This window comes from Ruminococcus sp. AM42-11, assembly GCF_003480145.1.
GTDB lineage: Bacteria > Bacillota > Clostridia > Lachnospirales > Lachnospiraceae > Blautia_A > Blautia_A faecis.
The window spans coordinates 1-57,671 of sequence record NZ_QUIO01000003.1 but is presented as its reverse complement, the minus strand read 5'-3'; the positions used below and the strand labels follow the sequence as shown (position 1 = coordinate 57,671).

52 protein-coding genes, 1 tRNA gene, 1 rRNA gene, 1 other RNA gene and 2 pseudogenes (1 of these 57 running past the window's edge) are annotated in these 57,671 nt (G+C 41.8%); 40 read left to right on the top strand and 17 right to left on the bottom strand.

Annotated elements, in window-relative coordinates; all coding sequences use genetic code 11:
- The 5 genes from DW904_RS02985 to DW904_RS02965 all read left to right on the top strand — a co-directional run.
- A protein-coding gene (locus DW904_RS02985) for a hypothetical protein (protein ID WP_147422285.1) crosses the window boundary here: on the top strand, positions 1-124 show its 3' portion. It extends 674 nt beyond the left edge of the window; 124 of the gene's 798 nt are visible here — the last part of the coding sequence; its start codon lies off the left edge, out of view; the stop codon is at positions 122-124.
- 28 nt (positions 125-152) lie between these two features.
- Positions 153-563: a prepilin peptidase gene (locus DW904_RS02980; protein ID WP_187566134.1), complete on the top strand. Its 411-nt coding sequence runs from the start codon at positions 153-155 to the stop codon at positions 561-563.
- A complete protein-coding gene (locus DW904_RS02975) occupies positions 560-994 on the top strand; it encodes a TadE/TadG family type IV pilus assembly protein (protein ID WP_226855114.1) in 435 nt (144 codons plus the stop codon). The genes DW904_RS02980 and DW904_RS02975 overlap by 4 nt, the downstream gene beginning before the upstream one ends.
- Positions 995-997: 3 nt before the next feature.
- Positions 998-2,452: a DUF6382 domain-containing protein gene (locus DW904_RS02970; protein ID WP_118578003.1), complete on the top strand. Its 1,455-nt coding sequence runs from the start codon at positions 998-1,000 to the stop codon at positions 2,450-2,452.
- A 130-nt stretch (positions 2,453-2,582) separates the two neighbouring features.
- The gene (locus tag DW904_RS02965) at positions 2,583-3,221 is read left to right on the top strand and encodes a rhomboid family intramembrane serine protease (protein ID WP_347562005.1); all 639 of its coding nucleotides are present in this window, start codon (positions 2,583-2,585) and stop codon (positions 3,219-3,221) included.
- Here DW904_RS02965 and DW904_RS02960 read toward each other — a convergent pair.
- Positions 3,152-3,841, bottom strand: a complete 690-nt coding sequence (locus tag DW904_RS02960) for an ATP-binding protein (protein WP_118578002.1) — start codon at positions 3,839-3,841, stop codon at positions 3,152-3,154. The genes DW904_RS02965 and DW904_RS02960 overlap by 70 nt on opposite strands.
- A gap of 190 nt (positions 3,842-4,031) precedes the next feature.
- Here DW904_RS02960 and DW904_RS02955 point away from each other — a divergent pair, with 190 nt between their 5' ends.
- Together DW904_RS02955 and DW904_RS02950 are read left to right on the top strand one after the other, a co-directional pair.
- Complete coding sequence (locus tag DW904_RS02955) at positions 4,032-4,439, top strand: HIT family protein (RefSeq protein ID WP_118578001.1); 408 nt, start codon at positions 4,032-4,034, stop codon at positions 4,437-4,439.
- A gap of 17 nt (positions 4,440-4,456) precedes the next feature.
- Positions 4,457-4,984 (top strand): sigma-70 family RNA polymerase sigma factor, encoded by a 528-nt coding sequence (locus DW904_RS02950; RefSeq protein ID WP_118578000.1) that lies wholly within the window; start codon positions 4,457-4,459, stop codon positions 4,982-4,984.
- A 48-nt stretch (positions 4,985-5,032) separates the two neighbouring features.
- On the opposite strand, the gene DW904_RS02945 is transcribed toward DW904_RS02950, so the two are convergent.
- Entirely contained in the window at positions 5,033-6,097 is a 1,065-nt protein-coding gene (locus DW904_RS02945; protein ID WP_118577999.1) for an undecaprenyldiphospho-muramoylpentapeptide beta-N-acetylglucosaminyltransferase, read from the bottom strand.
- A gap of 120 nt (positions 6,098-6,217) precedes the next feature.
- Here DW904_RS02945 and DW904_RS02940 point away from each other — a divergent pair, with 120 nt between their 5' ends.
- A complete protein-coding gene (locus DW904_RS02940) occupies positions 6,218-6,760 on the top strand; it encodes a hypothetical protein (protein ID WP_118577998.1) in 543 nt (180 codons plus the stop codon).
- Between the two features lie 55 nt (positions 6,761-6,815).
- Positions 6,816-8,432 carry an MBL fold metallo-hydrolase gene (locus tag DW904_RS02935; protein WP_118577997.1) on the top strand — a complete coding sequence of 539 codons (1,617 nt, stop codon included), beginning with the start codon at positions 6,816-6,818 and terminating at the stop codon, positions 8,430-8,432.
- A gap of 50 nt (positions 8,433-8,482) precedes the next feature.
- Here the strand turns inward: DW904_RS02935 and DW904_RS02930 are convergent, their stop codons facing one another.
- Positions 8,483-8,725 carry a TIGR03905 family TSCPD domain-containing protein gene (locus tag DW904_RS02930; protein ID WP_118577996.1) on the bottom strand — a complete coding sequence of 81 codons (243 nt, stop codon included), beginning with the start codon at positions 8,723-8,725 and terminating at the stop codon, positions 8,483-8,485.
- Between the two features lie 204 nt (positions 8,726-8,929).
- Here DW904_RS02930 and DW904_RS02925 point away from each other — a divergent pair, with 204 nt between their 5' ends.
- From DW904_RS02925 to DW904_RS02880, 10 genes are all read left to right on the top strand, one after another.
- Positions 8,930-9,628: a 5'-methylthioadenosine/adenosylhomocysteine nucleosidase gene (locus DW904_RS02925; protein WP_118577995.1), complete on the top strand. Its 699-nt coding sequence runs from the start codon at positions 8,930-8,932 to the stop codon at positions 9,626-9,628.
- A 77-nt stretch (positions 9,629-9,705) separates the two neighbouring features.
- Positions 9,706-10,080 (top strand): hypothetical protein, encoded by a 375-nt coding sequence (locus tag DW904_RS02920; protein ID WP_118577994.1) that lies wholly within the window; start codon positions 9,706-9,708, stop codon positions 10,078-10,080.
- Between the two features lie 87 nt (positions 10,081-10,167).
- Complete coding sequence (locus tag DW904_RS02915; RefSeq protein WP_118577993.1) at positions 10,168-11,367, top strand: methyltransferase; 1,200 nt, start codon at positions 10,168-10,170, stop codon at positions 11,365-11,367.
- A gap of 11 nt (positions 11,368-11,378) precedes the next feature.
- Complete coding sequence (locus DW904_RS02910; RefSeq protein WP_118577992.1) at positions 11,379-13,829, top strand: hypothetical protein; 2,451 nt, start codon at positions 11,379-11,381, stop codon at positions 13,827-13,829.
- 148 nt (positions 13,830-13,977) lie between these two features.
- Positions 13,978-15,468 carry a UDP-glucose--hexose-1-phosphate uridylyltransferase gene (galT, locus tag DW904_RS02905; RefSeq protein WP_118577991.1) on the top strand — a complete coding sequence of 497 codons (1,491 nt, stop codon included), beginning with the start codon at positions 13,978-13,980 and terminating at the stop codon, positions 15,466-15,468.
- A 145-nt stretch (positions 15,469-15,613) separates the two neighbouring features.
- The gene (locus DW904_RS02900; RefSeq protein ID WP_173773067.1) at positions 15,614-17,122 is read left to right on the top strand and encodes an InlB B-repeat-containing protein; all 1,509 of its coding nucleotides are present in this window, start codon (positions 15,614-15,616) and stop codon (positions 17,120-17,122) included.
- Between the two features lie 204 nt (positions 17,123-17,326).
- Entirely contained in the window at positions 17,327-18,718 is a 1,392-nt protein-coding gene (gene asnS, locus DW904_RS02895) for an asparagine--tRNA ligase (RefSeq protein ID WP_118578103.1), read from the top strand.
- A 14-nt stretch (positions 18,719-18,732) separates the two neighbouring features.
- Positions 18,733-19,791, top strand: a complete 1,059-nt coding sequence (locus tag DW904_RS02890) for a DNA repair exonuclease (protein WP_118577989.1) — start codon at positions 18,733-18,735, stop codon at positions 19,789-19,791.
- 74 nt (positions 19,792-19,865) lie between these two features.
- On the top strand, positions 19,866-20,579 hold the full coding sequence (locus DW904_RS02885) for a hypothetical protein (RefSeq protein ID WP_118577988.1): 714 nt from the start codon (positions 19,866-19,868) through the stop codon (positions 20,577-20,579).
- A complete protein-coding gene (locus tag DW904_RS02880) occupies positions 20,522-21,373 on the top strand; it encodes a hypothetical protein (protein WP_118577987.1) in 852 nt (283 codons plus the stop codon). The genes DW904_RS02885 and DW904_RS02880 overlap by 58 nt, the downstream gene beginning before the upstream one ends.
- Positions 21,374-21,498: 125 nt before the next feature.
- Here the strand turns inward: DW904_RS02880 and DW904_RS02875 are convergent, their stop codons facing one another.
- From DW904_RS02875 to murC, 4 genes and pseudogenes are all read right to left on the bottom strand, one after another.
- Positions 21,499-22,674, bottom strand: a complete 1,176-nt coding sequence (locus tag DW904_RS02875) for a ribose-phosphate pyrophosphokinase (protein ID WP_118577986.1) — start codon at positions 22,672-22,674, stop codon at positions 21,499-21,501.
- A 3-nt stretch (positions 22,675-22,677) separates the two neighbouring features.
- The gene (locus tag DW904_RS02870; protein WP_118577985.1) at positions 22,678-23,664 is read right to left on the bottom strand and encodes an ATP-binding protein; all 987 of its coding nucleotides are present in this window, start codon (positions 23,662-23,664) and stop codon (positions 22,678-22,680) included.
- Positions 23,665-23,729: 65 nt separating this feature from the next.
- Positions 23,730-24,914 carry a DnaD domain protein gene (locus DW904_RS02865; RefSeq protein WP_243110277.1) on the bottom strand — a complete coding sequence of 395 codons (1,185 nt, stop codon included), beginning with the start codon at positions 24,912-24,914 and terminating at the stop codon, positions 23,730-23,732.
- A gap of 519 nt (positions 24,915-25,433) precedes the next feature.
- A pseudogene (gene murC / locus DW904_RS02860) lies at positions 25,434-26,812 on the bottom strand (UDP-N-acetylmuramate--L-alanine ligase).
- Positions 26,813-27,389: 577 nt separating this feature from the next.
- Here murC and DW904_RS02855 point away from each other — a divergent pair.
- The 4 genes from DW904_RS02855 to DW904_RS23505 all read left to right on the top strand — a co-directional run bounded on the left by DW904_RS02855 (position 27,390) and on the right by DW904_RS23505 (position 31,637).
- Positions 27,390-28,667, top strand: coding sequence for a glucose-1-phosphate adenylyltransferase (locus DW904_RS02855; protein ID WP_118577984.1), 1,278 nt, complete (start codon positions 27,390-27,392; stop codon positions 28,665-28,667).
- A complete protein-coding gene (gene glgD, locus DW904_RS02850; protein WP_118577983.1) occupies positions 28,664-29,782 on the top strand; it encodes a glucose-1-phosphate adenylyltransferase subunit GlgD in 1,119 nt (372 codons plus the stop codon). The genes DW904_RS02855 and glgD overlap by 4 nt, the downstream gene beginning before the upstream one ends.
- A 54-nt stretch (positions 29,783-29,836) precedes the next feature.
- Positions 29,837-30,112: a septation regulator SpoVG gene (gene spoVG / locus DW904_RS02845; RefSeq protein WP_118577982.1), complete on the top strand. Its 276-nt coding sequence runs from the start codon at positions 29,837-29,839 to the stop codon at positions 30,110-30,112.
- Between the two features lie 748 nt (positions 30,113-30,860).
- Positions 30,861-31,637 (top strand): 3D domain-containing protein, encoded by a 777-nt coding sequence (locus tag DW904_RS23505; protein WP_243110276.1) that lies wholly within the window; start codon positions 30,861-30,863, stop codon positions 31,635-31,637.
- Positions 31,638-31,726: 89 nt separating this feature from the next.
- On the opposite strand, the gene pduB is transcribed toward DW904_RS23505, so the two are convergent.
- The 6 genes from pduB to DW904_RS02810 all read right to left on the bottom strand — a co-directional run bounded on the left by pduB (position 31,727) and on the right by DW904_RS02810 (position 37,858).
- Positions 31,727-32,440 (bottom strand): microcompartment protein PduB, encoded by a 714-nt coding sequence (pduB, locus tag DW904_RS02835; RefSeq protein WP_118577981.1) that lies wholly within the window; start codon positions 32,438-32,440, stop codon positions 31,727-31,729.
- Between the two features lie 65 nt (positions 32,441-32,505).
- Entirely contained in the window at positions 32,506-34,377 is a 1,872-nt protein-coding gene (locus tag DW904_RS02830) for an ABC transporter ATP-binding protein (protein ID WP_118577980.1), read from the bottom strand.
- Positions 34,364-34,999 (bottom strand): ABC transporter ATP-binding protein, encoded by a 636-nt coding sequence (locus tag DW904_RS02825; protein ID WP_118577979.1) that lies wholly within the window; start codon positions 34,997-34,999, stop codon positions 34,364-34,366. Before DW904_RS02825 ends, DW904_RS02830 begins: the two co-directional genes overlap by 14 nt.
- Complete coding sequence (locus DW904_RS02820; protein WP_118577978.1) at positions 34,996-36,192, bottom strand: ABC transporter ATP-binding protein; 1,197 nt, start codon at positions 36,190-36,192, stop codon at positions 34,996-34,998. Before DW904_RS02820 ends, DW904_RS02825 begins: the two co-directional genes overlap by 4 nt.
- 284 nt (positions 36,193-36,476) lie before the next feature.
- Entirely contained in the window at positions 36,477-37,106 is a 630-nt protein-coding gene (locus tag DW904_RS02815; protein ID WP_243110275.1) for a GHKL domain-containing protein, read from the bottom strand.
- A gap of 47 nt (positions 37,107-37,153) precedes the next feature.
- On the bottom strand, positions 37,154-37,858 hold the full coding sequence (locus DW904_RS02810) for a LytTR family DNA-binding domain-containing protein (protein WP_118577976.1): 705 nt from the start codon (positions 37,856-37,858) through the stop codon (positions 37,154-37,156).
- A 165-nt stretch (positions 37,859-38,023) separates the two neighbouring features.
- Between DW904_RS02810 and DW904_RS02805 the strand changes: the two genes are divergently transcribed.
- Positions 38,024-38,581: a biotin transporter BioY gene (locus tag DW904_RS02805; protein ID WP_118577975.1), complete on the top strand. Its 558-nt coding sequence runs from the start codon at positions 38,024-38,026 to the stop codon at positions 38,579-38,581.
- Entirely contained in the window at positions 38,565-38,981 is a 417-nt protein-coding gene (locus tag DW904_RS02800; RefSeq protein WP_243110274.1) for a DUF1284 domain-containing protein, read from the top strand. Before DW904_RS02805 ends, DW904_RS02800 begins: the two co-directional genes overlap by 17 nt.
- A 79-nt stretch (positions 38,982-39,060) precedes the next feature.
- Here the strand turns inward: DW904_RS02800 and DW904_RS02795 are convergent, their stop codons facing one another.
- Both DW904_RS02795 and DW904_RS02790 read right to left on the bottom strand, forming a co-directional pair.
- Positions 39,061-41,106, bottom strand: coding sequence for a leucine-rich repeat protein (locus tag DW904_RS02795; RefSeq protein WP_202187656.1), 2,046 nt, complete (start codon positions 41,104-41,106; stop codon positions 39,061-39,063).
- Between the two features lie 235 nt (positions 41,107-41,341).
- A tRNA-Pro gene (locus tag DW904_RS02790) sits at positions 41,342-41,415 on the bottom strand.
- 237 nt (positions 41,416-41,652) lie between these two features.
- Between DW904_RS02790 and DW904_RS02785 the strand changes: the two genes are divergently transcribed.
- The 3 genes from DW904_RS02785 (at position 41,653) to DW904_RS02775 (ending at position 43,881) form a co-directional block, all read left to right on the top strand.
- Positions 41,653-42,672, top strand: a complete 1,020-nt coding sequence (locus DW904_RS02785; protein WP_243110284.1) for a DUF6128 domain-containing protein — start codon at positions 41,653-41,655, stop codon at positions 42,670-42,672.
- A 127-nt stretch (positions 42,673-42,799) separates the two neighbouring features.
- On the top strand, positions 42,800-43,309 hold the full coding sequence (gene tadA, locus DW904_RS02780; protein ID WP_118577972.1) for a tRNA adenosine(34) deaminase TadA: 510 nt from the start codon (positions 42,800-42,802) through the stop codon (positions 43,307-43,309).
- A gap of 134 nt (positions 43,310-43,443) precedes the next feature.
- Positions 43,444-43,881, top strand: coding sequence for a GatB/YqeY domain-containing protein (locus DW904_RS02775; RefSeq protein WP_118577971.1), 438 nt, complete (start codon positions 43,444-43,446; stop codon positions 43,879-43,881).
- Positions 43,882-44,123: 242 nt separating this feature from the next.
- Here DW904_RS02775 and ffs read toward each other — a convergent pair.
- Positions 44,124-44,385, bottom strand: an RNA gene (ffs, locus tag DW904_RS02770) — signal recognition particle sRNA large type.
- 483 nt (positions 44,386-44,868) lie between these two features.
- Here ffs and DW904_RS02765 point away from each other — a divergent pair.
- The 8 genes and pseudogenes from DW904_RS02765 (at position 44,869) to DW904_RS02730 (ending at position 52,693) form a co-directional block, all read left to right on the top strand.
- Positions 44,869-45,948 carry an ATP-dependent 6-phosphofructokinase gene (locus DW904_RS02765; protein WP_334284973.1) on the top strand — a complete coding sequence of 360 codons (1,080 nt, stop codon included), beginning with the start codon at positions 44,869-44,871 and terminating at the stop codon, positions 45,946-45,948.
- Between the two features lie 30 nt (positions 45,949-45,978).
- Positions 45,979-47,601 (top strand): annotated as a pseudogene (gene dnaX, locus DW904_RS02760) (DNA polymerase III subunit gamma/tau).
- A gap of 204 nt (positions 47,602-47,805) precedes the next feature.
- Entirely contained in the window at positions 47,806-48,162 is a 357-nt protein-coding gene (locus tag DW904_RS02755) for a YbaB/EbfC family nucleoid-associated protein (protein WP_021924790.1), read from the top strand.
- Positions 48,162-48,758, top strand: a complete 597-nt coding sequence (recR, locus tag DW904_RS02750) for a recombination mediator RecR (RefSeq protein WP_118577969.1) — start codon at positions 48,162-48,164, stop codon at positions 48,756-48,758. Before DW904_RS02755 ends, recR begins: the two co-directional genes overlap by 1 nt.
- Positions 48,759-48,778: 20 nt before the next feature.
- The gene (locus DW904_RS02745) at positions 48,779-49,912 is read left to right on the top strand and encodes a LacI family DNA-binding transcriptional regulator (protein ID WP_118577968.1); all 1,134 of its coding nucleotides are present in this window, start codon (positions 48,779-48,781) and stop codon (positions 49,910-49,912) included.
- A 273-nt stretch (positions 49,913-50,185) separates the two neighbouring features.
- Complete coding sequence (gene fsa / locus DW904_RS02740; protein WP_021924793.1) at positions 50,186-50,839, top strand: fructose-6-phosphate aldolase; 654 nt, start codon at positions 50,186-50,188, stop codon at positions 50,837-50,839.
- 88 nt (positions 50,840-50,927) lie between these two features.
- A complete protein-coding gene (locus tag DW904_RS02735; RefSeq protein ID WP_118577967.1) occupies positions 50,928-51,767 on the top strand; it encodes a transketolase in 840 nt (279 codons plus the stop codon).
- On the top strand, positions 51,755-52,693 hold the full coding sequence (locus DW904_RS02730; protein WP_118577966.1) for a transketolase family protein: 939 nt from the start codon (positions 51,755-51,757) through the stop codon (positions 52,691-52,693). Before DW904_RS02735 ends, DW904_RS02730 begins: the two co-directional genes overlap by 13 nt.
- A gap of 248 nt (positions 52,694-52,941) precedes the next feature.
- Here the strand turns inward: DW904_RS02730 and yyaC are convergent, their stop codons facing one another.
- Positions 52,942-53,364, bottom strand: a complete 423-nt coding sequence (gene yyaC, locus DW904_RS02725; RefSeq protein WP_243110273.1) for a spore protease YyaC — start codon at positions 53,362-53,364, stop codon at positions 52,942-52,944.
- Positions 53,365-53,702: 338 nt separating this feature from the next.
- Between yyaC and DW904_RS02715 the strand changes: the two genes are divergently transcribed.
- The 4 genes from DW904_RS02715 to DW904_RS02700 form a co-directional block, all read left to right on the top strand.
- Positions 53,703-55,085, top strand: coding sequence for a LysM peptidoglycan-binding domain-containing protein (locus DW904_RS02715; RefSeq protein WP_118577964.1), 1,383 nt, complete (start codon positions 53,703-53,705; stop codon positions 55,083-55,085).
- 50 nt (positions 55,086-55,135) lie between these two features.
- Complete coding sequence (locus DW904_RS02710) at positions 55,136-56,380, top strand: DUF5711 family protein (protein ID WP_118577963.1); 1,245 nt, start codon at positions 55,136-55,138, stop codon at positions 56,378-56,380.
- 174 nt (positions 56,381-56,554) lie between these two features.
- Entirely contained in the window at positions 56,555-57,103 is a 549-nt protein-coding gene (locus DW904_RS02705) for a CvpA family protein (protein WP_202187655.1), read from the top strand.
- Between the two features lie 356 nt (positions 57,104-57,459).
- Positions 57,460-57,671, top strand: a 16S ribosomal RNA gene (locus DW904_RS02700); the annotation flags it as partial.

Below are 57,671 nucleotides of genomic sequence, written 5' to 3'. Positions count from 1 at the left end.
TTATATCACAAAATCTGGAAACCGTTATCATAATGACAAAAATTGCAGCGGCTTAAAAAGGTCCGTACGTCTGGTAAAAGAGTCGGAAGCTGGTAATCTGCATGCATGTAAACGATGTGGTTAACAAGAAGAAATGGAAGGGGAATAAAATAATGGAACGAATTTGTATTCTTGCATTTCTTGGAATTAACAGTTGGAAAGATATACACACAAGAGAAGTTTCACTTTTGTCAATTGGTGTATTTGGAATTGTGGGAATGGTAAGAGCATGTTTTCTTGGAACTGTGAGTGTGAATCTGGTATGGAATGTCTGTATGGGGGCCGCTGTGATCGGGCTCAGTATCATCTCGAAAGGCGCTGTCGGGATGGGAGATGGTCTTTTATTTCTGTCGCTTGGGACAGTACTGCCTTTTGAGGAACTTTTGTCAGCATTTTTATTGGGACTTTTTTGCTGCTGTTTTTGGGGAATTGTGGTGTTATTTCTGTCAGGCAAAGGGAAAAAGACTGAGATGCCTTTCGTTCCATTCCTTATGTTGGGATATATTGGAGGTTTAATTTATTGAAAAAGAGAATAAAAAAGGGAAGCATGACAATAGAAGCAGCACTTTTAATGCCGTTGCTTTTGCTGGTTGTGATGATAACTTTGTATTTGTTTTTTTACGTACATAATAAGGTCTGGCTCACAGCCGCGGCTTACGAAGCAGCTCTTGACGGCAGTATGGAAACGGCACGGCCAGAAGGGAAAAGTCGTGATAAAGCATTAAAAAAAGGAAAAGAACTTGGGAACACCGGATTTTATGAAAGCAAAAACCTGAAACTTCAGGTCAGCGAAGGAAAAAAAGTGCAGGTAACGTATGATCTTGATATGTTTTCCGTATATGGAGGATTTAACAGTCATTTGCAGGTAAAGGGAAGTGTAAAAGTAATAAAACCGGTAACCTGGATCCGAAAAGTAAAGGGACTTTTTGAAGTGTCAAATAAGCTGAAGGGGTAAAAAATGAAATCAGAATATAAAAGAGATATAAATGGAAATTATCTTGTGCTGTATGAAAATGAAGAACCAGATACTTCTTCTTATCAGATGAGAATGCTGGTTGGCAATTCGATTCCATCTATTCTAAAATGCAGAGTGCAGGGAGTTGATGGACAGTTTATGGTGTGTTATGACATTACCTCCAAACAGTCTTTGCTTTCTCTTTATGAAGAAAAGAAAATGGGTTACGAAGATCTTCAGATGATCCTGGGGGGATTTGTGCAGGTGATGGAAGATATGTCAGAATATTTGCTGAATCCATGCAGGTTAGTATTGAAGCCAGAGTATATGTATGTAGATGTGGAAAAGAGACAGATCTATTTTTGTTATCTTCCTGGATATGATGAAGATGTGAGACAGAAATTTCAGGAACTGACAGAGTATATTCTTCCGATTCTGGATCATGAAGACTCAAAGGCTGTAATGCTTGGGTATGGAATATACAGAAGAGCTTTGGAAGACAGTTTTCATTTGGAATATATAAAAAAGGAACTTTATCAGGATAGAGAGGAAATAGAAAAAACAGTTGGTTCCTCAATTTTGCAGGAATCAGGCACTATGACAGAGAAAAGGTGTAATTCAGATGGCAGTGAGAAAATTGATCTGTTTGAAAATTATGGGGAGTCAAAAGAGGAAAAGCCTCAGGAAGAACATCTGGAAGAGTTGCTTTGGGAGGAAGAATTATCTGAAAAAAAGAAAAAAGATGTTGGGGGTACGTCTAAAGGATTTTTGATTTGGTGTGTAGCAGCTGGATTTTTTGCACTGGTGGTTGTGGCCGCAGAAACACTGGGGTATCTGCCGAGGGTATCTATGCAGGTTATTCTGGGAGTGGCAGCTGGGATTATGGTAATTGGAATGTTGTGTACCTGGGGTGTGTCCGTTATAAAGAATAAGAATTGCATCAGACATGAGAAAAAGGGACATCTGGAAATACAGAATAAAAGAGAAAATAAAAAAGTGAGTGAAGACTCAGGAAAAGATAAGGTGAACTTTAAAGATAGCATTGAAAGAAACACGACTTCAATGCAAAATACAGCAGAAGTATTGCACCAAAAAGAAAAAATATCAATATCACAAAAAAATTGCGGCGAAACAGTGGTTTTATCTGCGAATATTGTTACTGGACCGGCAACTCTTGTAAGCCGTGAACCTGGTGAACTTGCTACGATTTATCTTCAGAATGAACTTACGGTAATTGGAAAAATGGAGAATGCAGCGGATGCGGTGATCGAACTTCCTACAGTAAGCCGGATACACGCGAAGATACGGAAACGGGAGGGAGAATATTATCTTACGGATTTGAATTCACGCAATGGAACATCTGTAAATGGCAAAATTTTAAAAGGGGATGAGGAATATTGCCTTCAGGATCAGGATCAGATAGACTTTGCGCAGGCCAGGTATGTGTTTCTGAAATAAAATAACAGATTTTAAAAATTTACCGGGTCTGATCTGTTGAGGTATCAGAGAAATTGTGCTATACTTATTCTATTATCAGAAAGTAACGAAAACAGTATTGAAAGTAGACTGAAAATATCGAGGTGATGGCGTGGAAGAAATAAAAAAAGAACCAATAACGGTTCTTTTTATACTTCTGAATATATTGATATTTCTTGTTGTTGATTTTACCGGCGGATCAGAAAATACTGCTCACATGATTGAATGTGGAGCCGCCTATCCACCGCTGATTCTTGAAAATGGAGAGATATACAGGTTATTTACCTGTATGTTTCTGCATTTTGGAATTTATCATATTGCCAATAATATGCTTGTCCTTTTTGTACTGGGACAGCGCCTGGAACCGGTTGTAGGGAAGATTAAATTTATTTTAATTTACCTTCTTGGCGGTCTTGGTGGAAATATTTTTTCTTTTATTATGGAAATGAAATCAGCGGATTATGCAGTGTCAGCTGGTGCCTCTGGTGCCGTTTTTGCAGTAATGGGAGCAATGCTCTATGTAGTTATTCGAAATCATGGAAGAATTCAGTATATTTCCGTACGACAGATGATGATCATGGCCGGATTCTCATTGTATTTCGGTTTTACAAGTACTGGTGTAGATAATGCAGCCCATGTTGGCGGCATGGTTTGTGGATTTATCCTGGCGGCAGTTCTTTATCATCCGGGAAATTTTTCTGGCAGAACAATGTGGAAGGATGTTTCCCCATCGGATTCAATTTCTGCATAAATGTTTCCGCTGTGAGCCTGGATGATCTCTCTGGTGATTGCCAGCCCCAGTCCGGTTCCACCCTCTTTGAATGTTACAAATGGAGTAAAAATTTCATTCAGCTGTGATTCCGGTATGCCGCATCCATTGTCAGTTATGACAATATGTACCCTTTGGTCACTGGAAAAAGCACATAATTTTACTTTTCCATCAGCACTGGAAATTGCTTCTGCTGCATTTCTGAGCAGATTCAGTAAAGCCTGCTTTAATTTAATGGGATCAATAAAGAGGGCAGGCAGTGAAGGCGAAATATCAGTTTTTAAAGCAATGCCCAGGTACTGGTAAGTGGGCTGGATGCTGGAAATAATTTCCTTAAGATAGGCAGTAAAAGCAGTTTTTTTTCGCTCAAGTTTATGGGCATTGTTGTAATCTGAAAGATTATTTAACAATTCTTTTGTATACTCCAGATTAGCTGTAATATCATTCCAGTAATCAAATGAGACAACTTCAGGATGTGTGTCTTCAATCATCTGAATCTCACTGTTAATAAGTGCTATGGGATTGCGTATCTCATGGGAAAATCGTGATAGTATCAGATGAAATTCATCCTGTTTTTTGTTTAAGATTAAATTATTTTTCATAAGCTCACCTCAAGTGAAGTGTATCATTGAAGTGGACAAATGACAAACAAAATCGTACTTAAAAAATCGAGATTATTCGACAGAGATAAAAAATACTGTTCCAAAAATTTTTTAAAAAATTTTGGAAAAAATGTGATTTTCGCTATTATTAGACGTATAATTTATATATTCTATTTGGGAGGATAAGACTATGAGTGATTGTATTTTTTGCAAAATTGCAAACGGAGAGATTCCATCAGCAACATTGTATGAAGATGAAGACTTCAGAGTAATTCTGGATCTGGGTCCTGCAAGTAAAGGACATGCCTTGATCTTGCCGAAAGCGCATGCGGCTAATATCTATGAGATATCAGATGATATGGCTGCGAAAGCAATGATTCTGGCAAAGAAAATGGCCACAAAAATGACCGAGGCGTTAAAGTGCGATGGTTTTAACATTGTACAAAATAATGGCGAACCGGCAGGACAGACTGTTTTTCATTTTCATATGCATCTGATTCCGAGATATGAAGGAGATCAGGTGGGAATTACCTGGAAACCTGGAACTTTAACGGATGAGGTGAAAAATGAAATCCTGGAGAAATTGAAAAGCTGCTAGAAAACGGGGTACACAAGATGAATAGCGAAGAATTTAACACATTTTACAGACGGTATTATAAAGTCTCTGTTAAAATCGCAAATGGAATTGTACAAAGCCGTTTTACAGCCGAGGATGTTACACAGGAGGTATTTTCATACTTTTACGAAATAAAAGAGAGACTGGATGCTTCCAGCGAAGAAAAGCTTCACGCATTGGTGGTATGGAAAACAACCAATAAAGGAAGGGACTACCTGAGAAAATCATATGTAAAGCGGGAAGTAATGTTTGACAATGATGTGGCTGAATTGCAGTATCGTACTACAGAAAGCGCAGAAGCGGCATTACTGGGGCTGGAAAAACAGAAATATTTATCAATGGCATTTGAAGGCCTGCGACGGAAAAATTTAATTAACTATATGATTTTTATGCGAGTTGTAATGGAAGGTGTATCTACTGAAGAAGTAGCGCGCGAATTTGGCTATACAAGAAACAATGTAAATAACAGAGTACTTAGAGCCAGAAAATGGCTTTTAGCAGAAATCTTAAGACTGGAAAAAGAGTAAAATTAAAAAGCATACCTCTGTTAAATAACAGAGGTATGCAGTGTAAAATCAGGAATGAATACATTCTTCAATGAGATTCACAATATGCTGAATAGAATTTAAGTTTTTGCCAGCCGACATAGCCGCAATATATTTATTACGTTCCTGATAGAGTTTACGGATTGCCTCTAAGAGAGACGCTTCTGTAATCTCTTCCTCCTCCAGTACCATACTGTAACCCTGGCGCTCGAAGGAGCGGGCATTGAGAATCTGATCACCGCGGCTTGCCTTTGCGGACAATGGAATTAAGAGATTTGGCTTTGAAAGTGCGGCAAGTTCACAGATAGCATTAGCTCCTGCACGGGAGATTACTACATCTGCCAATGCAAACATGTCAGGAAGCTGTTCCTGAACATATTCATATTGGACATAACCTGTCAGCTGGATACTTTCATCCGTTTTTCCCTTGCCACAAATATGAATAACCTGGAATTCTTTCAGCAGTTCAGGAAGAATTTTTCGTACATTTTCGTTTACAGAAGCAGCACCCAGACTGCCGCCAATTACCAAAAGAACTGGTTTATCTGAAGTAAAACCACAATATGCGCGAGCGTGTTCTTTATTACCATGGAGAAGCTCTTGACGAATAGGAGTACCTGTAAGAACTGCCTTATCTTTTGGAAGATTATTTACAGTTTCTGGAAAGTTACAGCAGACTTTTGCGGCGGAAGAAAGGCAAAGCTTATTAGCAAGACCCGGAGTCATATCAGATTCATGGATGATTGCCGGAATGTGGCGCTTGCCTGCGGCAATTACCACTGGTACTGTTACGAAGCCGCCTTTGGAAAATACTACATCAGGTTTTAATTTTTTCATAAGACTTTTAGCCTGAAAATAGCCTTTTATAACGCGAAATGGATCTGAAAAGTTTTTCAAATCAAAATATCGTCTTAATTTACCGGAAGCAATTCCATAGTAAGGAATACCAAGCTCCTCAATAAGCTGTTTTTCAATACCATTGTAGGAGCCGATGTAAGAAATTTTATAACCTTTTTCCTGTAAAGCGGGAATCAGAGCAATATTCGGGGTAACGTGTCCGGCAGTACCACCGCCGGTAAGGATAATATGCTTCATAGGATCCTCCTGAATAAGTGTTTAATAGTTACAGTTCACTTTGTGAATAGCGACCTATTTAATAAATATGAACCCCTAAAAGGGAATTGTCAAGAAAAGAAAAAAATCTGGGAGAAAAAAATGAACAAAAAAAAGATAGGAGAGAAAACCGACAGTCTGTTAGAAGCTGAAATGATCAAAGAAGCAAAAATGATAGAAGAAAGTCTTCTTGGAAATGCTGCAAATGATTTTGAGATTTCGGATGAGGAACTGGATGAGGCGTATCAGCAGTTTTTAAAGAAAATGAAAGCAGAAGGCAAACTGGATGAAGATAAAATAAATGAGGCCAATTCTGCAAAAGCTATGAATAATGATACAAAGACTGCTGAAATAGTGAAGTTTCCAGGATTCCGGAACGAGGCGTCCAAAGAGGAAAATCTAAAAGATGCTCAATCAACAGAAAGTTCAGCTGAGAAAATTGATTTTATTGCAGGATTTTCTGATAAGCTACGTCAGTTTGAAAAAGAAGAAAATAAACCCTGGTACAAATATGGAAAGGCAGCAGGGATTGCAGTTCTTGCTGCAATCGGTATTCTTGCCGGAAGTATGGCAAGCCAGGCTGATTCAGCGAAATTTGTCAGCTCTGTTCAGCATATTATAAATAGTGAAGATGTTATGCCATAAAAACAGAAAAATATATATAATATAAGTAAGAGTTCGGGTAAAAGGGGGAATCTGTATGAAGATCACTTTTATTGGAGCAACACATGAAGTTACCGGGAGCTGCTATTACCTGGAAGCAGCAGGAAAAAAGTTTCTTGTAGACTGTGGAATGGAACAGGGACCTGATTATTATGAAAATAAAGATATTCCTGTGCCTCCGGGAGAATTAGATTTTGTGCTTTTAACACATGCACACATGGACCATTCCGGAAATCTTCCTGCTATTTACGCAAAAGGCTTTAAAGGACCTGTATATGCCACAGAGGCAACCTGTAATCTTTGCGATATTATGCTCCGTGACAGTGCCCATATCCAGATGTTTGAGGCAGAATGGCGTAACCGCAAGGCAAAACGTCAGGGGAAGCCTGAATTTGTTCCAGCTTATACCATGGAGGATGCATTAGGGGTTATTCGTAATTTTGTAGGCTGTCCATATGAGACTGGAATAATTCTTGGCGAGGGGCTGAGAGTAAAGTTTATTGATGCAGGTCACCTTCTTGGATCAAGCAGTATTGAGGTGAATATCTGTGAAGCTGGAGTTGAAAAAACAATTGTATTTTCGGGAGATATAGGAAACAAAAATCAGCCGCTTATAAAAGACCCTGCCTATTTTAGAAAAGCAGACTACGTGGTAATGGAATCTACATACGGAGACCGGAGCCACGGAGAGAGACCAGATTATGTGCGCCTTCTGGCAGATGTCATTCAGGAGACCTTTGACCGGGGCGGTAATGTGGTAATTCCCTCTTTTGCAGTGGGAAGAACGCAGGAGATGCTGTATTTTATCAGACAGATAAAAGCAGAAGGCCTTATTCACGGGCATGATAATTTTAAAGTGTTTGTAGATAGCCCTCTTGCAAATGAAGCAACAAATATTTTCGGTATTCATAAATATGATTGTTTTGATGACGAGGCTCTGGAACTTATTCGAAAAGGAATCAATCCTCTTAGCTTTCCTGGTTTGAAGATATCCGTAACAAGTGAAGACTCAAAAGCAATCAATTTCGATGATGACTGTAAGGTGATTATTTCTGCCAGTGGAATGTGTGATGCAGGAAGAATTAAACATCACCTGAAACATAATCTGTGGCGGGAGGACAGCACCATTCTTTTTGTGGGCTATCAGGCTGTTGGAACTCCGGGACGCGCCCTTTTGGAAGGAACTCAGGAAATAAAACTCTTTGGTGAACCGGTGCACGTTGCAGCAAAAATCTGCCGTATGCCGGGAATCAGTGGCCATGCAGATGTAAATGGTCTGGTTGACTGGATAAAAGCATTTGAAGTAAAGCCTCAGAAAGTGTTTGTTACTCATGGCGAGGATACTGTGACAGAACTGTTTGCTGCAAGACTGCGTGATGAGATGAACTATGATGCATATGCGCCATTCAGTGGAACAGAATTTGATCTGGCTGAAGGCGAATTTCTGTACGAGGCAGAGGGCGTTAAGATACAGAAGCCTGCTGCGTTACAAAAAGCATCTAAGGCTGCAAAGGTATACGAAAAGCTGCTTGCGCTTGGATACAGACTGCTTTCCGTCATACGCAAAAACGAGGGCTGTGCAAACAAAGATCTGGAGAAGTTTTCAAGGGATGTCCAATCTTTATGTGATAAATGGGACAGAACTGATGGGTAAGTGTTACAGTCTGAAAAGAAATCCCCGGGACAAAAATCCCGGGGAAGTAATTATGAAATCGCTTCTTTTAAAGCAGTGGCAAGCTGGTCAGGGCATGAAGTAGGTCTGCGTCCACACTGGATTCCCTCCAGGCGTGCAATTACTTCTTTCGCCGGCATACCTTCTACAAGTTTGGCAACTCCCTGTGTATTTCCAGAACATCCACCAATAAATTTCACATTGTGAACTTTCTGTTCATCATCAATATCATATTGAATTGCCATAGAACAAACACCTTTTGTTTTATATTCCATTGTTTTTTCCTCCAATCGTTATGTAAAATCAGGAGCTCAGGAACGCTGGTCAGGTTATGAACAGCAATAGCTTTGCACCTTCTCTCATTATAGCAGAAGATATTATAAGTTTCCATGCCAAATTTAAGTTGGATATAGCAAGAAGTTTTGGTATAATGTCAGATGAAGAAGCAGTTAACTTTCAAAAACAGAGGAGAATGCTAAATGAAAACAATTGGTATTATTGGCGCAATGGAAGTTGAAGTTGCGATTTTAAAAGAAAAAATGGAAGATGTACGAATTATAAAAAAAGCTTCCATGGATTTTTATGAGGGAATACTTGCTGGAAAAAAGGTTGTTGTAGTGCGTTCCGGAATTGGCAAGGTAAATGCTGGTATCTGTGCTCAGATTCTGGCAGATGTATTTTCAGTAGATGCGATCATTAATACAGGAATTGCAGGAAGCTTAAATAAAAATATTAATATTGGTGATATTGTTCTTTCCACAGATGTTGTACAGCATGATATGGATGCTACCGGATTTGGATACCGCAAGGGACAGATTCCGCAAATGCCTGTATTTTTCTTTAATGCAGATGATAATCTCCGCAGACTTGCTGCAGAAGTATGTAAGGAAGTAAATCCGGATATTCAGGTATTTGAAGGAAGAATTGCTTCTGGAGACCAGTTTGTCTGCGATCAGGATGTTAAGAATCGAATTGTATCAGAGTTTTCAGCATATGCGACTGAAATGGAAGGTGCAGCCATTGGACAGGCAGCATACTTAAATGAAATTCCGTTTCTGGTTGTCCGTGCTATTTCTGATAAGGCTGATGGAAGTGCGCAGATGGATTACAGCGAATTTGAGAAAGCAGCTGTTGACCATAGTGTGAGGCTTACTTTAAATATGCTGGCGCGTATTTGAAAAATGGTGCAATTGACCGAAAAACGGAAGCTTGCATATAATGAGAGTGAAATGGAAAAGGAATCGAAATTGCTGATATGATATATAAAGATTTTTATCCATTTTACACAAGCTATGCAAATCCCTTGCTCTACCGGGGAGAAAAGGAACAAGAAGAGGAATTTTTTCTGATGAAATCCTACTATCCGGACACTGCCAGAAAGATACAGGAAAAAGTGGAAGAAGAATGTGATCTTCAGGATTATGAAGGCAGCCGGCTTTACGATGAATATCCTGACAGGTTTATGTTGTATCACCTTGGAAGGAAGATCGTGGATGAAGTAAGATCAGAGGCTGATATGGAAGCAATGTCTGATGGACTTCTTGGTGATCTGGTAGAAGTGCTTCTTTTTCATGAAATATCACGAAGAAGATGCCGACGAAGAAGATGCAGGGGAGATTTTTACAGATAAGACGCATCAAAATGACAATTAGAGGTTGCTGTGAGCGGAGTGAACAGTAACGATTACAGAATATAAAAGAAAATAATTATAATAAAAATGAAAACAATAGATGAATATTTAGAGGAACAGATAAATGAACAGCTGTGTCAAGCTATCCTAAGCGGCAGCAGAGGGAACGGACCATCCAAAGTAAAAATACGCCCGGTAGAAATCCGGGGGAAGGTGGTTTATCAGGCTTCTGAAACTGTAGGGACGAAGGTGCTCCATAAAAATTATTCCAGAGAGGAACTGATCTCATATTTAAAAGCGGGGCTGCAGCATGATTTTTCTCAGCTTCAGGCAAGTGGGATGGCGCTGGATGGAACTATTCTGGTAAGCAAAAAAGGAAAGATGACCATAAAGACCAGACGTCATCCCGAAAATGGAAAAGGTCTGGCTTTCGGAAAGGACAAGACTTTCAGCAAGGGCACGCAGATATTGGCCCACAATCGTGTAAAGCAGTACATACTTAAGGAAAATATTCCAGTCCCCTTTCTTGTTGATCTTGGTGTTATGAATAAGGAAGGCAGGATTATTACCCAAAAATACGATAAGTTCCGACAGATCAATCGATTTCTGGAATTTATTCAGGACATTCTTCCAAGACTGGATCAACAGCGGGAAGTGACCATTCTTGATTTTGGATGCGGAAAGTCCTATCTTACATTTGCCATGTATTACTATCTGAGAGAACTGAAAGGTTATGATGTAAATATTATTGGTCTGGATCTGAAAACAGATGTAATAGAAAAATGTAATCATCTTGCAGTAAAGTATGGATATGAAAAACTGCATTTTTATCAGGGAGATATTGCTGATTATGAAGGTGTTTCTTCTGTTGATATGGTAGTAACCTTGCATGCCTGTGACACAGCTACAGATTATGCTCTTGCGAAGGCTGTGGAATGGGGAGCGAAAGTTATTTTGTCTGTACCCTGCTGTCAGCATGAGGTAAATAGACAGATAAAAAATGAAGTGTTGGAGCCTGTACTGAAATATGGCATTCTTAAGGAGAGAATGGCTGCTTTGATGACAGATGGAATTCGAGCCAATCTGCTGGAAAGTATGGGATACGAAACTCAGATTCTGGAATTTATTGATATGGAGCATACACCCAAGAATTTGCTGATCCGTGCTGTAAAGACAGGCAAACCAAAAGATATGAAGAGTACAGTGCAGCTTATGAAGGAACTGCATATAAATCCTACACTGGAAAGACTTCTGTACCGTGAAGGGGAGGTACAATCAGAGAGTTAAGAGGAGAAAGAATGATTAAATTTTTACGCAGAGCAGTGATTCTCCTGTTTGTTTTTGTTCTCGGCGTGGCAGGAAGTTCGTTCCTGCTGAATAGTGAGACTACGGATGACCGCTCTGATATGAATGATCCGGTTTTTCCGGAGGTAATGGTTGATTTTGATGGAAATTATGCAAACAGGATGTATGGTTATGCACAGCCTATGCAGTCTGATTTTACCAGGGACAGTGTGACGCCTATTGATACATCCAAGGAACTGTCCTTTGTCATAAATGCCTATGATACAAAGGTGAAAAGCCTTTCCTATGAGATACGTACTTCAGATGGCAGTAAGGTACTGGAAAACCGTAAGATTAAAAGTCTGGATAAACAGGACAGCTATCTGACAACAACAATTAAGCTGAGCAGTGATCTTTTGATGAATCAGGAGTATTCTTTGCAATTATCTCTTGAGACAAATAAGGGAACAGCTTATTACTATACAAGAGTAGTTTCCAGATCCAATGTGAATGCTGCTCAGTACGTGAAGTTTGTTGCGAGCTTTTATGAAAAATGTCTGGATAAAGCGTCCGCCGAGGATCTGACTGCTTACCTGGAATCAGACACATCCAGTACGTCTACCAACTATACAGACATTAATATCAATTCTACATTTGCCCAGATCAGCTGGGGCAATCTGAACCCTCAGATTTACAGAAAGGGAATTCCTGTAGTGAAGGATATTAATGAAACCACAGCCAGTCTTTCTGTTGAATATCAGATTGCGGCACTGGATGAAAATGGAAACCAGGAAATCTATGATGTGACAGAATTTTACCGGATGCGTTATACTGAAACCAGAATCATGCTTCTGGATTTTAAACGAAGTGCATCACAGGTATTTGAGGAAAGCTCCATCAGCATTTCCGACAAGGGGCTTTTACTTGGAGTCAGAGACAAAAATGTGGAATATATGATGAATGAAAACGCAGGAGTTCTTGCTTTCGTTCAGGAAGGGGATTTATGGTCTTATTCTCCTGATGATGGAAAATTTTCCAGAATTTTCAGTTTTCGCAAAGAAACGGATGGAGATTTCAGGGATTCCAGATACCAGCATAATATAAAGATCATCCGTGTGGAAGATAACGGAGATGTGGACTTTGTTCTTTATGGATATATGAACAGAGGCGTTCGGGAAGGATACTGTGGTGTTTGTGTATATCATTACAGCAATGATCAGAATGTGGTGGAAGAAAAAGTATTTATTCCGTCTACAGAATCCTACGAATTCCTGAAAGAGGATCTTGGAACATTATCCTATGTCAGTACAGAAAATGCTCTTTATCTTTTATTTGCAAATAAGCTTTATAAGATAAACATTTCAGATGGTACCAGTGAGGTTCTTGAGGAAGGAATTAAAATAGATGACTTTGCTGTTTCGGATACAGGTGCACATGCTGCATGGATCATTCAGGAAGGTGAAAGCGCCGGAAATATAAAAGAAATAGATTTTGAAACATTAGAAACCAGGAGTCTTGCACCATCTTCAGGACAGTCTTTAGTGCTGAATGGATTTATGAATGAAGATCTTGTTTATGGAATCGTAGTTGATGGAGATGTGATCGCAGACGATAATGGTCATGAGACTACGGGGATTCATACGGTCCGTATTGAAGGATTTGATGGAACTTTGAAAAAAGAATATCATCAGGATGGATTGTATGTAACTGATATTACCATGGGAAACACTATGATGGAATTTCAGTTGTCCAAGAAGACAAAAAAAGGATACAAAGCAGTAAGCAAGGATAATATTCTGAATAATTCCAAAGCCTCGACCAATACTGTATCCGTGGAACTTGTGACAAATTCCAGAACCGGAACTCAGATACGACTGGCTCTCACTGAAACGCCTGAAATTCAGGAACCGTTAGTTGTTTATGCAAAAATGAAAAATATAGGTGATGACCGTATTATTCTGGATACGCAGATTCCTGAGGAAGATATTTACTATGTTTATGCAAAAGGAGGATTGGACAGTACATTCACAGATCCTGCACTTGCGCTTCAAAGAGCAGATGATCAGACTGGTGTTGTGCTGAATCGTGCTCAGCAGTATGTATGGGAGCGTGGAAATAAGAAGACAAAGCTGACTCTTAATCTGGAGGATGTGCCGGAAGCAATGAAGAGTGCATCCCTGGATGTTACAGCACTGCAGGAGGCTCTTGGGGATGAGGGTACTATCATTGATTTGTCTGGTTGTACATTAGACAGTGTCTTATATGAGGTCAGCGCCCAGCGTCCGGTAATTGCCAAGACCGGGGATAATACCAGTGTTGTGATCATTGGATATGATGAATATAACACATATCTGTACGATCCGCAGAAAGGGGAAACTTATCCTTACGGTATGAATGACAGTACGGAGCTGTTTGAAAAGGCCGGCAATATTTTTATAAGTTATGTTGAGAAACTGAAGCTTTAAAGTGGCTGTTGGGAAAGCCGGTACAGTCCGATATTGAACATGTATGCAAAAAATGCTAGATGTGAAAGATGCAGCAAAGTGGTGGTTAACAGTCTGTCTGTGGTGGAGGACAGACTGTTAAAATAAAGCAACAGGAAAGGACAGAAAAATGCTAAGCGAAAGTATTAAAAAACTGGTACAGTATGGAATTGAGACAGGGCTGACTCCTGCCTGTGAGAAAAACTATACAACAAATCTTCTTCTTGATGTTTTTAAAGAAGATGAATACACAGAACCGGCAGAGGAATATTCTGATATTAATCTGGAAGAAGTTCTGAAAGAACTGTTAGACGAAGCTGTAGAACGTGGTCTGATTCAGGACAGTGTGGTTTACAGAGATCTGTTTGATACAAGATTAATGAACTGTCTTATGCCCCGCCCGGCTCAGGTACAGAAGTCTTTCTGGGAAAAATATGAGAAATCTCCGGAAGAAGCAACAGATTATTTCTATAAATTAAGCCAGGACAGTGATTATATTCGTCGTTATCGTGTAAAGAAAGACCAGAAATGGACTGTGGATTCTCCTTATGGAGCAATTGATATTACAATCAACCTTTCTAAGCCAGAGAAAGATCCGAAAGCTATTGCTGCGGCAAAGCTTATCAAATCAAGCAGCTATCCCAAATGTCTGCTTTGTCCGGAAAATGAGGGATATGCAGGCCGCGCAAATCATCCTGCAAGAGAGAATCACAGAATCATTCCGATCACAATCAATGACAGTCCGTGGGGAATGCAGTACTCTCCTTATGTTTATTATAATGAGCATTGTATTGTATTTAATTTCCAGCACACACCTATGAAAATCGAGAGAAACACATTTATCAAGCTGTTTGATTTCGTGAAGCTGTTTCCACATTATTTTCTGGGGTCAAATGCAGACTTACCGATTGTGGGAGGTTCTATTCTCAGTCACGATCATTTCCAGGGCGGCCATTATACGTTTGCTATGGCAAAGGCTGAAATTGAGAAATATGTAACTATTCCGGGCTATGAGGATGTGGAGGCTGGTATTGTAAAATGGCCGCTGTCTGTACTTCGTATCCGTCATAAAGATGAGAAGCGCCTGATTGATCTGGCAACTCATGTGCTGGAGGTTTGGAGAGGCTATACAGATGAGGCTGCATTCATTTTTGCAGAAACGGATGGTGAACCTCATAATACGATCACTCCGATCGCACGTAAAAAAGGTGATATGTATGAGTTGGATCTGACTCTGCGAAACAATATTACCACAGAAGAAAATCCTCTTGGCGTATATCATCCGCATGCACAGTACCATCATATTAAGAAGGAGAATATCGGTCTGATCGAGGTTATGGGCTTGGCAGTTCTCCCTGCGCGACTAAAAGAAGAACTGGAGCTTTTGGAAGAATATATTCTGGATGGCAAGGATGTTGCTTCTAATGAGAAGATTGAAAAACATGCGCAGTGGGTAAAAGAATTCCTTCCGAAGTACGATCATCTTGATAAAGACAATATTGAAGAGGTTCTTCATAAAGAAGTTGGAAATGTGTTTGTTCACGTGCTGGAAGATGCTGGTGTTTACAAATGTACAGGAGAGGGCAGAGCTGCATTTATGCGTTTTATTGAAAATTTGTAACCAAATCATAAAGACAATCTTTTGGGGTTGAAAGAATGTGTCCGTTTGATTATACTGAAGACAGCACAGAAGATGAAATAAGAACTATTTATTTTCTGTGCAGATGATGAAAGCAGGAGAGACATTAAAAAGCAGAGGAGTGCCTATGAAAAATAAAACAAAAAGAAAAAATAGGATTTTCCGGGTTCTGTTGGCCACAATGTTGATTTTGTTCGGAGTTTCATTTAGAAATGATGGAAAAATTGGGATTAGTGGTGTTCAGTCTGTACAGGCGGCCACTAAGAACGTAGTTGTCAGATTCTGGAATCAAAGTGGAAAAACATCTTATTCCAAGCTGCGTATAAAGGTAAGTGCCGGGAAAAAAATTAAGCTTCCGGCAGTTCCTGCAATTACCGGATACAAAAATCTTGGCTGGTCCACTCAGAAAAACGATACCAAAGCGGTATATGCCGCGGGGAAAAAAATACGTCTGAAAAAGAATATAAATCTGTACGCGGTGCGTAAAAAAGTTGGTATATATAAAGTTTATTTCTATGATAATACCGGAAGCACCAGTACAGTATTTAAGAAACTAAACAAAGCTGTTACAAAAAACGGATATCTTACCTTGCCAGAGCTTCCACAAAAAAGCGGCTATAAGGCAGTTGGATGGAGTACTAAAAAGAATGCTTCCCAAGCAGCGTATACAGAGGGTCAGAAGATTCGAATCAAAAAAAATATAAAATTATACGCTGTTTACGAATCAGATACAACATTTACAGTGGCTTTGTGCAAGAATGATGGAACCGTTTACAAGACAGAGAATGTAGCATCTGGAAGTTCTTATACATTGCCGTCTGTAAGAAATGCATCCGGATACACCTTTATGGGATGGGATATCCAGTTAGGAAAAAGCACAGCACCGCGTTATGAAGCTGGTGATACTATTACAGTAAACAGCAACATAAAGCTGTATGCAGTTGTGTTTAACCGTTCCGCTGAGGAAGACCTGACTCTTTCAGAGCTTCTGCAATCCGCAAGCAGCTGGAAGATTGGAAATGGCAGCAGCCGGGGGTACAATCACATTATTTTTGTAGGAGACTCCCGTACCAATCGTATGCAGAGAACGCTGCAAAATTTAAATTCAGGGTATTATGAGTCGAATCTGCTGCGTGATATTGATTTTGTATACGAAGAGGGAAAGGGCCTTGAATGGCTGAAGTCTCAGGGAATGAATACGGTTCTTTCTATTGCAGAAGAGAATTATTCCGTTCTGAAACCGACTGCGGTTATTTTTAATCTGGGAGTAAACGATCCTGGAAATATGTATGATTATATTTCTTATTATCAGGAGATTGCTGAGAGCTTACAGAAAAAGAACTGCAAGCTGTTCTTTATGTCGGTGAATCCGGTAAACAGTAAGACAATCGAATATCTTGGTAAGAATGCAATCCGAAAAGAAGAAGTAATCCGCAAATTCAATTCTGTTGTGGGTAGTGCTCTTGGCAGCACTTTCGAATATATTGATACGTATTCTTATCTGATGGAGAATGGATATGGTACCAATATTAGTGGAACTGGAGTTGACCTGCCAGACGATGATGGACTTCATTACACCACCAAGACTTACAAACGAATTTTTAAGTATTGTCTGGATTATCTTATATTGCATTAAACGTTTAGAGAAATACTGAGAATGAGGCAACTTTGCAATAGAAAAGTACTTACAGAAGAGAAGATCTTTGTCCAAAAGTGTCGAAGCTTAACAGACAGGATCTTCTTTTATTCCCTGGAAAAATATCCTTGCGCGAATAAGAGGAATAGTCTATACTATAGAGAAATGAGTGTTTGGAAAAATGAGGAGAAAGAGGAACTAATTATGAAACTTACAACAGTAAAAGAGATTTACAGAGAACGGGATAAATACCTGGATCAGGAGATTACTGTAGGCGGCTGGGTACGAAGCGTTCGTGATTCCAAGACCTTTGGATTTGTTGTTCTCCATGATGGAACATATTTTGAGACCCTTCAGATCGTTTACCATGATACAATGGACAATTTTGCTGAGATTTCCAAACTGAATGTAGGCGCAGCGATTATTGTAAAGGGAACTCTGGTAGCGACTCCACAGGCGAAACAGCCATTTGAGATCCAGGCTGCAGAAATTTCTGTAGAGGGAACATCCGCACCAGATTATCCACTTCAGAAGAAACGTCACAGCCTTGAGTATTTAAGAACGATCACACATCTTCGTTCCAGAACCAATACCTTCCAGGCTGTTTTCCGTGTACGTTCCCTCTGTGCATATGCAATACACAAATTCTTTCAGGAGAGAGGATTTGTTTATGTACACACTCCGCTGATCACAGGAAGTGACTGCGAGGGTGCAGGTGAGATGTTCCAGGTTACAACCATGGATCTGAATAACATTCCTACAGATGATAAGGGAAATATTGATTATTCTCAGGATTTCTTTGGCAAGGAGACAAATCTGACTGTAAGCGGTCAGTTGAACTGTGAGACATTTGCACAGGCATTCCGTAATGTATATACATTTGGACCAACTTTCCGTGCTGAGAACTCCAACACCACACGTCATGCAGCTGAGTTCTGGATGATCGAGCCTGAGTGTGCATTTGCTGATCTTGAAGACAACATGAATCTTGCAGAAGCGATGCTGAAATATGTGATCAGATATGTTCTTGAGAATGCTCCGGAGGAAATGAACTTCTTCAATTCTTTTGTGGACAAAGGACTTCTTGACAGATTGAATCATGTGGCAAACTCTGAGTTCGGTCGTGTTACCTATACAGAAGCAATTGAGCTTCTCGAGAAGAATAATGACAAGTTTGATTATAAAGTATCCTGGGGATGTGATCTGCAGACAGAACATGAGCGTTATCTGACAGAACAGATTTTTAAGAAACCTATTTTTGTTACAGACTATCCAAAGGAAATTAAAGCATTCTATATGAAAGCAAACGAGGATGGCAAGACCGTTGCAGCTATGGACTGCCTGGTTCCTGGAATTGGTGAGATTATCGGTGGAAGCCAGAGAGAGGATGACTATGGTAAGCTGAAAGCTCGTATGGAAGAGCTTGGGCTGAAGGAAGAAGACTATGACTTCTATCTTGATTTGCGTAAATATGGTTCTACACGTCATTCAGGATTTGGTCTTGGATTTGAGCGCTGTGTAATGTATCTCACAGGAATGGGCAATATCCGTGACGTAATTCCATTCCCGAGAACAGTTAACAACTGCGATTTATAAAATGAGGTAAAAGAATGAGATTTATTCATCTTGCAGATGTACATCTTGGTGCAGTGCCTGACAGAGGCTGCCCATGGAGCGACAAGCGGAAGAATGAAATCTGGGAAACATTCCGCCGGGTTATTGCGGGTATCCGCGAAAATCCGGTGGATTTGTTATTTATAGCCGGAGATTTGTTCCATCGTCAGCCGCTTCCATATGAATTGAAAGAAGTAAACGATTTATTTTCTGGGATACCGGAAACCCGGGTATATTTAATGGCTGGAGAAAGGGATTATTTGAAAGAAAATTCTTTTTACAGAAGTTTCGCCTGGGCACCGAATGTGACTTTTTTTCCGGAAGAGAAGGTAACCTGTGTGAAAGATACGCAATTCGGGGTATATGTTTATGGAATGAGCTATGAACATTCACAGATCAGACAGCCCTTGTATGATGGCGTACGCCCTGTGAAAAATGATGGAGTGCATATTCTTATAGCTCATGGCGGTGATGAAAGCCATTGCCCATTAAATACAGCTGCGCTTGCAGGAGCAGGTTTTGATTATATTGCATTGGGTCATTTCCATACTCCCCAGAACGTAATAAGAGATGTGGCTGCTTACAGCGGAGCTCTTGAGCCAATTGAAAGCAATGATCTGGGAGCACATGGCTACATTGAGGGAAGGATTGAAAATGGAAAAGTGAAAACCAGATTTGTGCCGTTTTCTATTCGAACCTATAGTCAGCTTCTTCTCAATGTAAATGAAGAAAGCACCCAGCTATCTATTGAAGAAGCTTTGAAGGATGAGATATTTAAAAAAGGCGGACTGAATATATATCGTGTAATTCTTCAAGGGAAAAGAAAACCAGAGCTTTTTCTGATTCCGGAAAAACTGAAATCCTTTGGAAATATTACAGAAGTACTGGATGAGACCAGACCTGCTTATGATCTGGAAGAACTGCAAAAAAAATATGCCGGAACTTTGATAGGGGATTATATCTGCTTTTTTATGGAAAAAAACAGAAATACAGTGGAAGATAAGGCCTTGTACTATGGTTTGCAGGCACTGTTGGAGACAAGACATTCCAGCTGACACAAAGCAGATAGTAACAGAAAATATGTATTGCAGTGTAAAATTGAGATGTATGTGCGAGGGAATAAGGTTATATGATTTTTAAACGCATATTAATAAATAATTTTGGTGGGCTTCGGGAAAAAGACATAGAACTGACCTCTGGAGTAAATGTGCTCTATGGACTAAAAGAAACAGAAATGAACATTGTGTTTATCTTTGTGAAGAGCATGTTCTTTGGAGTGCCTGAGGAAATGCAGGAAAAGAATGGAATTTATGAAAAAGCAGGAACTGAAGCTTCCCGGGAAAAATATGGTGGAACTATATGGTTTCAGCACAATGGAAAAGATTACCGCCTGACGCGGGAAACAGGGGCAGGAATCCATAATTGTGAGCTGTTCTGTGAAGATACCAGAGAAATTTTAAATGGGGAAAATGGAGCCCTCGAGAGGATCCTTGGGGGATTTAGTGAGAACCTGTTCGACAATACTGTTATGGTAGAATCACTTAGCGGTAGTTCTTCCAGGGAAATGGCAAAGGAACTACAGAATAAACTGGCTGTTCTCAGCAAAAGCGGAGATGGTCTGGTGGATCTTGGAAGAACGGAGCAGATGCTGAAGATGTGGCGCAAGGGATATCTCACCCAGAAAGAACGTGGCAGGAAAGCAGTTCAGAGAGAACAGGAAAAACTGAGCGAGAAACTGGAAAGTCTGCAGAATGACCTGGATGGACTCGGGACCAGAAGGGGCAGGTGGTTCAGGCGCAGGCAAAAATCTATTCGGCAGCAGGGAAAGAAGAAGCCACTGTGATTGAAGAACAGCTGCAGACTATAGAGAAAAAGAATCTGGGAATGGTGATAGCAGGTATTCTGGCCGTTATTGTGGGAATTATTGGTATTGTTGGAAGATTTCAGTTAACTGATGAGATGTCTAAAATAGGAATGGATGTATGCATCATTGCTGCTGTTGTGGCAATGGTTTATACACTTACTGCACGAAGAAAGCTGCATATGGAGTTTGTAAAGCTAAAGAAGAAAAAAGTGTATTTGCAGTCACAGCAGGAAAAGCTGAAATCCAGTAAAGAAGATATTGATGGAATTTACGGTGAGAAACTGACTGCTTTTACGAATTTGCAGAGCGAATATCAGGAATTTGAGCTGGAAATGTCACTTCCTACTTTTGAAGATCTGGAAACACAGTCCTTGAACCTGGCTATGGATACCATTAAAGAGCTGTCACGTAGTATTTATCTTGAGAAAGGCAGAAAGATTCGGATTCGGGCATCCCAAATTTTCAGGGAACTTACAGATGGAAAATATATAGAGTTCTATGGAGATGAGGGACAGAGTTTAGAACTGTGTCTGGAAGAGGGAACTGTTTTGGCAGAAAATCTGGAAAAGGAAAATATTGAAATGCTGTATTTTTCTATTCAGATGGCTGCTGCTGAGTTGTTCACGAATGAAACTGTTTTTCCGGTTATTTTGGATGACATTTTCCATGGGAAGAATCAGGATAAGCTTATGGTAGTTTTCAGGTGGCTGAAAAAACAGCCCAGGCAGGTGCTGTTTTTTACCAATAATAAGGATATGGCTGACATTTTTTAGAAAACTGTTACAGTGAATGTTAAGTGATCACGAAGCTTGTAACTGTGAAAGTACTGAACAGTTCAAATAAATTATAACAAAACAAGAGGCTGACACCTGGAAGGGGCAGCCTCAAATTATTTTATTTATTTCTCATACTGAGCCATATATTTGTTTACACAGCGTTTAATCCTGTCAACTGGATTCAGCAGATGGCTTACAGACATATCATGATTCAGTGTATCAATGATCAGTGCAATGTATTTGCTCATATCACAGGAAATGTAATATGGTTTTGCAAGAAGTTCCTCAGACTGATATACCATATTGGTAGTGAGAAGCTTGTCAAACACGCCAGCAGCATGTGCTTCATCGAATTTCTTAAGGTTGTCTGTAAACAGACCGAAAGTGGAGCAAAGGTAAATTCTGCCGGCACCCCTGTCCTTAAGAAGAGAAGCAATCTTCAGGATAGTGTCACCAGAAGAGATCATGTCATCAATCAGGATCATATCCTTGCCTGCTACATTTGGACCAAGGAACTCATAGGCTGCAATCGGATGTCTTCCTCCTACATTCTTGGAGTAGTCAAGGCGTTTGTAATACATGCCCATATCAACACCCAGGATGTTTGCAAGATAGATCGCACGGCTCATGCTGCCCTCATCCGGGCTGATGATCATAAAATGCTCATTGTCAATATGAAGTCCCTGCTCATGGTTAAGAAGAGCCTTGATAAATTGATAAGAAGGCTGAACAGTCTCAAATCCATGAAGTGGGGTGGCATTCTGAATCTGTGGGTCATGTGCGTCGAAAGTGATAATATTTTCAACTCCCATATTTATCAGTTCATGAAGGGAAGTAGCACAGTCAAGAGACTCTCTTCCAATACGCTTGCTCTGACGACCCTCATAAAGGTATGGCATGATTACATTCACGCGGCGGGCCTTTCCTCCAATAGCTGCAATTACACGCTTCAGATCCTGATAATGATCATCTGGGGACATCAGGTTGGTGTATTTGCCAATTGGATATGAGATGTTGTAGTTACATACATCTACAAGAATATAAACATCATCTCCTCGCACGGACTCGGTGATCACACATTTACCTTCTCCGGAACCGAAACGAGGGTTCTGAACTTTGATTGTATAGGAATCTCTTTTGTATCCTTCAAAGGCGAAAGAATCTGATTCTGAATGCTCACGCTCCTTACGCCACTTAACGAGCCATTCGTCGACTTTCTGTCCAAGGCTCCTGCAGCTTTCCAAAGGAACTAATCCCAGTCTTCCAACGGGAAGTGTAGTCAATTCTTCTTGTGCCATTCTTTACTTTCCTCCTAAAAAAATTTTCTGAATGCGGATATCTTTTCCCACAAGCTTGGTCATCTGATAGTTGCTGGCGATGCGGGAAAAGGTTCTCTCAGAATAAGTTGCTGAGAAATCTTCCAGCTTCAGGTTTGTGGAAATAATCGTAGATTTCTTGCGCATGATCCGCTCATTGATACACAGGAAAAGCTGTGAAGATACAAAGCTGTTGGTAAGCTCTGTACCCAGGTCATCAATGATCAGCAGGTCACAGTCAAAAATCGGTTCATCATCGGGAGCGTCATTGCCTCTGGAAAAAGCAGAGCCTGCAAGAAAATCAAAAAGCTCGAATGAAGAAAAATAAAGCACACAGTGTGCACTGTCCAGAAGATCGTGAGCGATGCAGTGGGAAAGAAAGGTCTTGCCCACACCGGTGTCGCCGTAGAAAAACAGGTTCTGGAAAGAATTGTCAAAGTCAGCGACAAATTCCTTCGCCATCTTATACGCGCGACATGCAGTCTCACGTTCGGTGAGTCCCGTTGAATCATTTGTTATTGTATCAGAATAAAAGTCAAAAGAAAAGTGGTCAAAGTTCTCTTTTTCAAGAATTTCTTTTAAATTTGACTGTGTATACAGAAGTTCGATCTCTGCCTTCTTGAAACAGGAGCATTTCTGGCTGCCGATATAGCCAGTATCCTGGCAAAGAGGGCAGGTGTAGCTCATCTCCAGATAATCAGCAGGATAGCCGGAAGAAAGCAGTAATGCAGTGCGTTCTTGGGAAAGCAGGGCAATATCATTGCGAAGATCTTCAATGCCGACTTCCTGGCGGCTGATCAGGGCCCGGGCCTTCCTGGCACTTAAAGTAGCTACTTCCTCGTCGATTTCACGCAGACGGGGAATTTTCTCATAGGCTTCAGCAAGATGCTCTTCCTGTATGCGGCGGTTCCGGGCCTGGCGACGGTTGTATTCCCGCATTATAGTATCGTATTGGTAATTCTGTAAGGGCATGTAAATTCTCCTTCCAGGTTGTAAGATGTTCGTATGTGTTTTAAATAAAAATCTGTTTCCAGGATTTAATTTGGTTTATTAAGCAGTTTCTTCTCATATTCAGCAAAATCGTAGTCACGCTGATGGAAATTGTTAAAGCGGTTTGGAGTTGCAGATTTCGGCTTGTCTGCTTTCGACACTGCTTTTTCCAGTTTGCGCTTCTGGTGCTGGGCATCCTGAAGACGGACATCCCCTAAAGTGCGGATATTCTTATCCTTCCAGCGCTGCAGAATTTTGTCTGCATATGGAAAACTTGGCTGTCCAGTCTGCAGAATTGTCCGTGAGCAGGCTTCCTGAATCAATTCCATGGCAAAACCATAGTCCCTGGTCCAGGTATTGATCAGCGAAATTTCCGCGTCTGAAGGATTGCGGTTGGCAATTCCCATCGCTTTCAGAACAGAAAAATATTCTTTGCTGTAGCGGGAGGTGGAATCCTTTGCCATTTCAACTGTGGTAATTCCTTCCTCCTTCCATGCCATGGCAACCGTCTCGATATAACGGATGCTGCGGTGGTCACGTCCCACACAGTATTCGATCAGATAATCAATCAAATCTACAGACATGTGCAGCTCGTCGTAGAAAAACAGGATCTTGCGTGTCTCTGTGGGGGTGAGCGTTTTGCCGAGGTATTGCTCGGCAATGTAAAGAAGCTGGATAATATCTTCATTCTGTTTCAGCTCCTTCACACGATCCGGGGTAAGCGCTTTCGTCTCGGAACGTGGTTTGGAGAAAGAAGGGGGGACAGGCAGATCGGTGCTGCGGCGGGAGACCTGATCAGTCTGCAACGGTTTATCAGTGGGGACACTGGGAATGCCGGCTGTGGGTTCTGGGGCAGAAATGTGATAAGCATCAGGCACATCTCCGAGCGAACCAGCGTTACAGATACCTGCGGGAGTCACCGTAGCCAGGATATCTGCTTCATTCCACGGTGCCTGTAAGGTAATTCCTGTCAATTCAGCTTCCTCGTATAAGAGGGTAATCAGCTTCTCAGACTCCCAGTATTTCAGCGCACGGAGGATATCTCCTTCTGTACAGAACAGGGAATCTGCCATCTGGGAAAGCCCGAAAGCTTCCTCCGGGCGGCCAAGCATACGGAGCAGATAAATATAGACTTTTACAAATTCTCCATTTGCCTTTGGCATAAAACGGTCGATAAAAATATTGGATAAAATGGTGGCATCATTAAGCCCTGTACTATGTAACCTGATCATGGAAACACTCCTTATCTGGGAATATGAATCATCACTGTTCATTGTGTTTGCATTATAGCACACCCCTTTTTAAATGAGAATAGGAGATTTTTTGCCGGGATTTTTACAAAATGTGTGTGGACTACTATGTGGATAATGTGGATAATGTGGAAACCAAGTTGCACATAATGTTTATGGGAAACCCGAAAAATGCGGAAAATTAAAGAAAAACTGTGATTTTTGTCGAGTTATGTCGTAGTATTATGTTAAGCACTTTATACACATAAGAATCCACATGCAGGCCAGTGCAAAAATGTGCATAAGCCTGTGGATAATGTGGATAACTATTAAATTGCTTGAATTTCCAAGCTTTTTTCAATGTGGATAATTATTTTTGGCAAAAACAGTCTGTGATCGTGGATATGAGAAGGTATGCACGTTTTGCCAGGAAAAACAGATCAGAGACAATAAAAATGGTAAAACAAAAACAGCGGATGCCAGGTCTTAAAAGGACATGACAACCGCTGAAATTGCAATCAATTATTTTCCAAGTAACTGTTCTCCGATTTTAACAACATCTCCGGCACCCATTGTGATCAACAGATCTCCGGCTTCACAATTATTCAGCAGGAAATTCTCAATCTCATCAAAGGTTGGGAAATATTCGCATGGAGTACCAAGCTCCTGGATCCGTGCCTGCAGATCCTTGGAAGAGATTCCAAGATTATCTGTTTCTCTTGCTGCATAAATGTCTGCCAGAACCACATGATCGGCAAGCTTAAGAGCCTGTGCAAATTCCGGAAGAAGAGCTTGGTACGTGTGTAAGTATGAGGCTGGAATACGCACCACAGCTTCTTGTGTGGATAATTGTGTGCAGCGTTTAAAGTAGCCTGGATTTCTGTTGGATGATGCGCATAATCATCAACAATGGTAACGCCTGCTACTTCGCCTTTATACTGGAAACGGCGATCTGTTCCTGTGAAACTGCCAAGTCCTTTGACAATGACATCATCCGGAATCTGAAGAAGCCGAGCCAGAGCAATTGCTGCCAGGGCATTGGAAACATTGTGGCTGCCAGGAACTTTCAGATAGAAATTGCCGGCCTTTCTGCCATCCTTCAGAACGGTAAAGGATGCATGTCCATATTTGTCATAAGTGATATCTGTGGCCTGATACTGAGCTTCATGCTCCAGACCATATGTAATAATTTTGCATGAAAGGTCTTTGATAATATCCTGATAATGCGGCGTATCAGCATTAATGATCAGGGCTCCGTCTGCGGGAAGCAGCTGGGCAAATCTGCGGAAGGAATGACGGATGTCGTCAATATCCTTAAAAAAGTCCAGATGGTCAGCATCAATGTTCAGGATCACACTGATCTTCGGGAAAAAGCTTAAAAAGCTGTTGGTATACTCACAGGCTTCTGTGACAAATGTTTCGGACTGACCTACTCGGATATTTCCCCCGATAGAAGGAAGAATGCCGCCAACACTGATGGTCGGATCCGCATCTGCTTCCAGAAGAATCTGGGAGATCATGGAAGTAGTGGTGGTCTTGCCATGGGTTCCGGAAACTGCGATTGGGGTATCGTAGTTGCGCATGATCTGACCAAGAAGCTGGGCTCTGGTCAGCATTGGAATGCCTTTTTCCACTGCACTGGCATATTCCGGGTTATCCGGATGAATGGCTGCAGTGTAAACTACAAGTTCTACATCGTCTGTAATATTGGAAGCGCGCTGTCCGTAAAAGATGCGTGCACCTTTCCTGGTAAGGGAATCCGTAAGCGGGCTTTCTTTGGAATCAGAGCCGGAAACCTTGAAATCCTCGCCGAGAAGGATCTCAGCAAGTCCGCTCATGCTGATTCCGCCAATACCGATAAAATGGATATGAAGCGGTTTATGGAAGTCTATCTGATACATGTTAATCTCCTTATGCTAATCATTTTTGAAGCGATTCAATATTCATTGAAGGAAAAGCCTCCTGAATCGTTATGAATTTTTACAATTACTTTCATTTATTATACCCCGAACTGTGAAAATTGCAAAGTATTTCTTTGGATAGTCGGTAACCAATATAAGATTCGTTACTGTCTACTTCATTCACAGTAACGCGCTTCGCGATGCACAGAAATCATGCAAAGCATGATTTCGCGCCGCAATTCTCGGGTTTTTTGTGAACTTTGTTCACAAAAAACACCTCGTTGAACATTACCAGTGAACAGTAACTAAGATTCCCATTATGGTTCACTCTATGACCGGTAATACGCTTTGCGCTGCATATCATGCCGAATACCTTTTTCAGACAGTCCCCAAAGGACAGTGACACTACTGTGCAAAATGAATAAAAAATAGTGGTCGAAGTTTTATTTGTGTCGAAAAAACATGTACAATAACGATAAAAAAAATAAAATATCAACAAATAATTTGTAAAATATGTTTATTAAACATAGGAAGTATGGTATAATGATAAATCATAACTACAACAAGAGGTGATAGCATGATTAAAAAAGAAATGATTGCCATGCTCTTAGCCGGCGGCCAAGGCAGCAGACTTGGGGTACTGACAGAAAAAGTGGCCAAACCAGCAGTAGCTTTTGGAGGTAAGTATCGTATCATTGATTTTCCGTTAAGTAACTGTATTAATTCCGGAATTGATACAGTTGGAGTCCTGACACAGTATCAGCCTCTGAGACTGAATACCCATATCGGTATCGGTGTTCCGTGGGATCTGGACAGAACTGAAGGCGGTGTAACCGTACTTCCACCTTATGAGAAGAGCACAAACAGCGAGTGGTACACAGGAACAGCCAATGCCATTTTCCAGAATATGGCGTATATGGAGCAGTACAATCCCGATTATGTGCTTATCCTTTCAGGAGATCATATATATAAGATGGATTACGAGGTTATGCTCGACTTCCACAAGGCAAATAAGGCGGATGTGACCATTGCCTGTATGCCTGTACCTATTGAGGAAGCCAGCCGTTTCGGCATCATGGTAACGGATGAGACTTTCCGTGTAACTGAATTTGAGGAGAAACCAGAGCATCCAAGCAGCAATCTGGCATCTATGGGAATTTATATTTTCAGCTGGCCGGTTCTGAAGGAAGCGCTTTACGCACTGAAGGATCAGCAGAGTTGTGACTTTGGTAAACATATTCTTCCATATTGCAAGGATAAAGGACAGCGCCTTTTCGCCTATGAATACAATGGCTACTGGAAAGATGTTGGAACTCTTGGTTCCTACTGGGAAGCAAATATGGAACTGATTGATATTATTCCTGAGTTTAATCTTTATGAGGAATTCTGGAAGATTTACACCAAGGGGGATATCATCCAGCCGCAGTATATTTCAGAAGAGGCCGTTCTGGACAGATGTCTCATCGGTGAAGGCTCTGAAATCTATGGCGAAGTACATAATTCTGTAATCGGATCGAATGTTGTGATCGGAAAAGGCAGTGTGATCCGGGATTCCATTATCATGCGGAATACAACCATCGGTGAGAATGTAAACATGGAAAAGGCAATTGTGGCAGAGGACGTAACCATAGGAAATGATGTGGTTCTTGGCTGCGGCGAGGAAGCACCTAATATAAAGAAACCTGCGGTATATGCATTTGGCATTGCGACCATAGGAGAAGGCTCCGTGATTCCGGATAATGTTAAGATTGGAAAGAACACGGCGATTTCCGGTGTGACCACCCAGGCAGATTATCCGGATGGCATTCTGGAAAGCGGACAGGTAATTGCAACAAAGGACGGTGACAAAGCATGAGAGCAATCGGAATTATTTTAGCCGGCGGTAACAATAACCGCATGAGAGAATTATCAGACAAAAGGGCAATTGCAGCAATGCCTATTGCCGGAAGCTACAGAAGCATAGATTTTGCCCTGAGTAATATGGCGAACTCCCGCATTCAGAAAGTAGCTGTACTGACTCAGTACAATGCACGTTCCCTGAATGAGCATTTAAGCTCCTCCAAATGGTGGGATTTCGGAAGAAAGCAGGGCGGTCTTTTCGTATTTACTCCTACTATCACCAAAGAAAACGGTTTCTGGTATCAGGGAACTGCAGATGCTATTTATCAGAATCTCAATTTCCTGAAGAACAGTCATGAGCCATATGTTGTCATCGCATCCGGTGACTGCGTGTACAAGATGGACTATAACAAGGTTCTGGAATATCACATTGCGAAACGCGCTGACATTACCGTTGTATGCACTACATGTCCGGATCCTTCCGAGGTTGAGCGTTTCGGTGTCCTTCGCATGAATGAGGACTGCAGGATTGAGGAATTTGAGGAGAAGCCAATGGTTTCCCCATATAATACTATTTCTACAGGTATTTATGTGATCCGAAGAAGACAGCTGATCGAACTGATTGAGAAGGCTGCACAGGAAGGTCGAAATGACTTTGTAAAAGATATTCTGATCCGTTATAAGAATCTGAAGAGAATCTATGGATATAAGATCGACAGCTACTGGAGCAATATTTCCACTGTTGAATCTTACTATAAGACCAACATGGATTTCCTGAAACCGGAGATCCGTAACTACTTCTTCAAACAGGAGCCAGCAGTTAAGACCAAGATTGATGATCTTCCACCGGCTAAATACAATCCTGGCGCAGATGTTAAGAATTCTCTGATTTCCAGTGGATGTATTGTAAACGGAGTGGTTGAGAATTCTGTCCTGTTTAAAGATGTTTATGTTGGAAATAATTGCGTAATTAAAAATTCCGTAATTTTGAATGATGTATATCTGGGGGATAATACACATATCGAGAATTGTATCGTTGAAAGCCGGGGAACCATCCGGGCAAATTCGTACTACAGCGGTGATGGAGAAGTAGAGATCGTTGTGGAGAATAATGATAGATATAGCTTGTAATATAATAAGACTTAAAGCGCAGTAAATGCGATTAAGAGGAAAGGGGCAGCAAAAATGAACATTACAGACGTACGGGTGAGAAAGGTTGCAAAGGAGGGGAAGATGAAAGCTGTAGTCTCCATTACCATTGATGAAGAATTTGTAGTACATGACATCAAGGTGATCGAAGGAGAGAAAGGTCTTTTCATCGCAATGCCAAGCCGCAAAGCAACCGATGGAGAATATCGGGATATCGCGCATCCAATCAATTCTTCCACTCGTGACAAGATCCAGACGATCATTCTCGAGAAATACCAGGAAGCTGCAGCAGAGGAAGAAGCTGCGGTATAAGAAGGAGAGAGGTTTTTACATCCCGCATTTTATGGAGAGATTCATGAAATGCGGGATATTTTGCAAAAACATTCCTGTGATTTGCCCAAACTATTTCACGGTATATTGTGCCTGAATTTGTTCTATAACCATGTATTTCATTATCTTTCCAGATTCTGGATAATTGTGAAATATTACGTAAATGTTACAAAGGTTAAATAAAAGTGTTGAAAAAATTACGAAATATGTTATACTTGACATACGAAAAAAATAACGAGGTGTTTACATAGATGAGATTTAAAAAGATTTTTTCAATGTTGTTAACTGGAATCATGATTGTTTCTATGCACGGGGCAGTATTTGCTTCTTCTACGGAGGAACAGATCGCTGATGTACAGGCACAGAAAGAAGCTGCGCAGGCAGAACTGGCACAGCAGCAGTCCAACATGGCATCTCTGGAGAGCAAGAAGCAGGAGCTTGAAAGCTATCTGGAAGAGCTGAATGCTCAGTATACAGACCTTACCAACAGTGTATCTGAGCTTGGAATTCAGGCAGCGGAGAAAGAAGAGCAGCTGAAAACTCTGAATACCCAGCTTGAGGAAGCCAAGGCCACAGCGGACAAGCAGTATCAGGATATGAAGAAGCGTATTGTATACATGTATGAGAATGGAAGTGCTTCCATGCTGGAGCTGCTTTTGTCCTCAGAAGATCTGGCTCAGTTTCTGAACCGTGCAGAAAATATAGCCAGATTTCCCAGTATGACAGAGACATGCTTGCTAAATATAAAGCCCTTCAGGCAGATATCAAGGCCCAGGAAGAGCAGGCAGAAGAGGAAGCTCAGAATATTAATGAACTTCTGGCAGAGAAATCTGCCAAACAGCAAGAGGTACAGGCACTTACTGCAAGCACAAATGAGAACATTCAGTCCTATATTTATCAGATCAGTGCCAGCCAGGATGAAATCAGTGCTTTAAATACACAGATCAGTAATGCAGACAGCAGTATTTACAGCCTTTTGCAGGCTGCAGAGGCAGAGAAAGCAGCCCAGGAGGCGCAGGTAGCCCAGGAAGCTGAGGCTGCCGCCCAGTCACCAAGTGACGGGGAAAACTATGGCACAGAGGAATCCTACGATGACTACAGCGAGTCTGAAAGTGATTCCAATCAGGACGCAGATGACAGCAGTGCCTATGATGATTCTTATACCGAGTCATCGGACAGCAGTGAAAGCTCCGACAGTTCTTCCGAGGGCAGTAGTTCATCTTCACAGGGAACCTACCTTGGAACCTTTACTCTCACCGCATACTGTAACTGTGCACAGTGCTGCGGAACAGCAGGAAACCTGACAGCCAGCGGAACTGTTCCTACAGCGGGAAGAACCGTTGCCATGGCTGGTGTGCCATTCGGAACTCAGCTCCTGATCAATGGAAATGTGTATACAGTGGAGGATCTTGGAACACCTTACGGACATGTGGATATTTATTTTAACAGCCATTCAGAGGCACTTGCATTTGGACTTCAGAGTGCGGAGGTTTACAGACTGAATTAAGGAAAAAGAATACGCCCTGACAGGATTAAGATCATTAAAATCTTCTGCTTGTCAGGGCATTTGTCTGCAATAATATATAGGGGGGATTGTTATAAATACGGTTCTCCCGGAATTTCCGGATAGCTTCCCATTCCGATCAGCAGTTCCAGGCCGATCTGTCTTGCCTGGAGTACAGCCTCTTTCACAGCACTGGCATCTCCGGAGAGGGCAAGGATAACTTCATTGGAATGGCTTGTACCGATACTCGGTGTCATATAGCGTGTAATATGAACTGCAGAAGCCTTCATTGCAGTGTCTGCCATTACAAGTCCAATCGCTGCCGGAGAACCTGCCATGAATCCGAAAGCTTCCCCTGGAACTGCGTGAAAGGCCATGGCAAGAGCACCGCCTGCATTGGCTGAAAAAGCAAACTCCAAATGACCGGATTCGCTGATATATAATTCTCCTGCATACTTATTAGTTAGTTTCAGCGCCAGCGAAATAGCGTGGCGCACATCTGAAACATCATTTCCGCCAATCACAATATAGTTGCCGTGTCCACCCCAGCCTTTGGTATCCCGTGGAAATTCAATGGAAAGAACCTCTGTGCCAGTGGCTTTCACCGCATCATCGACAGCAGTGATCTGACCTGCTGCACCTGTACGGGAACTGAAAAGTCCAAGGGTATGATAGCGTGTCCCTATATTCATTTCCTTTAAAAGAGTATCATCAACTCCTGAAATTACAAGTCCGATGGTATCCAGAACAGCAGTTCCCACAAATTCAGTGCGGGCGCATTTGGTACTGATACTGTGTACGTCCATGGAAAAAACCTCCGTAGCATTACTTTTCCTTAGTTTAACATGATTAAGGGAAATTGAAAAGCTGTTTATCTATAATATTGCGCCTGCGCCGTCCATAGTTGGAAATATTTTCCACTTTTATCGGCAGCAAGCTCCTGGTGAGTTCCAGTCTGAATCACAGATCCTTCATGAAATACAACTATTTTATCGCAAAATTTGCAGGAAGACAGACGATGACTGATATAAATGGCAGTTTTATCGCCTGTTATTTCATTAAATTTTTCATATATTTCAGCTTCCGCAATGGGATCAAGAGCTGCAGTCGGTTCGTCCAATATAATAAAAGGGGCATTCTTATAAATAGCTCTTGCAATAGCTATTTTCTGAGCCTCTCCGCCGGAAATGATAATTCCCTTTTTATTGAAATCCTTGTAGAGATAAGTATTCAGACCTTCTGGCATTGTGGAAAGGCGATTGTAAAATCCGGATTTCTTCAGAGCACTTTTTACTTCTTCTTCGTCATAATTGATTTTGGCGGCTACATTTTCTCCAAGAGTCAGGGAAAAAAGTTTGAAGTCCTGAAATACCACGGAAAAAATCATCATATATTCTTTGTAATTATATTTTCGGATATCGATTCCGTTAAGAAGAATTTTTCCTTCTGTAGGATCGTAAAGGCGACATAGGAGTTTGATAAACGTAGTCTTTCCACTTCCATTCATACCAACGACAGCCAGCTTCTGACCGATTTTAAATTTCAAATTAATATTTCGAAGGGCATATTGTTCACATCCCGGATATCGGAAAGAAACATTTCGAAATTCTATTTCATACTTTCGGTCACTGCGTTTTTCAGTAGTCAGGCTTCCCTGATACATGTTATTGGGAATGTCCAGAAATTCAAATGTCTGTTTCAGAAAAACAGCATTGTTTTGCATATCTTCAATGGTGGAGATACAGCCGGATACACTTGAATATATTTTCGTAATAGAGGAAATATATTTTGTAACCGCTCCGATTCCAAAGGCACCTGTCCAGGCTTTTAAGCATACAAAAACATAGGCAATCCCTGTGAAAATTACAGATACTGCGGAAGACGCTGCCATGTAAAATCCAACAGGTCCCTTTCCATATCTGGCAAATAATCCCTTGGAACCGAAAGGATTTTCTTTGCTCAGATTATGCTTTTCGCATATTTTTTCCTGTTGGTAAATCCGCATATCCGCTGCCTTTTTGCTATCATAGCCCAGACGTCCGTAATATGCAAACAAACGATTGGAAAAGGTATGCAGATCTGCACTTCTGACCCAGTATTTTCCTGCCTTTCCAGCGAGTACAGGCGAAAACCAGGTAATCAGTACCATAACAGAAATTATGGCTGTTACACATACCGGATTGTTAAGAATAACAAGTTTTTCTGCTGTTTTTGGAATCTGGCTGGTGAAAAGGGAAATGGTCATGGATAAGCCACAAATGATCGAAAATCCTTCTGAACACAGAGCTTCATAATTTAACAGAACATTGTATAGTCCCCACCCAGGTCCATTGAGATTTTGAATAATGGAAGAATATAACTCCATAGTTTTGCTATCATCTAAATCACAGTAATCCATATCAAAAAGTTTTTCGCACAAAATTCGCTTGATTTTCATTCCAAGACCTGCGCTCCAAGTCCTTTTCCATTTTTTAAGAAATGCAGATATCAAGCTGATTCCTGCTCCGGATAATAAAGTAATCGTTACCAGAAGACGAATGCGGTCAGGGCTTCGGTCGCCTGCAAGTTCTTCAATAACAAGTGCAGATAAATATATGATTACATAGGGAGTCAGTGCTTTCCAGATGGTCAGACTGATTTGGGAAAGAATTAATTTTGGATAATATCGGTAAAAAAGCTTATATGCTCTGTGATTAAGCTGCAGTGCTTCTTTTAACGATATGTTTTTCTCATTTGTCTTCATTTTCCTCATCTCCTTCCCTGTAATATTTGCTTTGAACCTCATAGAGAGCAGCGTATTTTCCACTTTGCCTTAACAGCTCTTCGTGAGTTCCTTCTTCCTGTATTTCTCCCTGCTCCAGCATTAAGATTCTGCTGCAGAATCTGGTAGAAGCGAGCCGATGGGAGATATAAACTGAGGATTTTCCTTTTGTCATTTCGTCATATTTCTGATAAATGTCTGCTTCAGCAATGGAATCGAGTGCGGCAGTTGGTTCGTCCAATATAATAAAAGGGGCATCTTTATATAATGCGCGGGCGAGCATAAGGCGCTGTGTTTCTCCACCCGAAAACATAATTGCATTTTTGTAAACCTCACGATTCAGAAAGGTTTGATACTTATCTGGAAGAGCTTCTATTTTTGGAAGCAAGCCGGCTTTTTTGATACAATTTTTCACCTGTTTCAGGTCGAAATTTTCTGTTTGCGCCACATTTTCTGCAATGGTTCCCGCTAACAATGAAAAATCCTGAAACACTGCCGAGAACAGCTTATAATAGTCTTTTCTGTTATAGTTTCGGATATCTGTTCCATTCAATTTTACCTGTCCTTTTGTAGGATCAAGAAACCCACAGATTATTTTGATCAACGTAGTTTTCCAGCACCATTAAGACCTACAACTGCCAGATTTTCTCCTGGATGTAAGGTAAGATTTATATTTTTTAAAGTATCTGTTTCAGCTCCTGGATAGCGAAATGAAACATTTTCCAAAACAATTTCATAATTATTTTTAGCGTCCTGATTTAAGGTAAGTCCATCTTTGAAACGGAATAATTCCGGATAATCCAGACATTCCCGGACCGTGGAAATATCAAGAGACTGTCTATGTAATGTGCAAAGACCTTCCAGAATTCCTGTAACCCAGGTGGAAAAACTGTCCACTGCAGTAAAATAAAGCAAAAAAGCAGGCACATCAAGACCGCGGTATAATACCAAATAAATTAAATATGCGTAGACCGCTCCATTGCGCAGAAAAGTAAAAGTCAAATCTGCAATTCCAGCCCAGATATAAACATTTTCTGCTTTTCGATGAAATGCTGTAAATTCCCTGGCTGTTTTGCTGTATAATTCTTCCAGCCAGAAACGAAGACCGAAAATGTGGATATCTTTTGCTGCACCAAAGTCAGCTGCACGGTTTAATAAATATGCCATTTGATGTATATATTCAGCTTCTTCCTCCCGATGTTGATACTTATATTCATCTAATCTTTGAGAGATAAAATAACTGATTCCGGCAGTTGACAGAATGACCAAAATCAGAATTGGATGAATTTGTGTAAGAAGACCGGCGTAAATAAAAAAACAGACAATATTGATCAAAAGTACAGTTAGTGTATTCCAGATTGCTTCAGTGGCCTGATCGTTATTGTCCGTATATTCGGCCGATTTGGTCAGTAATTTTTTGAATTTCATATCGTCTATATTGGGATAAGATGTTGTGGATGCTTTTTTGTTTAAAAGATTTACAATCTCACAACGGACACTGATCCGTCCGCAAATTACGTTTTGATTTGCATAAGCCAATGCAGCTGATACCAGCATTATCATAAGCACAAAAATTACAATTGTAAAAAGCAGTTCCTGAATGGAAACATGATTTTCTATTGCACTTAATATGACAGGAGAAACATAAAGGTTAAGAAGGTTCTGTATAATGGTTAACAGTGCGATAAAAAAGCTGATCACCAGAACTTTCTTCTCCTGAGAAGTGCAGGCAAGTTTAATCATGAACCATATATTTTGAAAAGTACTGTATTTTGATACAGGATTTTTTTGAAACATGATTTTCCCTTCTTTCTTATTTTTCTTTTGATACCAGATTGCTACGTGCTTTGCACTCCCGCAATCTTCAAAAACATTCGTAATCCGCTCATTTTTCTTCGGAAAATGGCTATTTACTCATGTTTTTTGCGGGTCAAGAGGTCAAAAATCCTCTTGCAAGCGAGCTTGCATCGGCTTTTTGACCTTTTGACTCTGGTATCATTAAAAAGATTCTTAATATGATTTTACCAGAAAAAATATCCCCGGATTAAACCGGGGATGAATTGCATGTTTCGGGGGATGAATTATAACTGGGGCAGTAAAATTTCAGTGGTAAAGGCGCCATCTTCACTGTTTCGGCTGATATATCCATCAGAACGCTTTACTATATCATCAATACGGATCAGCCCCAGACCATGACCATCACCTTTTGTACTTTTAAAAAGATTTCCCTGTTTTTTCAACTTCTTTCCCGCTGTAAAATTAGTGAAAGAAATGTATAACTGCGTGTTTTTCATGTCCATATAAATGCGGATCAGTCGTTTTTCTTTGGGAAGCTGCAGGCTGGCTTCTATGGCATTGTCAAATAAATTTCCGATGATACAGCAAAGATCAATTTCAGAGGAATTCAGCTTAACCGGAATGTCAGCATCTGCAATTACCTGAATATCTTTGGACCGTGCCAGTGATATTTTAGAATTTAAAATAGCATCTGTCATGGCATTTCCGGTTTTTATCACAGTATCTACTGTGGTAAGATCCTTGTCAAGAAGATCGAGATAATGTCTGATTGCGTCCCAGTCTTCTGTGGCTGCATAAGCCTTCATTGTTTGAATATGATTACGATAATCATGGCGCCAGCCTCGCATCTGGCGGTACATATTATCAACTTCCTGATAGTGAGTTTCAACCAGTTCCTTCTGATATGCAGCCATTTTTTTATCTGCTTTTTTCGAAAATAAATGCATTTCAATCTCCCAAATCAGTCCATATTAATGATTGCCCGGTTAACCTTCTCATAAGCGCCGTGTGGAAGGGGGATTATACTTCCATCCTGTAAATAAATCTCTTTTTTTGTGACCCGGCTGATTTTTTTCAGATTTATCAAAGCAGAACGTCCCGCTCTGAAAAAATGAGAATCCAGCTTTTTTTCCAATTCGCTTAAGGTCATTTTCAGGGTGATAGTCTGTTGACTGTGAATCGTAATATAATTGCTGTTTACCTCTGCATAATTGATCTGACAGATTGGCAGACGAATCATCTCACCCTGACTGATTATGTTAAGAACCTTCTCATTTTTGATAAGCTTCGTGACTGCACGGTCAAGAACTGTAAAGAACTTCTCTTCTTGTAGAGGCTTCATCAGATAGTGAAGGGCATCTACTTCATATCCGTCAGAAATATAGTCTGCGTATCCGGTGATGAATATAATTTGTACGGTATGATTATCCTGCCGCAGCTTCCTTGCCATGGTAACACCATCCATAGCGCCCATTTCTATATCAAGGAGAAGGATGTCAAAATCTTTTTTCTCGGCATAATGAAACAAAAAATTTTCGGCTGATGTAAATTCTGAAATCTGTATATGATAACTGTTATGACTGCCCCATATTTCGCACAGAGAAGAAAGATAATTTCTGTCTGTGGCAAGGTCATCACAAATTGCAATTTTATATGTTTGACACAATTTTTTAATCCTCCATTTTACAGAAGTATAGCACGTATGCGGGAAACATGTCCAGATTCTTCACGAAGAGAATTGTAAACCAAAAATAAATAATAGGTTGACAATTGTAACGTAACTGTGTTAGATTGTATCTGACAAAAATAATATTTACTCGAGGAGGAGAATATGAGTACCGTAACCGCAACAAAGACAAAAACATACGACCTGGCATACATAGCTATTTTCGCCGTACTGATCGCAATCTGTTCCTGGATTTCCATTCCGATGACAGTGCCGTTTACATTACAGACATTTGGTGTATTTATGGCTGTTGGTGTGCTTGGTGGAAAGAGAGGCAGCCTGGCTGTACTGGTTTACATTTTACTTGGAGTTATTGGTGTTCCCGTATTTGCAGGATTTTCAGGAGGACTTGGTATTCTTCTTAACAATACCGGCGGTTACATCATCGGATTTCTTTTCTCCGCCCTGGTAATGTGGGCAATGGAATCCCTCTGGGGCAAAAAGCCTGTTATTCAGATTCTTTCCATGGTAGTCGGCCTGATCGTCTGCTATGCAATGGGAACTATCTGGTTTATGGTTGTATACACACGTACAACAGGAGCTGTTGGAATTGGAACCGTACTGGGCTGGTGCGTAATTCCATTTATCATTCCTGATCTTGTGAAGATTGCTTTGGCATTTGTTTTGTCCAGAAGGGTACGCAAGCTTGTACCAATGCAGTAAAAAAGAACGTCAGACATATCCCATTCGCCCTCATCACGGGATGTGCCTGGCGTTTTTTATCGGAAACGGCTACAGCACTGGATTTACAGCCCATATGCAGGAAATGCTGGAGCTTTTTACAAAAGGGGCAGATGTTTGGCTCACAGTAAAAACTGACGAAATCTGCTCAGCCTGTCCAAACAATAGCCAGGGAATCTGCGAGGCAGCCGAGAAGGTGAAAAGATATGACAATGCAGTGCTGGCAGAATGCGGCTTAAAAGAAGGTCAGAAACTTGCATTCCCGGAATTTACCGAAGCAGTACAGAAAAAAATCATTGAAACGGGAAAAAGAACGAAAATCTGCGGCGATTGCCAGTGGAACCGGATCTGCCAGGAACAGCCGAGTCGGTGGAGTAAATAAAGCAGCTCTCGCGGAAAAATACAGAGAACCGGATATCCAGCACTTTGCGGAATCCGGTTCTTTGTGTTTTAAAGATTATTTATTTGACTTTAGCTTTTTTATTAAGTCCCCGTTTCTTAAGGATCTGGTTATAAAGAACTTTCTGCTTTTTCGGAACTTTTACAGTAGCTTTTGGACTTGTATTTTTGAATGCGTTTTTGCCGATGTTCTTTAATGTAAGCCGGCTGGATTTGATGGTAATGGAAGTAAGTTTTTTGCAGCCGTAGAATGAATTTTTACCTATTCTTACAATATTCTGACCAATTACCACTTTTTTCAGCTTACGGTTATTTTTGAAAGCATTGGTGGAAATTTCAGTTACTTTGTAGGTGGCACCTTTTATTTTTATTGTAGTTGGAATGGTGACACTGGTTTTTACTTTATTTCCAATAAAGGCAACTGTCTGGCTGGAAGAACGGCTGCTTGTAACTTTGTATATGTTTCCAGTTTTTTTATCTGTAATTTTTGTTCCAACTGAAACGGATGGAGTCGGTGTTACAGTTGGGGCAGAAGTGATTGCCGGTGTTGGTGTGGCTGTTGGAACCGGAGTCACGGTTGGCATTGGAAGCTTGGCAATTGTCTCAGTTCTCGTTACACCACAAACAGTACAGGTGTATGTTTTTACGCCTTCTTCTGCAATTGTTGCAGGTTTGGTGATTACGCCGTTATTCCAGGTGTGCTTGCCGGAAGCAGGAATTTCAGTTATATCTTTTTTGCTGTCACATCGTGTGCAGTGATGGCTCTTGCTGCCGACTGTTTCGCAGGCAGCAGCGGTATCGATAGTCCAGTCGGAACTGTAGTTGTGACCCAGAGCTGCGACTGCCTCAGTCCTTGTTTTGCCACAGGCATTGCAGGTAAAGGTTTTTACACCCTCATCAGTACAGGTAGGCTCAGTGGTAATTGCACCATCATTCCAGGAATGACCGGAAGCAGGAATTTCAGTTACATCTTTTTTGCTGTCACATCGTGTGCAGTGATGGCTCTTGCTGCCGACTGTTTCGCAGGCAGCAGCGGTATCGATAGTCCAGTCGGAACTGTAATCGTGACCTAATGCAGCAATTTCTTCTGTTTTAGTCTCGCTGCAGATTGTGCAGGTGTATTGTTTTACGCCAGTTTTAGTGCAGGTGGGGGGTGTGGTTATTTTTCCATCGTCCCAGTGATTTTCACAATTATGTACTTTGACAGCAGCTGTCTGGTGCGCGGTCAGACCGTAAAGAGAAGCACTAATTGTAGTATCGCCTTCAGAAATTCCAGTTATGGAACCCGAAAGGGTAGCGACTGTCGAATCAGCAATTGTTAGATCTGGGGTATCAGTCACAAAAACAAATCTGGAACCCCAGTGTCCGAAAACGGAAATCGTTGGATCTGATACGGAAATGGAAGTGCTTTCACCTGTTTTTAAAGAATACTCATCTTTGTCAAAAGTAATATTAAAATTAGAAATTTTTGATGTTGCAACTGGAATTGTAAGGGTAGTTTCTGTGTTGTCTGCACTTACAGGGGTGGTATTAACTTTATCTCTGTATGCAAAATTTTCCACCCAATAGTGAAAGCCATTGTAGTATACATGACCGATTCCGACACAGTTGAATTTAGAATTAAGCATATTTCGTCTGTGTCCCTGACCGGCGTAAAGCTCGTTATCTTCCCTCCAGCCGTCGTTGACACTGTCAGCAGTTCCATATCCCGCAGCTATATTTTCGCCTGCATAAGTATAATATACTGAATTTTCATAAAAGGCGGAGAAGGTGTCTTTGTTATTTGGACGTGTATGGGAATAAATAATTGCAATTTCAGCGGCCCTTTGCATAGCTGTTTTTTCCAGATCGTAATCATACTGCAATGGCTGCAGATTTGTGCAATATGTTTTGGTTGTATCGTCTTGCTTCCAATACCATGCGTCTGTGCTGCTTGTACGCATTTCATTGATCATATTCAGAATTGTTCGTGCTTCTGTCTGTCCATATTGTACAGAAATGCTTACTGGCGTTGTGGCAGTTTCCGCCTTTACTTTAAAAGGAACCGCCAGAAACAGAAGCATGGCAAAACAAAACCATAAATGATACAAATTTCTTTTTCTTTTCATGTTCATCCTCCTGGTGCTTTTATGGTATTTTGCTTTTGTGTTAGAGCTTGTTTCAACAAACTCTGGGAGAGGAAAATCCTCTCTGCCCGATAAAGATATTTTAGCACAAAAAATAAATATTTCTATATCTAAATAGTTAAAATAGAATATAGCTTTCGAAAAAAGAAGAAAATTTAAACATAAAAAACACCGAAACCCTTGATTTTTCAAGAATTTCGGCGCCCCTGCCAAGTAGTCGAAGTGACGGGATTCGAACCCACGACCTCTGCGTCCCGAACGCAGCGCTCTACCAAACTGAGCCACACTTCGTCAACTGCAAGTGATATTATACATAGAATATACTGGCTTGTCAACAGAAAAATTGAAAAAATTCAAAAAATTTCAAAAAGAATTGAAATTAACCAGGTCTTATTTGGGGAGAGGCAATTAAATTAATTCATTTGAACAGATGTTCCAAGTGAAACAGAATGCGTTTTTATGAATGAAAATTCTGTTTTTCATATACATTAATGAGTGAGATGCATAAAAAGGGGAGGGCGTCAGTTGGTGGGATATCGGCGTTTTATCGCATATGTATATGAATACCGAAAAGGGAAAAAGGAAGATAATTGTGGCTTTATGAAGGTGGAAGTGAGAAATCACATGTGTACAATTGAACCACATCTTCAGGTAGGAAACCTGGCAGCAGGAGAAGTGTGCAAAGTATATGGATTTGTGCGAAAAGAGGGACTGATGAATGGAATTTTGCTGGGCAGCTGCAAAACGGAGGCAAATAGAATCGAATGTCTGGTGGAAACAGACGGAATGGATATGGGGGGCTCGGGAATTCCTCTGGAAAAAATGGGAGGTATGATTTTGCTTACAGAATCGGGAGGCTTTTTTGGAACAGAGTGGGATGACCGGACAATCCGCCCGGAGAATTTTAAGGAAAGTATAATAAAGAAAGAAGAAACTGGTACCGTATGTGAAATAATAAAAGAGAAAGCAGAAGAAAAGCTGGAGAATGAAAGCAAGCCGGAAACAGATTCCACACCTGATTTAGATGACAGGCATGAAGTGGAGGATGTGGTGGAACAAATGCAGGATGATCTGCTGGAAGCAGAAGAAATGATAAGTGATGAACCACAAGCAAAAGATGAGCCAACCGTGGGGGGAATATGGGAAGCAGAGCAAAAAATTACCTGTAGAGTAAATACAAAACAAGAGGAAAAGGAGAAAACCATAGCACTCCCATTTGGTCAGCCCTTCTGCCCGTTCCAAGACAGCGATCTGAACCAGTGCTGGAAAATTACACCCCAGGATCTGGTCCATTTTCCAAGAAGACAATGCGCCCTTCGCAACAACCGTTTTTTGCAATACGGATACTACAATTTCGGACATCTCCTTCTGTGCCACAGATCAAATGGCCGGTACATACTTGGTGTACCCGGAAGCTACGACCAGCAGGAACAGTTTATGGCAGGCATGTTCGGCTTTTCCTGCTTCAAAGAAAGCAACTGTATCAAGGTGAAAAAAGGCAGGGGAGGGTACTGGTACCGTGCGATTGATCCACCTGCCGGTTGTTAAAATTGACATCCCTGTGCGAACTGCCTATAATAAAGCTATTGCCGCTGCGGCGCCTGAAATGAAAATGACAGCGCAGCGGCAAAAATGCCGAGATTCACCATAAAGTAGTAGAAAGTAAAGGTAAAAAATGCTTACAGATCAGGAACGTTATATGAAAGAGGCAATTCGCCAGGCAAAGAAAGCCCGGGCATTGGAAGAGGTGCCAATTGGCTGTGTGATCGTTTGCAACGGGCAGATCATTGCAAGAGGCTATAATCGGAGAAACACGGACAAGAATACCCTTTCTCACGCAGAATTGAACGCGATTAAAAAGGCAAGCAAAAAATTAGGAGACTGGAGACTGGAAGGCTGCACGATGTATGTAACCTTAGAGCCTTGCCAGATGTGCGCCGGAGCGCTTATGCAGTCCAGAATTGACCGTGTGGTTATCGGCAGCATGAATCCAAAAGCAGGATGTGCCGGTTCTGTGCTGAATCTTTTGGAAATGGATGGCTTTAACCACAAGGTAGAAGTAATCCGCGGTGTTCTTCAGGAAGAGTGTTCCATCATGCTTTCCGATTTTTTTCGCGAGCTTCGGGAAAAGAAGAAAATGCTGAAAAAATCTTTGGCAGAGCAGGTTGGAAAATCAGAAAATTAGTGGTATGATAAAAAACAAAGCAAAAAATACATCAAGTCGTCTGAAATGCCACAGGATGAAAGAATTATGATTTGATGGAACGTTGTGGAACATTATGTAAACAACCACATAGAAAATGACAGGAGGAAAATACAATGGAACTTGAAGCATTGAGAAAAGACATGGTAGCTGCCATGAAAGCAAAGGATAAAGTAACAAAGGATGCAGTCTCTTCCCTGATTTCCGCAGTGAAGAAGGTGGCAATCGACGAAGGCTGCCGTGACGATATCAGTGGCGAACTGGTTGACCGTGTTATCCTGAAAGAGCTGAAATCTGTGAAAGAGCAGATCGACACCTGTCCGGAATCCAGACAGGATCTGAAAGATGAATATCAGGCAAGATATGATGTGATTGCGAAATACGCTCCAAAGCTGATGGACGCTTCTGAGATCAAGGCTTACCTTACAGAGAAACATGCAGACCTGATCGCTTCTGGAAACAAAGGACAGATCATGAAGACTATTATGCCAGAGCTGAAGGGCAAGGCTGACGGCAAGGTGATCAATCAGGTCGTAGCGGAGCTGTGCAAATGATTTTTCACAGCTTGCATTCAAAATAGAATAGCAAACTAAAAATAGGACACATATTGTAAAAATGGCGTGAACAACACATTCACAGCCCTGATACAATATGTGTCTTTTTGTTTGCCTGGGGCGTACCGCGCCAGAGCCTGTTTGAAAAAGCATTCCAGTAATTTGCTCTCCCCATTTTGCAGAAATCTATTTTAATACAAAAAAAAGAACGCCCTCATCCGACGTTCAACAATCATCTTATTTCGCGCGCCGCACCTCGGAATGGTCTCACAGACGTTACCTCTACAGTTAACTCAGCCCAGGCACCCTCACGGCACACAGGAGATTCTACTTAGTGCTGCTACATTCCTGTCCTGACACGGTTCATAGAGTCCTGTTGCGTAAGACCCAAACGTCAACGCCACTTATAAAGGGCAGCTCCACAAGATACAAGCCTCAGATTGGCATCACCCCTGCTGTAGCGGATTGCAGGTACAGGGCACCGCTATCTCCCCGGCTGCGCGGAATTTAATTATAAAGGAAGACTGTGGATTTGTCAAGCCACTGCTGCAAAACAGCAAAAAAATTTAATGTATTGTCAAGCCGGCGTTACTGTTCACTGGTAACATTCCGCGAGGTGTTTTTTGTGAACAAAGTTCACAGAAAACCCGAGAATTGCGGCGCGAAATCATGCGAATGCATGATTTCTGTGCATCGCGAAGCGCGTTACTGGTCACGGAGTGAACAGTAACAAGCCGGCTCCAGAAATATCTGGTTGCAAATTACTTGTTGTGTCAGAACGGGAAATATTATATAATATAAACAAACTTGCCCCGCGATTTTTACGCTGCCCAGACGTAACAGAACAGCGGTCACTGCTCACTTTGTGATCAGTAACGAACAGAGCTCGCGGATCAAATTTCAAAATGTAGTTTTTACTGGAGCGCGTAGCTTGCTGGAATGATTTTTGAAACACGCTCTAGAGACACAGAAATGGAGGGTACTATGATTAAAAGAATCGGCTTATTAACAAGCGGCGGTGACTGCCAGGCACTGAATGCCACCATGCGGGGAGTTGTAAAAGGGCTTACAAACAGCATTGATGACCTGGAAGTTTACGGATTTGATGATGGATATAAGGGACTGATCTACGGCAAATACCGTATGCTTACATCCAAGGATTTTTCCGGAATCCTTACACAGGGCGGAACTATTCTTGGAACATCCAGACAGCCGTTTAAGCTTATGCGCGTACCGGATGCCAATGGACTGGACAAGGTAGAGGCTATGAAGCAGACTTATTACAAGCTTTGTCTTGACTGTCTTGTAATCCTCGGAGGAAACGGAACCCAGAAAACAGCCAACCTCTTAAGAGAAGAAGGTCTGAATATCATCCATCTGCCTAAGACCATCGACAATGATATCTGGGGTACAGATATGACATTCGGGTTCCAGAGTGCAGTAAATATTGCAACAAACGCTATCGACTGCATTCATACAACAGCAGCATCCCATGGCCGTGTATTTATCGTAGAAGTTATGGGACACAAGGTAGGAAGCCTTACTCTGCACGCAGGAATTGCCGGCGGAGCAGATATTATCCTGATTCCGGAAATCCCATACGACATTGAGAAAGTAGTTGCAGCTATCCAGAAGAGATCTAAAGCTGGCAAGCGTTTCACCATTCTTGCAGTGGCAGAAGGCGCCATTTCCAAAGAGGATGCCCTTCTTTCCAAGAAAGATTACAAGAAAAAGCTGGAAGACCGCGCGAAGAAGTATCCTTCCGTATCCTATGAAATTGCAGACAAGATTACCCAGAAGCTTGGTTCTGAGGTACGCATTACAGTTCCGGGACATACACAGCGAGGTGGGGCACCATGTGCATATGATCGTGTGCTTTCCACAAGAATCGGAGCAGGAGCAGCAGAGGCTATTCTGGACGGAGAATATGGCATCATGATCGGTATTGTAAATGGCAAAATCAAGAGAGTACCTCTTGAAGAATGTGCCGGCAAGCTGAAAATGGTTTCTCCGAAAGACCAGACCGTTAAGGCTGCAAAGCAGATCGGAATCAGCTTCGGCGATTGATTCCCTGCTGTTAGAAAGGAGTTTCCATAAATGAGCTATACTGCTCTATACCGGAAGTTCAGACCGGATAATTTTGACGATGTCAAGGGACAGGATCACATTGTAACTACCCTGACCAATCAGATCAAGCATAACCGTATTGGTCACGCGTATCTGTTTTGCGGCACCCGAGGAACCGGTAAGACTACCGTTGCAAAAATACTGGCAAAAGCAGTAAACTGCCAGCATCCGGTAAATGGAAGTCCCTGTGGTGAATGTGACATGTGTAAGGCGATACAGGCTGGCACCTCCATGAACGTGATCGAGATCGATGCAGCGTCCAATAACGGCGTTGACAATATCCGTGAGATCCGTGAGGAGGTGGCCTATCGTCCTACTGAAGGAAACTATAAGGTATACATTATCGACGAGGTTCACATGCTTTCGACAGGAGCGTTTAATGCTCTTCTGAAAACACTGGAGGAACCTCCGTCTTATGTTATCTTCATTCTTGCCACCACAGAGGCCTACAAGATACCGATCACTATTTTGTCCAGATGTCAGCGATACGATTTTCACCGCATCACTATTGATACCATTGCGGCAAGGCTGGATGAACTTCTGAAAATCGAAGGCGTAGAGGCAGAAGAAAAAGCCGTCCGTTATGTGGCAAAAGCCGGAGACGGTTCCATGCGAGATGCACTAAGCCTTCTGGATCAGTGCATTGCCTTTTATCTGGGGCAGACACTGACTTATGACAAAGTCCTGGAGGTTCTGGGAGCTGTGGATACGGAAGTGTTCAGCAAGCTTTTGCGAAAAGTGCTCCAGGGAGATGTGACAGGTGCGATACGCACTCTTGAGGATTTGATCATAGGCGGAAGAGAGCTTGGACAGTTTGTGGGAGATTTTACCTGGTACATGCGTAATCTCCTTCTGGTAAAAACTCCGAGAATCCGGAGGAAGCCATTGATGTATCATCTGAGAATCTGAAACTTCTAAGAGAAGAAAGTGAGATGGTGGATGTAGAGACGCTGATGCGCTACATCCGTATTTTTCTGACCTGTCCAGTCAGATACGCTATTCCACCCAGAAGCGTGTTTTGGTGGAGATTGCCCTGATCAAACTGTGCCGTCCGGCGATGGAGACCAATCTGGATTCTGTCCTGGATCGTCTTCGTGTTCTGGAACAGCGCATGGACGAGCGGCCTGTTCAACAGGTATTTGTTCAGCCGGGAGCCACTGGCAACGCCGGAAGTACAGGAATCGGATCGTATGGCAGTGCAGAAGCCATGGCAGCAGCACCTGAGAAGGCAGCACCCGAGGATCTGCAGAAGATTGTAGCCAGCTGGAAGGTGATCGTAGGTCAGACCAGCGGTATTTTCAAACAGATGCTCCAGAAGTCTATTCCCAAATACAATGGCCAGACCGGTGAACCGGTTCTCTACATTGAATTCCAGGATTTCCTTGGAAAAACCTATGTAGATAATCCGGAAGCAGAGGAAGAACTGAAGAATATCATCCTGGCCCAGACTGCAAGAGTGTAGAACTTAAGATGGTGGTGGCAAAAGAACACAACCATACCAATCTTGCCAAGGTTACTGTAGATCAGGCTCTCCGGGAGAATATCCATATGGATGTTGTTGTGGAGGAAGATCCTGACGATGCAGAAGAATAAGAGTGTTGCTGTTTGATTTTTGTGCAGCAACATAAGAGTTGCCGTGAAAGCGACGAACGAGAAGTAAATTAATAATATTTGCAGAAAATGTGAATATTGTTATGAAAAATGATTTTTGCTGCCGCAAATGTTATAGAGCCTGTTTGAAAAATCAGAAATGCGGAATCCAGCATGAAATCAGAACAGTTAAAGGAGGACTTTGTAATGGCAAAGCGTGGAGGATTTCCAGGCATGGGTATGCCAGGAAACATGAATAACCTTATGAAGCAGGCGCAGAAAATGCAGCGCCAGATGGAAGAGAACCAGAAAGCTCTCGAGGAGAAAGAGTTTACTGCAGCAGCCGGCGGCGGAGCTGTAGAAGTAACTATCTCAGGTAAGAGAGAAGTGACCAAGGTGAAGCTTGCAGAGGAAGTTGTAGATCCGGATGACATCGAGATGCTTGAAGATCTTATTGTTGCAGCAACTAATGAAGCACTTCGCAAGGTTGAGCAGGAGAACCAGGCTGTAATGTCCAAACTTACAGGAGGTCTGGGAGGACTTGGCGGGGGTCTTCCATTCTGATGGAATACTACAGCAGTCATATCAATAAACTGATTGAGCAGTTTTCCCATCTTCCGGGAATCGGGGCAAAGTCTGCCCAGCGCCTGGCTTTTCATATTATGAATATGCCAAAGGAACAGGTGCAGCAGCTTACCAATGCCATCACCGATGCCCGGATGAACGTACAGTACTGTAAGTGCTGCTACACCCTTACGGATAAAGAAATGTGCCCAATCTGCAGCAATCCCAAAAGAGATCACAGTACGATTATGGTAGTGGAGAACACCAGGGATCTTGCTGCTTATGAAAAAACCGGTAAATTTGATGGAGTTTATCATGTACTTCACGGCGCAATATCCCCTATGCTGGGAATTGGTCCGGATGATATCAAGCTGAAAGAGCTGATCATGCGACTTCAGGGAGATGTAAAAGAAGTGATCATTGCCACCAACTCCAGTCTGGAGGGAGAGACTACAGCAATGTATATCAGTAAGCTGATCAAGCCCACCGGGATCAAGGTCAGCCGTATTGCCAGTGGTGTGCCAGTAGGCGGTGACCTGGAATACATTGATGAGGTTACCCTGCTTCGGGCACTGGAGGGCAGGGTAGAACTGTAAGATGGCAGGAGGTGATTTTTGTGGCACGCAAAAAAGTGACTTCATCAGATGTGGCAGAGAAAGCGGGAGTTTCCCAGGCAACGGTTTCCATGGTTCTGAACCATAAGTACAATGTTTCTTTTTCCCGAGAAACAGTGGAAAAAGTGGAAAGCGCGGCCAGAGAACTGGGCTATCAGCTTCCGGGCCACAAAAATAAAAAAGAGAACAAAAAGGAAAAAATGATTGTTGTCTTTTGCCCAACTATTACCAGCCCTTACTATGTGATGCTCCTTCAGGGAATCGAGGCGGTAGCCAACGAGCGTGGCTACGGAGTTTTCATCTGCAATACCCAGCGTGATGCCAGGCTGGAAGAGAAGTATCTGCGCATGATACGCGCCATGGCACCCCAGGGGATCATTTATGCCTGCAATCCCCACCCGGACTATATCAGCCAGGTAGAAGAGATGGCAAGAAGCATTCCGCTGGTCATCATTAGCAACAAAGAAAAAATCAGTACAGTAGATGCTATTAATCAGGACAACACAGAAGTGGGACGACTTATGGCGAGGCATCTGCTGGATCTGGGACATCGGGATGTGGCCTTTATTACGCCGCCGCTTACCAGAAGACAGTGGCAGCGTTCCAAACGAGTGGATGGTTTTGTCCGTGAGTTTGAGAAGGCTGGGCTTTCCGGACATGTGATCATCCGGGCTGCTGACGAATCCGTTGACCGTCGCAATCCTAAGACGGATTCCGAGTATTCTATGGGCTATGCCCTGACCAGGTCTCTTCTGGAGGATGGCAGCAGATTTACTGCCATTGCCGGACAGAATGACATGATGGCCATTGGTGCTGTGGATGCTCTTCAGGATGCCCGTCTGAGAGTGCCGAAGGATGTATCTGTGATCGGCTGCGACAATATTTTTTATTCCGGAATTCGCAGAGTGTCACTGACTACCATTGATCACTTCGTTGATCTGAAGGGCAGGGATGCCTGTGACATTATCATCCGGAAAATCGATACAGGCATCCGTTTCGGGGAAGGCATCCGTCCCACAAGTGTATATAATATTGAGTATAATCCCAAGATTATTGTGCGAAAAACCACCGGTTATGCACGTATGGATAAACCGGATCCCATAAACGAAAAATCCGAAGAAAATAAGTTTAAATAAATAATTTACTGGAAATTATTAGTAATAATTTAAAAAAAACATCTGGTAAAATTGCTGGAAAAACTGATTGATACAGTAGAAAATTGATTGATACCATACTAACAAACTATAGAATGATTAATAATAGATGAAATTATTAATTGAAATTTTATTAATAATTTGCTCTCTGCCTTGACCTGTAAATGAAGTCTGCTATAATGAAAGCATATGAACAGTGCAAGACAAAGGAAGCGCTGCAACGCTCTAGTCTAATTCATTTAGGAGGAAGAAATCATGAAATTTTTTATTGACACAGCAAAAGTAGAAGATATTAAGGCAGCTAACGATATGGGAATTATCTGTGGCGTAACTACAAATCCATCCCTGATCGCGAAAGAGGGAAGAGATTTCAATGAAGTAATCAAAGAGATCACAGAGATCGTCGATGGACCGATCAGCGGCGAGGTTAAAGCTACTACAACAGATGCAGAGGGAATGATCCGTGAGGGACGCGAGATTGCCAAAATCCATCCGAACATGGTTGTAAAAATTCCTATGACATGCGAAGGTCTGAAAGCAGTTAAAGTTCTTTCAAAAGAAGGTATCAAGACAAATGTAACTCTGATCTTCAGCGCTAACCAGGCACTTCTTGCAGCAAGAGCTGGTGCTACATATGTATCTCCATTCCTTGGAAGACTGGATGATATCTCTACAGACGGTGTTGAGCTCATTCGCCAGATCGCTGATATGTTTGCAGTTGCAGGCATCGATACCGAGATCATCGCAGCAAGTGTACGTCATCCAATGCATGTAACACAGTGCGCACTTGCAGGTGCTGATATCGCTACTGTACCATTTAAAGTACTTGAGCAGATGACTCATCATCCGCTGACAGACGCTGGTATTGTTAAATTCCAGAATGATTACAAGGCTGTATTTGGAGAATAATTAACCGAGAAATTATTTTACGTAAGAATTCAATCCGGTTGTGATTCGCACATCATGATATCAAGGGAAATAATAAGGAGAATTGAAAATGGAGAATTTAGAGCTTCAGAAAGTTGCCAACGAAGTCCGCAAAGACATCGTAACAGCACTGCATGCTGCTAAAGCTGGTCATCCAGGCGGATCTTTATCAGCAGCAGATTTGTTTACTTATCTTTATTTTGAGGAAATGAATATTGATCCTAAGGATCCGAAGAAAGCAGATCGCGACCGTTTTGTCCTTTCCAAAGGTCATACTGCACCAGGTCTGTATTCTGTACTGGCTGAGAGGGGTTATTTCCCGAAAGAGGATCTGGTGACACTTCGTCATCTCGGATCTTACCTTCAGGGACATCCGGATATGAAGCATATTCCTGGCGTCGATATGTCCAGCGGTTCCCTTGGACAGGGAATCTCTGCAGCGGTTGGAATGGCACTTTCTGCAAAATTATCAAATGACAGCTATCGTGTATACACACTTCTTGGAGACGGCGAGATCCAGGAGGGTCAGGTATGGGAAGCTGCAATGTTTGCAGGAGCAAGGAAACTGGACAATCTTGTAGTGATCGTTGATAACAATGGTCTTCAGATCGATGGTAAAGTTGAGGACGTATGCTCCCCATACCCGATCGATAAGAAATTCGAAGCATTCAATTTCCATGTAATAAATGTAGCTGATGGAAATGACATGGCGCAGCTGCGCGCTGCTTTTGACGAGGCAAAGACTGTGAAAGGAATGCCGACTGCGATCGTTATGAAAACAGTAAAAGGCAAAGGGGTATCTTTCATGGAGAACCAGGTTGGCTGGCATGGAAAAGCTCCGAACGATGAAGAGTACGCACAGGCTATGGCAGATTTGGAAAAGGTAGGTGAAGCATTATGTCAGAAGTAAAGAAGATTGCCACCAGAGCAAGTTATGGTAACGCTCTCGTAGAACTTGGAAAAAAACATGATGATCTGGTTGTTCTGGACGCTGACCTTGCTGCAGCTACACAGACCGGAATCTTTAAGAAAGCATTCCCGGAGCGTCATATCGACTGCGGTATTGCAGAGTGCAACATGATGGGAATTGCTGCCGGAATCGCAACAACTGGAAAAGTGCCTTTTGCAAGTACTTTCGCTATGTTTGCAGCAGGACGTGCCTTTGAGCAGGTTCGCAACTCTGTTGGATATCCGAAGCTGAATGTTAAGATTGGTGCTACCCACGGCGGAATTTCCGTTGGTGAGGATGGTGCTACACACCAGTGCTGCGAGGATTTTGCACTTATGCGTACAATTCCGGGAATGATTGTTGCATGCCCGTCTGATGATATTGAAGCAAAAGCAATGGTAGAGGCAGCTTATGAGCATGTGGGCCCTGTTTACATGAGATTTGGCCGTCTTGCTGTTCCGGTTATCAATGATAACCCGGATTATAAATTTGAGCTTGGCAAAGGTATTGTTCTCCGTGAGGGAAAAGACCTTACCATTATTGCAAACGGACTTTGCGTAGCTCCGTCTCTGGAAGCAGCTGCGAAACTGGCTGAAGAAGGAATCGAAGCAAAGGTTATTAACATCCACACCATCAAACCTCTCGATGAGGAACTTGTTGTAGCAGCTGCCAAAGAAACAGGCAAAGTTGTTACTGTTGAAGAGCATTCCATCATCGGCGGCCTTGGTGGTGCTGTATGCGAGTGCCTTGCTGAGAAAGCGCCTGTACCGGTTAAACGTATTGGTATCAATGATGTTTACGGAGAGTCTGGCCCGGCCGTTGCTCTTCTTGAGAAATACGGCCTTGATGCAGCCGGTATCTACAAACAGATCAAAGCATTTATCTAATTGACTGTGCCTTTCCTGTATGGTGTTGGCACCGGCAGGCGCTATGTCTGTTTTTGCAGAAGACCTTTTGGAAATTCAAAAAAGTGATATGCTAAATAAGTATACGGCAAATGGAAGTGAAAGCTTCTGTTTGCCGTATTGTTATATAAAATTTCCAAGAATCCCCTGTGCAATGGTGTCAGCCAGCGTGATCACAGTGGACAGTCTTGTTGTCTGTAAAGTCAGATATTCCAGAATTCCTGCAATATTTACAATTCCAGTAATATAAATATCCCCACAGGCGGCAGATCTTTCTGAACAGCCGCACCTGGGTAAAGAGAACCGTTTCCGATTGTCACATAGCCCAAATGTCTTTCATCGCCTAGAGACGCGTCTATAGCGATTACAAGGGCAAACGGATGGCTCTTTGAAATAAAGTCCGTTATATCGGACAGATTGACGGCGTGAACCGGTTGATTTAATGTACCGTAAACAAAAATTCCCGGAAGCTGATGCTGACTTAAACGATAGCCCACATAAGGTCCCAGACAGTCTCCGGTTACCCGGTCACTTCCAATGCACAAAAACACAATTTCAGTCCAGTCCCGTTTATGACGCTTAATACATTTTCCCAGAAGCCGTGCAATTTCTCTGGAAGAATCTGGTTTTTGGGTATTTACATAAAAAGGCATAAAAGTTCTCCTGCTTTAAAAATTTCATAAATAAGCAAACTTGCCCGATTACTTATGAACGATAATTTGCAGCTGCAGCTGTCTGATATAATCCATCTTATCCTATATCTGGAAAAAATATGCACCTGGCTGAGTACAAAAAAACATATCGAAATCTATATGCTGCACTTTACGTGACATTCTGCCGGAATTCAATTGCAGCAGTTCGCTGTACCCTTCATCCCGACAAATATTTCCTTTGCAAAAACTGTCGCAAAATTCTGTGAAACAGGTCTTATATTCCGCTAAAATCTGCATTTCTCATGTGATATTCTCATACCCGAAGGGGTGATGTGACTATGATAGAAGTTATCTACAAAGAAGAGAAACAGGAGGCGAAAAATGGGGAAAATCTTTTTAATCTGCCGAGAAACATACGTCAGGTAGGACTGACAACCGGAAATATGCGTATTTATATTGAAGATTACGTATACACATTTCTGACAAGGCTTGCCAGGAATGCGGTCGGTTCCGGAAAAGAACAAGGCTGTGTAGCTGTTTTTACAGGCGAAACAAAATGGAACAATGGTATAACCTATCTTTTCATCCGGGGAGCTTTGATGGTGGAAGATATGGAAGCTGCATCAGATCATATTGATTTCTCTGAAAAAATATGGGCAAAAATACAGGAAGACCAGGCAAAATATTTTCCGGGACAGGAAATAACAGGCTGGTTTTTTTCGCGCCCTCAGATGTATATGGAAACAGACGAATTGCTGACCCGAATCCATCTTCGGTATTTTGGCGGTGAAAAAGTGCTTATGCTTATGGAACCTGCAGAAAAAGAAGAAGCTTTCTTCTTCTTTGAAAATGGCCTTATGGTCCGGCAGCGGGGATATTACATTTATTATGAGAAAAATCCGCTGATGCAGGAGTACATGATTGAAAAAAATAAAGATTTTGCGCCGGAATTTACAGAAAATGTGTCTGACGAGGCGGTTGTATCTTTTCGGAAAATCATCCGGAACAAGAAAACAAAGAAAGCAGAAAAGACAGAGGAAAAGCCCCAGGAGGAAATGGAGCGTACCTCTGTTTTTTCATATGCAGCAACGGCCTGTCTGGTACTTGCTGTATTAGCTGTAGGTGCGGGCTTTTACAGAAATTACGGTGGCTTGCCGGTGCAGCCTGAAGATGATTATGCAGTGACTGTTATGTCAGGAAAAACAGAGGAAGATGCATCAGAAGAAAAGCAGGCAGAAAATGACACGAATCAGATACAGGATGTTTCCAAACAGGAGAAAAGTCCGGAAGAGCAGTTGGAAAGAAATGCTTCGGTGACTCCCAAAATAACGCAGGAAGCCGCCGATACAGAAATAAGTGATGAAACCGGGAATAGCTGGCAGGACAGCGAATCTGATTTTGCAAATGAGGCGGAAGCAGCAGAACAGACAGAAACTGAGGAGCCGGCAGAAACGGTGGATCAGACGGAAACTTTTTCCCAGGAAGCTGATGAACGGAAAATAAAGAAACAGAGCACCAACGCAGAAGAACAGACGGATTCCAGTGCACAGACCTCATCTGACGGCATATACGAAACTTATGTGATCAAACCAGGCGATACTTTATACCAGATCAGTATTTCCCATTATGGAAATATGGATGCCATCCCGGAAATCTGCCGCCTGAATAATCTGGAAGAAAACCAGGTGATTTATCCGGGGCAAATGATTGTATTACCTTGACCGGATGTGGTATAATCGAAAAAATAGAAAATACAAGGCAAGGTTAAATTATGGCAAACACATTCAAAAATATCAAAAAGAAACTGCGGCGGAAACGACTTCTGGCCGAGAAACGCCATCTGGAAAAAGCCCAGGCCGGAGCCGGTGGGAATGAAGCTGCGAGAAGAAAAATCAAAGCTGCTTTGCGAAGAAAGAAAGCTGTGCTGAAACCGGTTGCCGTGATACTGATTGCTGTATTTGTGGTCTTGGCAGGCTTTCTTTTTCTGGAAAAAAGAACTTACCGAAACTATAAAGTACAGGTGACCAGTGAGCAGGAGGATACTGTTTCCACCCAGTACACCTATCTGTCAGGTAAGATTCTGCGTTATAGTTCCGACGAGGTATCTCTGGTAAACAACAAGCTGGAAACTGTATGGTCCCAGACATATGACATGCAGAATCCTGTGGCAGATGTTTGCGGTGACTGTGCCGTGATTGCTGATAAAGATGGTACATCCATGGTTTTTCTTGACAAAAATGGAATTACCGGGACTGTATCTACTTCTTACAGTATTGTGAAGGCAAAAGTTTCCAAAACCGGAATGGCAGCGGCAATTCTGGATGGCGGCGACCACACCTGGATCAATTTTTACAATTTAGATGGAAGTCTTGTGGCAGAAAATCAGACTAATATTCAGGATCCTGGATATCCTATGGATGTGGCACTGGCAGATAATGGCGTTGTGATGATGGTGGCATATCAGTTTGTGGACAGCAGCGAGACCACCAGTTACATAGCTTTTTATAATTTCGGAGAAGTTGGACAGAATGAAGACGACCGTATTGTAAGCGGATACACATATGATGGAGTTGTGGTTCCGCAGATTCAGTATCTTGGCAGCAATGCGGTTGCACTTCGGGATGATGGATTTACCATATATTCCGGGCGCCAGATTCCTAAAGAACTGAAAACAGTCCAGGTTGAGCAGGAGATTATCAGTACTTTTTATGATGAAAACAACATTGGTCTGGTATTTAAAAATGACAGCAAAGACAAACAGTATACCATGCAGGTATATTCTTCTGCTGGCAAACTGAAATTTAGCAAGGATTTTAATATTCCATATACCACTATCAGAATGAGTGATGATTATATTGTTATGTACAACAGTTCCCAGCTTTGCGTGTTGAATAGCAACGGTTCCGAGAAATATTTTGGAAGTGTGGATGGAACAGTGAAAGACTTTTTCAAATTGGGGTGGAATAAGTATTTGCTTGTTATGGATACTGGTGTAAATGTGATAAAACTCAGTTAAGGAGAATGAAATGGACATAAGCTGGACTTGGCTTGGCATTGTGGTGCTTGCACTGATTATTTTTGCATGCGCTTCCGGATTTCGCAGAGGCTTTGTAAAAGAAATCGTATCTGCTTTTTTATGATCATATCCTTTCTCCTTGTATGGGTGATTAATCCATATGTAAATACATTTGTGAGAGAGTATACACCTGTTTATAATATTGTTCAGAGTAACTGCCAGGAACTGGTCATGGAACAGACAGGCAGCCAGAAAGCTCTGGATAAAGAAGAACAGACGCAGATAATGGAAAAAATGGAACTTCCGGACATATTGAAAACTTCTCTTATGGAAAATAATACTGCAGAGACATACCGCTATCTTGCAGTCAGTACGTTTGCGGAATATATAGCAGATTCGCTGGCTGTCATGATCGTAAATGGAATATCATTTCTTTTATCCTTTATAATTTCTGCAATCGTGATCAGACTGTTGAGTTATATACTGAATGTTCTGACAAATCTTCCTGTGATAAAGGGCGTGAATAAAATTGCCGGAGGTGTAGTGGGTGGTGCAAAGTGCATAATCTTTATCTGGATCGGGTTTCTGATCCTGACGCTGCTCTGTGATACCACGATTGGAAAACAGGGAATGGCTCTTGTTGAGCAGGATACAGTACTGAATTTCCTGTATAATCAGAATATATTTGTGAAAGTGTTTATGAGTGTTTTCTACGGAAATTGAGCACAAATGTCAAATAATGTAAAAAAATCAAAAAAATTGAAAAAAGGGGTTGACGAATGGCAACTCTGATGATATACTGAATCTCGCTTCTGAGGAAGCGGGATTTCATTTTGAAAAACTTCAAAAGTTTTTTAAAAGAAATTAAAAAAAGTTGTTGACAAACGAAAATGCTTGTGGTAATATAAACAAGCTGTCGGACAGACAACGACAGATAAACAACCTTGATAACTAAACAGTGAAACACATACGATTCTCGAAAATTCTTAACGAATCATCATTCGAATGAATGAACTTTTTATAACAGTAATGACGAGAGATAACTAAGCTAGTTGGTTGTCTTGAGTACATCAAACACTTTATCAGAGAGTTTGATCCTGGCTCAGGATGAACGCTGGCGGCGTGCTTAACACATGCAAGTCGAACGGGAAACATTTTATTGAAGCTTCGGCAGATTTAGCTTGTTTCTAGTGGCGGACGGGTGAGTAACGCGTGGGTAACCTGCCTTATACTGGGGGATAACAGCCAGAAATGACTGCTAATACCGCATAAGCGCACAGAACCGCATGGT

Excerpts from the sequence above, each read along its gene's own strand:
- DW904_RS02980 (WP_187566134.1), top strand. The coding sequence starts at position 153 with ATGGAACGAATTTGTATTCTTGCATTTCTTGGAATTAACAGTTGGAAA.
- DW904_RS02970 (WP_118578003.1), top strand. The coding sequence starts at position 998 with ATGAAATCAGAATATAAAAGAGATATAAATGGAAATTATCTTGTGCTG.
- DW904_RS02960 (WP_118578002.1), bottom strand. The coding sequence starts at position 3,841 with ATGAAAAATAATTTAATCTTAAACAAAAAACAGGATGAATTTCATCTG.
- DW904_RS02955 (WP_118578001.1), top strand. The coding sequence starts at position 4,032 with ATGAGTGATTGTATTTTTTGCAAAATTGCAAACGGAGAGATTCCATCA.
- DW904_RS02950 (WP_118578000.1), top strand. The coding sequence starts at position 4,457 with ATGAATAGCGAAGAATTTAACACATTTTACAGACGGTATTATAAAGTC.
- DW904_RS02945 (WP_118577999.1), bottom strand. The coding sequence starts at position 6,097 with ATGAAGCATATTATCCTTACCGGCGGTGGTACTGCCGGACACGTTACC.
- DW904_RS02940 (WP_118577998.1), top strand. The coding sequence starts at position 6,218 with ATGAACAAAAAAAAGATAGGAGAGAAAACCGACAGTCTGTTAGAAGCT.
- DW904_RS02935 (WP_118577997.1), top strand. The coding sequence starts at position 6,816 with ATGAAGATCACTTTTATTGGAGCAACACATGAAGTTACCGGGAGCTGC.
- DW904_RS02930 (WP_118577996.1), bottom strand. The coding sequence starts at position 8,725 with ATGGAATATAAAACAAAAGGTGTTTGTTCTATGGCAATTCAATATGAT.
- DW904_RS02925 (WP_118577995.1), top strand. The coding sequence starts at position 8,930 with ATGAAAACAATTGGTATTATTGGCGCAATGGAAGTTGAAGTTGCGATT.
- DW904_RS02920 (WP_118577994.1), top strand. The coding sequence starts at position 9,706 with ATGATATATAAAGATTTTTATCCATTTTACACAAGCTATGCAAATCCC.
- DW904_RS02915 (WP_118577993.1), top strand. The coding sequence starts at position 10,168 with ATGAAAACAATAGATGAATATTTAGAGGAACAGATAAATGAACAGCTG.
- DW904_RS02910 (WP_118577992.1), top strand. The coding sequence starts at position 11,379 with ATGATTAAATTTTTACGCAGAGCAGTGATTCTCCTGTTTGTTTTTGTT.
- galT (WP_118577991.1), top strand. The coding sequence starts at position 13,978 with ATGCTAAGCGAAAGTATTAAAAAACTGGTACAGTATGGAATTGAGACA.
- DW904_RS02900 (WP_173773067.1), top strand. The coding sequence starts at position 15,614 with ATGAAAAATAAAACAAAAAGAAAAAATAGGATTTTCCGGGTTCTGTTG.
- asnS (WP_118578103.1), top strand. The coding sequence starts at position 17,327 with ATGAAACTTACAACAGTAAAAGAGATTTACAGAGAACGGGATAAATAC.
- DW904_RS02890 (WP_118577989.1), top strand. The coding sequence starts at position 18,733 with ATGAGATTTATTCATCTTGCAGATGTACATCTTGGTGCAGTGCCTGAC.
- DW904_RS02885 (WP_118577988.1), top strand. The coding sequence starts at position 19,866 with ATGATTTTTAAACGCATATTAATAAATAATTTTGGTGGGCTTCGGGAA.
- DW904_RS02875 (WP_118577986.1), bottom strand. The coding sequence starts at position 22,674 with ATGGCACAAGAAGAATTGACTACACTTCCCGTTGGAAGACTGGGATTA.
- DW904_RS02870 (WP_118577985.1), bottom strand. The coding sequence starts at position 23,664 with ATGCCCTTACAGAATTACCAATACGATACTATAATGCGGGAATACAAC.
- DW904_RS02865 (WP_243110277.1), bottom strand. The coding sequence starts at position 24,914 with ATGATCAGGTTACATAGTACAGGGCTTAATGATGCCACCATTTTATCC.
- DW904_RS02855 (WP_118577984.1), top strand. The coding sequence starts at position 27,390 with ATGATTAAAAAAGAAATGATTGCCATGCTCTTAGCCGGCGGCCAAGGC.
- glgD (WP_118577983.1), top strand. The coding sequence starts at position 28,664 with ATGAGAGCAATCGGAATTATTTTAGCCGGCGGTAACAATAACCGCATG.
- spoVG (WP_118577982.1), top strand. The coding sequence starts at position 29,837 with ATGAACATTACAGACGTACGGGTGAGAAAGGTTGCAAAGGAGGGGAAG.
- DW904_RS23505 (WP_243110276.1), top strand. The coding sequence starts at position 30,861 with ATGCTTGCTAAATATAAAGCCCTTCAGGCAGATATCAAGGCCCAGGAA.
- pduB (WP_118577981.1), bottom strand. The coding sequence starts at position 32,440 with ATGGACGTACACAGTATCAGTACCAAATGCGCCCGCACTGAATTTGTG.
- DW904_RS02830 (WP_118577980.1), bottom strand. The coding sequence starts at position 34,377 with ATGAAGACAAATGAGAAAAACATATCGTTAAAAGAAGCACTGCAGCTT.
- DW904_RS02820 (WP_118577978.1), bottom strand. The coding sequence starts at position 36,192 with ATGTTTCAAAAAAATCCTGTATCAAAATACAGTACTTTTCAAAATATA.
- DW904_RS02815 (WP_243110275.1), bottom strand. The coding sequence starts at position 37,106 with ATGGCTGCATATCAGAAGGAACTGGTTGAAACTCACTATCAGGAAGTT.
- DW904_RS02805 (WP_118577975.1), top strand. The coding sequence starts at position 38,024 with ATGAGTACCGTAACCGCAACAAAGACAAAAACATACGACCTGGCATAC.
- DW904_RS02795 (WP_202187656.1), bottom strand. The coding sequence starts at position 41,106 with ATGAAAAGAAAAAGAAATTTGTATCATTTATGGTTTTGTTTTGCCATG.
- tadA (WP_118577972.1), top strand. The coding sequence starts at position 42,800 with ATGCTTACAGATCAGGAACGTTATATGAAAGAGGCAATTCGCCAGGCA.
- DW904_RS02775 (WP_118577971.1), top strand. The coding sequence starts at position 43,444 with ATGGAACTTGAAGCATTGAGAAAAGACATGGTAGCTGCCATGAAAGCA.
- DW904_RS02755 (WP_021924790.1), top strand. The coding sequence starts at position 47,806 with ATGGCAAAGCGTGGAGGATTTCCAGGCATGGGTATGCCAGGAAACATG.
- recR (WP_118577969.1), top strand. The coding sequence starts at position 48,162 with ATGGAATACTACAGCAGTCATATCAATAAACTGATTGAGCAGTTTTCC.
- fsa (WP_021924793.1), top strand. The coding sequence starts at position 50,186 with ATGAAATTTTTTATTGACACAGCAAAAGTAGAAGATATTAAGGCAGCT.
- DW904_RS02735 (WP_118577967.1), top strand. The coding sequence starts at position 50,928 with ATGGAGAATTTAGAGCTTCAGAAAGTTGCCAACGAAGTCCGCAAAGAC.
- DW904_RS02730 (WP_118577966.1), top strand. The coding sequence starts at position 51,755 with ATGTCAGAAGTAAAGAAGATTGCCACCAGAGCAAGTTATGGTAACGCT.
- yyaC (WP_243110273.1), bottom strand. The coding sequence starts at position 53,364 with ATGCCTTTTTATGTAAATACCCAAAAACCAGATTCTTCCAGAGAAATT.
- DW904_RS02715 (WP_118577964.1), top strand. The coding sequence starts at position 53,703 with ATGATAGAAGTTATCTACAAAGAAGAGAAACAGGAGGCGAAAAATGGG.
- DW904_RS02710 (WP_118577963.1), top strand. The coding sequence starts at position 55,136 with ATGGCAAACACATTCAAAAATATCAAAAAGAAACTGCGGCGGAAACGA.